We start from the raw sequence: 57,192 nt of genomic DNA, 5'->3' as shown, positions 1-57,192 counted from the left end.
TCAGGTAGGGATAGCTGGCGGCCAGGAACACGCCGATGAAGCTCAGCGCTATGGTCAAGGCGTTCAGGGTCAGGACCAGCGCGAATGCGGCCAGCATCAAGCCGGCGAACAGCATCAGCGCCGCGCGGCCGGAGATCGCACCGGTGGCCAGTGGCCGGTCCTTGGTGCGTTTGACGTGCGGGTCCAGCCAGCGATCGGCGTAGTCGTTGATCACGCAGCCGGCCGAGCGGGTCAGCCAGACGCCGGCGCTGAACACAAACAGTATCCACAGCGGCGGCAGGCCATCGGCGGCCAGCCACAGCGCCCACCAGGTGGGCCACAGCAGCAGCAAGGTGCCGATCGGGCGGTCGGCGCGCATCAATTTCCAGTAGTGCCCGAACCGCGACGTGCCAGCTGCGGTGGACGGTGTAGTTGGGAGACGGCTCATGCGCAAAGGTTACCAGCTGGGCAGGTTTTTCCCGCCCAACTACAGCAATCCAAAGGTGGGGGCAGACCTGCGGCCGCTTTTGCCGTTAGAATGCGCGTCCGCCCGGCTCAGCCGGCCGGAGCACAATGCGCCCGTAGCTCAGCCGGATAGAGTAGTGGCTTCCGAAGCCATTGGTCGGGGGTTCGAATCCCTCCGGGCGCGCCAGATTGAAGTCCGGGCCAGTCCCAGGACAGCACAAACCCCGGAGAAATCCGGGGTTTGTGCTTTTCAGCCCTTCCAGAACGAGTAGTGGAACCGTTGCCGCCTGGATTCCTTGAGATGGTGCCGGGGCGTGACGCTGCGGTGGAAGCCTGCTGCCCTGCATGCGCTGGTTCCATCGACACCGGCGCAGCGCCAGGCCTGGCGGCAGGACGCTACGCGTTTCCGACGGTGACCATGTGCAGCCGCTTGCAGCGCTGCCGGAGTGGCACGCCCTCAGAGGTTGATGCGCACGCCAAGCTGGAATGCACGGCCCGGCAGGGGTGCGATGTATTTCAACGGTGAGTTGTGCGGACGTGCCTCTGCGTCGAGCAGGTTCGAGCCGTTGAGGAACACCTCGATCGCGCTTGCGTAGCCACCACGCGGCTGGAAACGGCGGCTTACCTGCATGTCCAGCATGTTGAAGCCATCCAGTGGCACTTCCTCGCTGACATTCTTCCCCAGGTACTTCTGCTTGTCGTAATAGGTGCTGGAGATGCCGGCCTTCCAATCGCCTTTCTGCCAACCGATGTTTGCACCGTAGCGGTTGGTCGGCATGTTGGGCAGGTACTCACCGTCGTTGTGTGCACGCAGCGAATCCGGATGGTCCGCACGGTTCTTCACCAGGTCGGAGAACGCGGAGAGGTTCAAGCTGCCCCAGCGGCCGAGTTCCAATGCCTGCGACACCTCGATCTCGAAGCCCTTCACCGTGGTGTCGGTCTGCTTCCAGTACTTCAGCGGCAGGCGATTGGCGGTCTGCAGGCCGGAATACCCCTGATAGAGGTAATTCTCGTATTTCATGACGTAGGCCGTCGCGGAGAAGTCGAAGCCGCGGTTGTTGAACAGCAGGGCGAATTCAACGTTCCTGGCGCGCTCGGGCTTCAGGTTCTGGTTGCCTTCTTCCTGGGTCATGACCGAGTAGTGGGCGTTGCTGGCATACAGTTCATTGACCTCCGGCGCCCGTTGCGACGACGCATAGCGGGCCTTGGCGCTGAGGTGGCTTCCGAGTTCGGCACGCGCCCCCAGGTTGTAGCTGTTGAGCGTGAACGACCTGTCCTCCAGCTTCGAGTTGGCCGAGTTGCGTGAGGTCTTGAAGGCACTGCTGCGGATGTCATGATCCACGCGCTCGTGGCGGAACCCGGCATCGAAGGAGACCGCGGCGAAGTCGAGGCTCTGTTTCAGGAACACCGCATTGGTCACGCTCTGCACATCGGGCAGGTAGCGCAACGCGCCGCTGCCCACGATATCGCGCGTGCGCTGGCTGAGCCCTAGCAAGCCGCTGAGCGGACCGGCGCGACGCTGTGCCAGCAGTGCTTCGGCCTGGTAGGTATCGAACTGGTACTCATTGGCCGTGCTTGTCCCCAGCTGTTCGGCCGAGGTATTGCTGATCTGCGACATGCGCAGGTCAGCGCTTTCAAACAGCGGGAACGGATCCTGCAGGTTGGCCTGCAAGGCGTACTTGGTCTGTTTGAGTACGACGCCGACCGGGCGGCTCTGGCTGTGGTCGGCGCCGAAGGACAGGTTGTCCATCGAGAAGCCCGGCACCCCGTATTCGCTGTCCTTGGCGTCTATGCTGATGCCGACGTAGCCGCGGTCGAAGAAGTAGGTCGTACCGCCGGCAAGGTGGGTGTTGCGGAAGTAGCTGTTGCCCAACGTGCCGCGGTAATTCGGGGTGACGTCGCGGTTGATCTTGTTCTGCACATACGAAGGCGTGCCCGCCACATAGTCCGGGTTTGCCGGGTTCACGTAGGTCTTGCCCTGCCAGACCGATGACGGCTGGTTGGTATAGAACGAGAAGCTGCCGTCCGCCCAGTCGGGGTTCTCGGTCATGAACTGGTCGATGTAGGGCTGCGAGGCCTTGTTGTAGACCTGCTGGATGCGGGCTTCTTTCTGGCAGCTGTCGGCCAGGCCGCTGTTGACCCCGCCGCCGGCCGGGAACAGCTGGCTGTCACAGACACTGGCCTTGCTGTTGCCGGGGATGTCGTAGTGCGAGATGCGCTGGTGCGACATCTGCAGGTTGGTCGAGAAGTTGCGCTGGTTGTTGAAATTCATCCGGAAGCCCTGCGCGTCAGCGGCATTGAAGCCCTGCCGGAACACCAGCTCCATCTCCTGGTCCTTGTCCTCCATCTTGGTGGAGATGAGGCCGGAGTCGACATCGACGCTGCCGCCGATCGCGTTGCCGCCGTGACGGACGCTGTGCGATGACTTGTTGACGCTGACGCTGCGCACGAACAACGGATCGAAGGGAATGGCGATATCACCGCTGAGCGCGTTCATGCCGAGGATGGACTGGCCATCCTCCAGCACCTGCACGCGGTTGCCTGTCAGGCTGCGGATGACCGGCGCGCCGGCGTTCGGGCCGAAGGCGCTGTTCTGCACGCCTGGCACGCGTTCCAGCATGCCACCCAGGGTGCGGTTCTGCGCCTGGGTGTTCTCGACGACAACGATGCTGTCGATCCTTGAAGCTTTGTCTGCCCGGACCTTGACGGTGGGCAGGGTGGTGTCGTCTGCGGCGTAGGCGCTCTGGACAACGAGCAGCACGGCGGCCGCAAGTACGTGTTGACGCATGGATCATCCCCGTGGAAATTGGAATGTTATAATATATCGTTTAAAGAAAAGCGAAAGGCCCTCTGCTGCCGCGGCCAAGTGCGGGGGCATTCCGTGGCGGCGGTGTTCGCCGGGAGATCGTTCGCGCACCGGTGTTGCGCGCTGGGGCAGGGAGCCGGCGTCGAGATGACGGGAAAAGCCTGCCCGTGGGTTTCGCCAATATTGCTGCGAAGCTCCCGAAGCTTCGGGGGCAGTAAGGCAGTAAGGCAGTAAGGCAGTAAGGCAGCGAGGCAACCGGGTCGCTTCGCTGGTCGGCGGTCGCTGTTGCAGCTGCCGGCGGCATGCGCGGTTTGCGCGGTTTGCGTGCAATCCCAACTTATCGGATGATAGTGATTCCTATTCGCAATATTTGCCCATGGTCAACGCTCCGCCGGCACCGGCGCCTGATTCCCTGCAGGGCCTGTACGTCGCGCACCATGGGTGGTTGTTGCAGTGGCTGCGCCGACGCATGTCCGCGGACGAGGCAGCAGCGGATCTGGCGCAGGACACCTTCGTGCGCCTGCTGCAGAAGCCACAGTTGCCGACGCTGGAGCAGCCGCGCGCCTACCTGACCCGCATCGCCAACGGCCTGGTCATCAATCTGTGGCAGCGCCGCGCGCTGGAGCGTGCGTGGCTGGAGGTGCTGGCAAGCCTGCCCGAGGCGCTGGTACCTGATGAGGAACAGCGACAGATAGCCCTGGAAGCGCTACTGCGCATCGACCGCATGCTGGACGCATTGCCATCGCGCGCACGTGAGGCCTTCCTGCTGTCGCAGCTGGACGGGCAGACCTATGCGGTGATCGCCACACGCCTGGGCGTCACCGAGCGCACCATCAAGCGCGACATCGTGCTGGCGATGGCGGCCTGCCTCGAGGCCATGGATTGATCCGCATGCAGGAGCCATTGGCCAGGATCGATGTGCCCATTCCCGCGCCGGTGCTGCATGAAGCGGCCGAATGGCTGCTGCGCTTCCGCGAAGGTGAACTCGATGCCAGGGAGCGCGCGGCCTGGCAGCGCTGGCTGTCCAGCAACGACCTGCATAGGCGCGCCTGGCAACGCGCGGAGCGCTTGACCGGTCTGCTCGACGATGTGCCGGGTGCGGTAGGCAGTGCGCCCTTGCAGCAGGCTCGCCGTACGCGGCAGGGCCGCCGCGCCGCGTTGGCGGCCATCATGGGAATGATGATCGGCGCGCCACTGGCGCGCCTGGCGTGGCAGCGCGAGCCCTGGCAACACCTTGTTGCCGACGGCAGCACCGGCATCGGTGAGAGGCGCGCGCTGCGCCTGGCAGATGGCAGCGAACTGCAGCTCAACACCGATACGCGGATTGCGCTCACCTTCAATGAGCAGCTGCGGCAAGTGCAGCTGCTGCGCGGTGAAGTGCTGCTGCAGGAAGCGACGGATGATCGCGTTCCAGCACGCCCCCTGCTGCTGCAGCTGCGCAACGCGCATCTATCTGCTCTGGGCGCGCGCTTCGCCGTGCGCATGTGGGATGACCATGCGCGCGTGGCGGTGGAGCAGGGCGCGGTGCGGATCCAGCTCGGTGATCGCGGCGATGTCACCCAGCTGGTAAGCGCAGGCCAACAGGCGGTCTTCAACGCGACCGGCATCAGCGCGGTCACCGCGCTACAGCGCAACAGCCTGGCTTGGGTGCAGGGCGTGCTGCATGCCGAGGCCATGCCGCTGGGGGAACTGTTGTCCGAGCTGGCGCGTTACCGGACCGGCGTCGTGCGCTGTGATCCGGAGATCGCCGGCCTGCTGGTGTCTGGCGTGTTCCAGCTGGACGACACCGATACCGTGCTCGCGCTGCTGCAGGCGGGTTTCCCGCTGCGCGTGCGCTACCGCAGCCGCCTGTGGGTGATGGTCGACCCCGCCTGAGCCGGGGATGTCCCTTTTTGCCGGTTGGCCGGGCAAGGAAGTGAACCCTTTCAATTCCTTTCTGTCACGGACCCCGCCATGTCATCGCGTCCCCCTGTTGTCCGCACCTCGCTGGCCCTGGCCTGCCTGGTCGCGCTTTCGCTGCCATTGCCGCAGCCGGCCTTCGCCCAGAGCGGCACATCTGCAGCCAGCGAGGGCAATGTGAGCTTCAACCTCCCGGCCGCGCCGTTGGCGCGGGCACTGAATGACACCGCGACGGCCGCCGGTGTTTCGTTGAGCTATGACCCGGCACTGGTTGCCGGCCGCGCTGCGCCCGCATTGCAGGGCCGCTACACGGTGCGCGCAGCGCTTGCGCGGCTGTTGCAGGGCACGGATCTGGTGGCACGCGAAGTCAGCCCGGGCGCGTGGAGCATCCAGCGCGTGGCCAGCACCGACGGCGATGCCGTGGTGATCGGTACGCTGCGGGTTGGTGGTGAGCGCTCGGCCGATCCCACCGGCATCGAGCGCGATGAGCGCGGCTATGACGATGTCTACGATCTGGACCTGTCCACCGTCTACGCCGGGCGCGAGCAGATCGAACGCTACAAGGGCGCTGCACCGGCTGACATCTTCAAGGGCATGGTCAACGTCTACAGCGGCGATGCCCGCAACAGCGGCGCGCTGGATCCCAACATCCGCGGCATCCAGGGCCCGGGCCGCGTGCCGCTGACCGTCGATGGCACCGAACAGGCACTGACGGTCTGGCGCGGCTACATGGGCGCGAACAACCGCAACTACATCGATCCCAGCCTGATCGGCGGCATGCAGGTCATCAAGGGCCCGGCGATGCTGCGTGGTGCCAACACTTCGGTGGGCGGCGCGGTGCAGATCAAGACGCTGGACGTGGACGACATCCTGCTGGAAGGCGAGAGCTTCGGCGGTGAACTGAAGATGGAGGCCAGCGACAACGCCATCGATCCGAAGTTGCCGACCCTGTTGACCGGCAAGCCGATCGGCAGCGTGCCGGGTTTCCCGGCCAGCCAGGTCAACTTCTACGACCCGACCCTGTACCAGCATCCGCGCACCAGTGGCAGCGGCAGCTTCGGCAATGACCAGGCCTGGCGCCTTGCGCTGGGCCTGCGCAAGGAGAACTTCGACCTGATGGCGGCCTATGCCTTCCGCGAGAAGGGCAACCACTTCGCCGGCAAGCATGGCAGTTCGTTCTATGACAACGAACCGACCACCAGCTGGGACTATGTGCCGTACCTGGCCAAGGTCTATGTGCCGGGCTCGGAGATCCTCAATTCCTCCAGCCGCATGGAATCGTGGCTGGTCAAGGGCACCTGGCGTTTGAGCGACACACAGGTGCTGCAGCTCAACGTGCGCGACACGCAGTCGCGCTATGGCGAGATCATGCCCTCGCGCATCCAGTGGGACAACACCGTCACCGATGGCATTCCGCAGTGGCCGCTGAGCCAGGTGGATGCGCGTGCGGTGAACCTGGAATACAAGTGGCGCCCGGGGCTGGACTGGGTGGACCTGCGCGCCAACCTGTGGCGCACCGATACCGACAGTGCGACCTACAGCAGCGGCGGCCTGCCGAACGATCGCATGAACTGGTACAACGACGTCGACAAGGTCTATGTCACCCCGGACCACTTCCGCAACACCGCGATAGCCAACAGCAAGAACGCGCGCACCGGCTTCTCGTTCGACAACAAGATGCAGCTGAGCGACACCCTGGACCTGACGGTCGGTGGCAACCTGCAGAAGGAAACCCTCAGCTCCAAGGACGCCTACAACGATCCGGAGATCACCGGCTATTGGCGTGGCAAGCCGCGCGCAGGTTGGCGCCGTGAGTATGATCTCAGTGCCTTGTTTGAATGGCGGCCGATCGACAAGCTGCTGCTCAGCGCAGGCGTGCGCTACCAGAACTGGCAGTCGTTCGATGAGTTCCTCGCGCGCCAGCAGCGGGCCGGCGTGTTGCCGACCAGCAGCCAGGAGGCCTCGGGTCGGGTGATGAAGTGGAACACGCTGGAGCACTACACCCAGGCCGAGATCGACACGTCGGTCGCCCAGATGACCGACATCATGGAAAGCCAGTGGCCCATCTACGAGGAGTTCTTCGGCTATACACGCGAGCAGTTCGTGGCGGAGTTGCTGACCCCGGCCCTCGACGAAGTCCGCAGCCGCACCACGTACACCGCCAACAACGAAATGCTGTGGAAGCACGATGGCCAGGGCCGTTACAACCGCGCTGACAATCCGTGCATCAATGGCGCCATCGATTTCAGCAACGTGGAGCTCAGCGGCGGCCGCAAGTGCTGGTCTGATGGCCCCTATCCCGGCCAAAGCGTCAATGGCGAGCTGATTCCCTTCGCCACGGTCGACAACACCGCGCGCAGGCAGCGCGGCGCCGGCTGGGTGCCGTCGTTCGCCGCGACCTATGAGTTCAGCGAGCACAGCCGCGTCTACCTGCGCCACAGCCAGGTGCGCCGCTTCCCGGCCTTGTTTGAGAGCACGATTGGCTTCTCCAGCGTCCAGGACAGCTACGGGCTTAAGCCGGAGCATGCCTACAACACCGAGGTGTCGTGGGTGCAGGACTTCGGCCAGCTGCTGGATGGCAACCCGCTGGCGGACCTGAAGATCGCCTATTACCACCACCGTACCCGCGACGTGATCGAGCGCAGCCCGCAGCTGACCTTCTCCAACATCGACGAGCAGACCATTCGCGGCGTCGAGGTGCAGGGACGCTTCGACAACGGTCGCTTCTTCACCGACATCAGTGGTGCCTGGAACCTGGAGAACCGCGTCTGCGACGAGCACACCGCGATGCTGCTGGACAACACCGGCGGTGTCTCCAACTGCGTGGAAACCGGCTTCGTCGGTGGTTACCTCGTGACCATGGCCATCCCACGCTACACCTTCAACTGGACGGTGGGGACGCGCCTGTTTGATGGCCGCCTGGAGCTTGGCAGCCGCATCGTCCACCACGCGCCGCAGGAAAGCGTGTTCAAGGACAACTACGGTACCCAGTCGGCGACGATTTCCTACTACCTCAACACGCCGCTGCAATGGGGCCGCATCACTACTTACGACGCCTACGCCACGTGGCGCGTCAACGACCGTGCGACAGTTGAAGTGGTGGGGACCAACCTGGGCAACCTGTACTACATCGATCCGCTGACCCGCTCGTCGATGCTGGCGCCGGGCCGCACGCTGAAGGCAAGTTTCAACTATCGGTTCTGATCCAGCGCGGCGTGTTCCAGCGCGCCGCGTGCAATGACAAAGCCCGCCCGGATCTGGATCCGGGCGGGCTTTGCTGTTTCTGCCGCGAGCAGCAGCCAACAAGGATGCAGTGATACGCAGCTTGCGGTTGAGCAGACCAGCGCGAAAGCGCCACGCAGGCCAATCAGCGAATGAAGAATTCGACCGGAGTGGTGATCTGCACCGGATCGCCCTGTACCTCTTCCGGTGGTGACGGCAACGGACTGGCGCGCTGCACGGCGGCCAGCGCCTCGCCATCCAGCAAGGCGTTGCCGCTGCTGCGGGCAAGCCGTGCCCACTGCACGCCGCCGCTGCGGTCCACCGCGTACTCGACCAGGCTCACGCCTTCGCTGCGACGTCGCTGCGCTGCGCGCGGATACCGCTTGTAGCGCTGCAGATGCGCCAGCACCAATGCCTGCCAGTTGGCCTGTGACGGTGTGTCAGCACCGGCCGAAGATTGCCGAGCGGCATAGCGGGTGCCGCTGGGGGCCTGCACGCTGGGTGGCGCAGTTGATTGCAGCACCTCGGCAGTTTCCACTGAGGGAGGACGTTTTTGCTGTCGCTCGGCGGCTGGCGGCGGCAGCGCTGCATCTGCGGGTTGGATGGGCGAGGGCGGCGCAACTGTCGCCGCTGCCTGCGCGGGCTGCGGCTGCTGTTCCTGTTGCAACGGCCCCGGTGCCAGATCGGTGGGCGGCACCGGTGGTGCTCTCGGCAGTGGCGCCAGCTCCAGCATCACCGCTTGCGGAGGCGACGGCGGCGCGGGTGGCGGCGACCACGATGACCAGACCGCCGCGCCGCCGACCACCAGCGCATGCACGCCAAGCACGATGCAGAGGCTGCGCCCCCAGCGTGGGCCCTCGGTCGCGAGTGGTGTCCAGTTCACGGCGCGGCCTGCTCCAGCCCGACCAAGGCCACCTTCAAATAGCCGGCAGCACGCAGGCTGTTCAAGGTATCCATCAAATCACCGTAAGCGACACCCTTGTCGGCGCGCACGAAGACGCGCTGCTCGCGGTTGCCGGCAGTGAGTGCATCCAGTGCCGCGGCAAGAGTCGGTGCAGTGACCGGGTCCTGGTTCAAGCGCAGCGACAGATCCTGCTGCACGGTCAGGTATACCGGCTCATCGGTACGCGCTTGCGGCTGCGCCGTGGATGCCGGCAAATCGACGGCGACGTCCACGGTGGCCAGTGGCGCGGCGACCATGAAGATGATCAGCAGCACCAGCATCACGTCGATGAAAGGCGTGACGTTGATCTCGTGGTTCTCGTCGGGCGCTTCGTCCTGCTCGTCGGTCCTGATCGCCATGCTCACGGCGCTCCGGAGGGGTTGAAGGCGCGGTGGTCGAGGTCGCGCGAGACCAGTTGCTGCACGCAGGCTGACAGGTCGCCGCTGTCGCCGCGCAGCGCTGCAAGCTGCCGGCTCAGCTGGTTGTAGATGACCACCGCCGGAATCGCCGCGACCAGTCCCAGCGCGGTGGCCAACAATGCCTCGGCGATACCCGGCGCGACCACGGCCAGATTGGTGGTGTTGGCCTGGGCGATGCCGACGAAGCTGTTCATGATGCCCCACACCGTACCGAACAGGCCGACGAAGGGCGCGGTGGCACCGATGGTCGCCAGCAGTCCGGTGCCGCTGCGCAGCTGGCGTGCATGCGCAAGCTCGATGCGCTGCAGGCGCGAGCCGACCCGTTCCTTGATGCCGTCGGTACTGCCAACGCTGGGCGAGCGCTGCAGCTCATCCTGTGCCTCGGCCAGCAACGCCGAGACGATGGCACTTTCCTGCCCGGACGTGGCCAATGCCGTGGGCAGGGTGTCCGCCGCTGCGAGTGCGCCGTGTGCGGTTTGCATGCGCTGCGCCTCACGTCGGAGCTGCCGGTGCTTGGCCAGCAATACCGTCCACGTCGCCAGCGAGGCAATGGCCAGACCGACCATCACCGTCTGCACCACCCAGTCTGCATGCAGGAACATCTGCCATGGGCTGAGATTGCTGGGCAGGTTGGTCGTCATGCGTGCTCCTGGATGGTCGCGCTGTCCGCGGGTGGTGATGGGTCTGTTTGCTTGGGGGATGGCAGCAAGCCAGCTGCACCCAGCGTCGACAAGGTGTTATAGAAGGCGCTGGTGGAGACATGCATGTCGCCCTGCTTCAGGGAAGCGGCATGCAACAGCTGCGGGCTGAGGCGTCCGTGCGCGGCCAACACCAACGGCGCCAGCCGCAAGGTGGCAATCCGCGCCGAGGTCACCCGGATGCCGGCGCCACGCAGTATCGCCGAGTGGATGTTGCGGACTGGCAGCGGCAGGCTGGCCGGTGTTGTCAGGGGCATGATCAGTATCCTCAATGGATGAGCGCTCGCGGTGCGGGACGCGACAGCACGTAGCCGGCGCTGGCGATGAAGAACAGGCCGATGCCCAGCGCCAGTTTCCAGCCGGGCTGCGCCGTGCAGAAGAAAACCAGGTAGCCCACTGCCATGCCAAGCGCAGCGAAGGTCTTGCCTTTCCTGCTGACCGCGCCTTGCTCACGCCACAGGCGCAGGCTGTGGCCGTAGCGCGGGTGCTGCAGCAGGTAGCGTTCCAGCCGCGGTGACGAACGCGCGAAGCAGGCCAGCGCCAGGATCAGGAAGATGGTGGTTGGCATCACCGGCAGCAGTGCGCCGATGATACCCAGTGCCAGCATCCAGCAGCCGGCGCAGAACCATAGCCAGCGCATCAGGTCACCGCCACCGGGTCGGCATGCAGTTCCGTTTCGACATGGCTGCGCACGGTCTGGAACGCCGTGCGTGCCCCCTCCACCACCGAGGCTTCCTGCGCGGCCGCCAGCGGTGCGGCGTCCAGCGCGGCAGTGAAGCTGCGCCAGTGCCGCGCTGCGCCGTCGGCATGCGCGGCCAGGTGGCGGGCGCCGAAGTCGGCGTGCAGCTGCAGTCGGTCCCGCGCCAGCTTGAACAGCACGGCGCCGCCAAGGTTGGAGCCTTCGGCCACGTACAGCCAACCCAGGGCGTCGGGCAGGGCGATGTTGGCGTCCACCGCAGGAGTACTGCCGGTGGGAATACCGCTGCCGAGATCCTGCAGATCGAGTGCGATCCTGGCCAACCGCCGGCGCTCGGCCAGATCGGGGATCAACGCCAGTAGTCCCTGATGCGAGTAGAGCGCATCGATATCGCGGTGGAAGCGATACTGCACGCGCAGGAAGCGCGTGAAGCTGTCGCGGCTGGCAAAGATGTCTGCTGCCATGACCCGCTTGTCCAGACTGTCATGGGTGCTGTGGGTGGCGGCCTTCAGTTGCTGGCTGCGCGAAACAACGGTGCTGTGTGTGCTCATGTGCAATCCCCGGTGATGCAGGAAGTGGTTGGGGTCAGAAGCTGCGTTCCAGCTTCAGGCTGGCGGTGCTGCGGTCATAGCTGTAGAGCCAGTCGACGTTGCTGGAGACGACGTTGTAGCGAAGGCTCAGCAAGGGCGTGAAGCCGGCGAAAGCCAGGCGCTTGGCCTTGATGATCAGTGTGTAGTTGCGCTCATCGTCATCGCGGCGGACGCCGAGCATCGGGCTGTACAGGTCGTAACTGCGGCGGCGATAGGAGGCGAACAGGGTGTGGCTGAAGCCTTCCGGCCACTGCAGTGATGCGCCGAGGCGGGCGCCAAGCGAGCGGTAGTTGTTGCTGCGGTCGCGGGCATCGCTGTCCAGTGCATCGAGGCCGCCGAAGGCCATCCAGTGACTGCCCAGGCTGCGGAAGTAGGTGGCCGAAGCGGTGCGCTGCACACCGTCGAGATTGCGCGCGTAGTCGCGTTGCCGGTAGCTGAGATCCTTCCAGTCGGCTTCAAGTTTCAGCATGGAGCGCTGGCCAGGCGTCCAGCTCCATTCGGCATGCACGCCCGGCGCGCCGAACAAGGCGCTGTTGCCCAATGCGTAGTAGTCGAACGACGGTGCCAGCGCGACGTTGTGGCGCGCACTGCGGAAGCTGTAACCCGCCTGCACCGCTGCGTTGAGTTCGTTGTAAGCGCTGTTGTCGCGGTAGTTCTGGCCAAAGGCGATTGCACGCAGGTAGACGCCATGGTGGCCGCGCAGCGCATGCCGCTTGTTGAGGGTGGCGTCGTAGTCGATGCCGGTGGCGGTAATCGCCTCGGGTAATTTGCGCTCGATCAGGCAGTCGCCGGTGATCAACAGCAATAGACAGGTACGACTGGCCGAGGTGCGGTTGGCGTTGTCCGTCCAGCTCGGCCCGGCCGCATAGGAGCCACTCCAGCGCTCACGTTGGGCCAGGGCCTGGCGGAAGCTGGCGATGGTGGTGCGCACACCCTCGGTTTTCGGGTCGTTGGCGTCGATGCTGGTGCCGACGTCGGCGAACAGCGCATCGGCTTCGCGATCCTGCTGGTCTTCGAACAAGGTGCGGGCCAGCTCGAGCCTGGCTGGCATGAAGTCCGGCTGCAGGGTGAGCAGTGCGCGGTACTCGGTGGCTGCCAGCGAATGTTTGCCCTGGATGCGCAGCAGGCCGCCCTGGGCGTAATGCACCAGCAGTTTGTCGTGGTTGGGCAGGGTCAGGTATTCATTGAGGAAGTGTGCCGCCAGGCCCCATTGCCGCTGCTGCAGCGCCAGGTACAGTGCGCGGCCGACGTCGTCGACGTTGTGGCCGATGACGTGGCGCTCGCCGTCGATGGTCAGCGTCGGGCGCTCGGCATCCAGCTCGTCCTTGAGCAGCTCACGCTCGCGCGCCTGTGCCTGCTGGTCGATGTGCTGGTCCAGCAGGCGGCGTGTATCGGCCTGCTCCTGTGCGAAGCTGACAAGGGGCAACAGCAGGCCGGCCAGCAACACGGCGGCGGGAAGCGCGAAGACAGACCGGCGTCGACGGTCGGTGGAAGAGCGAGAGTGCATGCAATGGCCATCGAGGGAGGCAAGGATTGGCGGACGCTGGCTGGTCCTTGCCGGTAGCAGTCGAATTACAGCGATTGACGGAAAGACTCAGCCGTCAGTTCTTGGTGCCGCCCCAGGCGATGTTGAGAGCGGGATTGCCGAAATCGACGATGCCAGCGACGGCGGTCGCGCCTGCGCCGAAGAAGTCACCCTTCACCGTGCCGGTGGCGAGCACGAGGTTGCCCGGGATCACCCACTGGCCGGCATTGGCCGCATCGAAATGACCGTTGGTGTCGAACGCGATCTGGCTGCCGCTGGTGCCAAGGCGGATCTGGGTTGCACCGATCGACAGGTCACCGTGGAAGCTGCGGCTGCTGAAGTTGGCGGTCAGGCTGCCGGTCAGGTGGGTGTTGGCGCCGTAGCGATGCAGGCCGGTCAGCGTGTAGCCAACCGCGGTACCGGTGGCGGCGGTATAGCCGGTCTTGTCGCCGACGTAATAGACCTGGCGGTTCTGGTAGGTCGGGCTGCCGGTATTGCCGTTGGTCGACCATTCGCCGAACCACACATCACCGGTGCCGACCTTGACGAAGTTGAAGCTGCCCAGGCCTGCGTGCGCCGGGTTGTTCGGATCACCCGGGGTGCCGGTGGTGATCGGGTCGTGCAGCTGGTACACGGTCATACCCTTGTCCGTGCCCGGGTGCAGCACGGTGGCTGCACTGGACGGGGTCAGGCCCTGGAAGTCGACCTTGATCCCGCCGGCATAGCTGGAAATGCCGACGCCCGCCTTGCCTGCGGTGTGCGGGCCGAACGGAACCTGCGACTCACCGACGCTGATGGTCGACGTGCCGGAGCCAGCGGACTGGGCGCCGACGATGTTGGCGGCAGCGGCGGTACCCGCAAGGGACACCACGGTAAGGGCGATGGCGAGTTGGGAGATGCGCTTGTGCATTTTCATGATCATTTCTCTCTTGAAGTGATGAAGAAATTTGAACTGCAGTGACGGTTCGGGTTGCGGTGGACTCCTTGGTGCTACGGGTTGATCAGAAGCGCGCGGTCACGCTCAGCTTCAGCGTGCGGCCCGGGGCGGGCAGCAGCGAGCGGGTGGCCGGGTCGGCGTAATAGCGGTCGCTGAGGTTGGTACCGATCAGCTCCAACTGCACCGTGTCGTTGACGCGGTAGCTGGCATAGGCGTCGAACAGCCAGGTGGTGTCCCAGGAGAACGGCACGTTGAACACGGCAAGGTTCTGGTTGGTGACGTCGGCAAACGCTTCCAGGTCGCGGTTGGGTTTGCGGCGTTGGTAATAGACAACACGCGTGCCCAGTTCCAGCCGCTTGTCCAGGAAGCGTCCGCCCAGCGACCAGTTGGCCGAGGTTTCCGGCGAGGCCTGGGTCAGCAGCCAGCTGCCGATGAAGCCCTGGTCCACGCAGGTGGGGGTGCCGTTGACGTTGGGATCGATGGTGATGGAGGTGTGTTCATCGCAGACCTCGTTCTTCAGCGTGTGCGCAACGGCGAGGTCGGTGAAGAAACGGCCATTGTCGTAACGGCCCTGGAACTCCACGCCCTGCACGAGCTGCTTCTCGATATTGCGGAACAGGAAGTTGTTGTCGCGTTCGATGAGGTCATCGGTGCGGCGGTGGTAGTAGCTGAGCTTGACGTCGGCGATGGTGTCATTACCCAACAGGTGCCCAAGCTCCTGGATATAGCCAAGCTCGTAGCTGTAGGTATGCTCGGGCTTGAGGTCGCGGAAGGGGCTGACGCTGGCACCGAAGGCGATCACGCTCTCGAACATGTTCGGGTAGCGCAGTGCCTCGTTGTAGCTGAAGTAGGCGCGGCTGTAATCGGAGAAGAAGCCGGTCACCGTGAGTGATGGAGCCCAACCACGATCGCGGCGCTTCTTTGCCACGGCGTAGCGGGAAGCAATCGGGTTGGCGGTGAGGCCGATGCTGCAGTTTCCGCCCTCATACAGATCGGCTATGCCGTTCAGCATGCCATTGGTGCAAGGGTTGTCGACGCGATGGAACTTTCCTTCGGCATCAGGAAGCCATTGAATGGTGTTCGATTTGGCGGCTTCGTGAATTTTGGAAGCGACGTACTCCGCTTCGCTTATCCCCGCCGGAATGCCGAAAAGATCGCAGTAGAATGGCATCGCCGTGCAGACCTGGTAAACGGTGCGCGCCTGCGTCTCAGCTTTGCTGCGCTCCTCCGCAGACATGGTCCGGTAGGTCGCCTGGTAGCCGGATACCGAGGCCAGGAACGTGTTCGGATGGTCGGCGAGGAAATCGTCGTACGCCCAGTACGAGGAGTAGCGGGCACCGGCATTGATCTTGAGGAAGTCGACCGGACGCCATTCAAGGTTGAAGTTGGCGTTCCATTCCTCGCGACGGCCGGCGCGCGGGAACATGCGCCAGGCTGCCGAGGGGCCAATGTACGCGTCATGCGAGCGCAGCTTCTCATGCTGGAAGTCGCCGCCGACGGTGAGGTCCAGCGTATCGCTGAGCCGGAACAGATTGCTCAGGGTCAGGCCGTTGCGGGTGTTGGTGGAATCATCCAGCGCGCCGTTCATGATGATCGGCTGGGTTACCGCGTTCCAGTAGTTCGGGTAGCTGCCGGCGGTGTTCGCGTTGCTGTCGGTATCGGTGCGCCACAGGTTGGCGTACAGGTCGATCCAGCGGCTGTCCTGCGGCTGCCACTTGTATTCCAGGTTGTAGGCCTTGGAGTCGATCCGGCTCAGCGACCACTGCGGCAGGCCGAGCGCGGTACGGTTGATGCGTGACGGCATGATCTCGCCGTAGTGCGACAGCGTGTCGCGGTAACCGAAGCGCAGCACCTGGTCGGGTGTCGGGTTCCAGGTGGCCTTGAACAGCCACGATTCCATCTGGCTGGAGGTATTGGTCACTTCGTCGCCCGGGCGCAGGCGGTTGGCCATGGTGATGATGTAGTCGCCGGCGCCGATGTTCTCCACCGGCTGCGAGTAGTAGCCGGCACCGCGCTTGCCGGCGAAGTAGTTGCCACGGTCGCGGTAGGCATAGGCACCGAACAGGCTCAGCGTGTCCGACTTCCAGCCCAGGGCCAGGCGATAGGCGTGGTCCTCGCCATCGAAGACGTTGTAACCGCCGCCACCGGTATGCGGTTGCACGCGAAGGGTCGGGTCATTGGTCGGGCTGCCGGTGGCCAGTTCCGGCACGTCGCGGTGGTTCATGCCGGTGTACAACCGGCCTGGTAGACGTGGTGCCACCGCATTGCTGCTGCCTTCGATCTTGAACTCGCCGCCGAACGACTCGCCTTCCGGCACCACGTCGTCAACGTCCAGTGTCTTGATCACCACGCCGCCACCGATGCCGGTGGTGACGTTGCGGGTCAGCGATGGCCCCTTGAAGATCTGCATGCCGCCGATCAGGTTGGGATCGACGTAGTTGCGGTTGCCGATGCCGTTGTAGCCGCGCCAGGCGGTGACCGCCTGCTCGGTGCCGTCGATGGTGACCGGCACGCGTCCCGGACCCTGCACGCCACGGATGTTGACGTCGAGCGCGCCACTGTTGCGGGCATCCCCGCTGAACACACCTGCGACGCCGTTGAGCAGGTCCGAAGGCGTCGCGCCCTTGTAGCGCTCGATCTCGGTGCGGCCGAGGTAGGCGGTGGACAGATCCAGGTCGTAGACCTCGTCCTGACCGCGCAGGTCGCGCTGCGCACCGGTGGCTTCGATGCCTTGCTGCCCGGTGACGCTCAGCGTGCCGGTGACGAGCGGGGTGCTCGCGCCGGCGGTAGCAGCGCCGCTGCGCGTCACCACGGCGGTGCCGGGCTCGCGCCATTGCCAGGCCAGTCCGCTGCCAGCCAGCAGCTGGTCAAGCGCCTGCGCCGCACTGAGCTGGCCCTTGATGGCCGTGCCCTGCAGGCCGCTGACATCGTTGGACACGAACAGGATGCGAACCCCACCCTGGTCCGCCAGTCGGGTCAGCGCGCTGTCCAGGGACTGTGCCGGGATATCGAATGCGGTGCGCTGCGTGGAACCGCTGGCGACGCTGCTCTGTGCGGCGGCATACAGCGGTGCATTGAGTGCCAGGGCGATGCTGACCGCCAGCACGGCGGGCAGTCGCAGGGAACGGCGGGAAAAGTTGGAAGGGCTCATGGGTCCGACGAAGGAATAGGAAGAGGACGCCAGGAAGTACTGGCGTTGACTTTATGAGAATAAGTCTCATTCCTATAGACGACCGTCGCGGGCGAAACTTGCAGCGTCAGCAGAAAAAAATTTGGCCGCCGCTTCGTCTGCCTGCACGGCGGGCCGCTTGCAGGGTTACAGCGCTGCTCGGCGGCTCAGCGGATCACGGTCAGCAGCGGCAGACGGATCAGTTCTGCACCGGCCAGCGCGGCGATATTGCGCAGCAGCGCATCGATGTCATCCAGCTCGAACACGCCGGTGAGCTGCAGTTGCTGCAGCGACTCACCCATCACGACGATGCGCCCCGGTACGTGGCGCTGCAGTTCGCCTGCGATGGCAGCCACGCTCTGCTGGTTGAAGATCAGCTTGCCGCGGACCCAGGCGGTCAATGCACCGGCATCGACGGTCTCGGCCTTGCCCAGTACATCGGCGCTGAAGGCAACGCGCTGGTTGGGGATCATTTCGATACTGGCGCCGGCCCGGTTGCGCAGCTCGGCCAGGCCGGAGACAACGGTCAGCGTGCTGCGGCGTGATTCGCGGTGCAGGGCAAAGCGGCCAACGCTGCAATGGACGCTGCCGTCACGGCTCTCGATCACGAAGGGCCGCTGCGGGTCGGGGGCGACGTCGAACAGCAGTTCACCGGCGGCCACGGATACGGTGCGGCGGACGTTGGAGAACGCCTGCGAGAATGCGCTCTCGCTGTTGAGCCAGGCGGTCGATCCGTCACCCAGTGATGCCTGCCGGCGCTGGCCGATGCGGGTGCGGTGGTCGGCAAGCACGCCGCTGACTGGCCCCAACATGCCCGTACCAACCACGCCAGCCAGCGCTGCTGCCGACAGTCCGCCTGCCAACACCGCGCGGCGGCTGATACGGCGCGGCGCAGGTGTCAGCGCCTGCACCCAATGGCGGTGTTCGGCCGCAAGCGCGGTCTGGCCGACGCCATCGAGCAGCGCGAATGCCTGCCGCGCAGCCTCGGCATGGGCCGGGGAGCGCTGGCACCAGCACTCGAACGCGGCTTTATCGCCCGCAGACGGACGCGCACCCAGGCGTATCACCCACTGGATGGATTCGTCATTGAGCGCGTTGTTCCGGGTTCGGAAGCGGTCGAACATCGTGGCGTGGCTAGGGGGCTGCGCTGGAAAAGGGGGTGTCTACCTATAAGACGTTTCGCCAATGCCAAAGTTGCAGTGGCTGCAGTGATCATCTTCCATCATTGTCCTCATATTGGCCCGAGGCGGTCGCGACAATGCCGCAGCGCCTGCGCCAGGTACTTGGCTACCATGCTCTCGGATACGCCAAGCCGGCGCGCGATCAATGCATGCGACAGGCCGTCGACGCGGAACAGCAGCAAGGCCAGGCGCGCATTGGGCGGCAGCTCGCGCAAGGCCTCATCGAGCTGCCGCAGGCGATCCTGGGCGATGGCATTGCGCTCCGGGCCGGCGACAGGGTCGGCCTGCTGGGGGTCGGGTTCGCCGTTGCCGCCTGCGCGCTGCTCACGACGCGCCACGTCGATGGCGAGATTGCCGGCGACGCGGAAGATGAAAGCGCGCTGGTCGCGGATCTGCTCCTGCTGCACACGGCTGTCGGTCTCGAGCAGGCGCAGGTAGGTTTCCTGCATGACCTCTTCGGCACGACTGCTGTCGCCCGTACGTCGCCGCAGGTGCCGCTTCAACTCGGCGTACAGGCCAAGGAAGGCATCAATCAGGCGCGAGCTCGGCGCAGTCATCAGTGCTGGCAGCCGACGGTGGCATGCAGTTGAGACATGCAGGCAGGCGCGATGTGGGGCAGGGCAGGCGCATGGCGTTGCTTTCGCCAGCGTGGCCCGTGGTTTGACAGCAGCGGCATGGGAATCTCTCCACGGCGCTCGGCGCCGGCATCGGGTGGTCGGCTGGCCGCTATGCTCGCTGACTGGCACATCATACGTTCATCGCCGATGGTGTGTCAGTTCCGCGCCTGCGCTGGCAGTGTTCCAGGCAGCCATGGAGCATGGCACATGGCAGAACCTGGGCGGTTCCGTGGAAATGAAGGGGGGCGAGCGTTGCAGACGCCATGCGACTGCCACCGGCAACGGAGCAGGCTGGGCTGATCTGGCACGACTGCGTGCACGTCAACGCCGTGGGCCGGCCACGCACGGGCAATGGGTTCCACGGCGGCCGCTGCCTGGGCTGGATGTCATGCAACAGCGGCAGCAACCGAGCCAGCTCACCCCGTCCAGATTCTGGCCGTATCCTTGCCTTGCTTTCTTCCCACCCGTAGCGCCTGACCCACTCGCGACCCGGTTCTGCGCTCAAGCACGCAGTCGATATAGTCAGCGGCCAGCAGCAGTCCGTCGAGATCGGCGTTGCAGCTGATCCCCAGTTCGGAGAAAAGATAGACCAGATCTTCGCTAGCCAGATTGCCTGCCGCACCCGGAGCATGGCTGTCACCGCCAAGCCCGGAAACAGCGCTATCGAACGCACGCACGCCATGTTCGAGTGCTTCGATGACATTGGCGATGGCCAGCCCGAAGGTGTCATGGAAGTGCATGGCCACGCGGTGCATCGGCACTTCGCTGGCACAGGCACGCAGCAGCACACCAACCGACGCTGGGGTGCCCCTGCCTGTGGTATCGCACAGGCTGATCTCACGGCAGCCCATATGGTAGAGCGCGCGCACGATACGGATGACCTCCGCCGTCGTCACCGCTCCACCGTATGGGCAATGGATGATCGTCGCCAACGTGGCACGGACCTGGATGCCGAGTGCCAAGGCATGCTCGCTGATCTCGTCAGCACGGCGCAGGCTTTCGCTGATGTTGCAGTTGAGTAGTGCGCGGCAATAGGAATCCGACGCGGCCGCGGTGATGGTGATATCACGGAAGCCATTGGCGACTGCCATCTCCAGCCCCTTCATGTCCGAAACCAGCGCGGAGCGGACACGGTCAATCGGCGCTGGCCCCAGCAGCGTGCATAGCGCCGCGGTATCGGCCATCTGCGGCACCCGGCGTGGTGAAGTGAACGAGCCCAGTTCGATTTCCCTGATGCCGGCCGATTCCAGCAATTCGATCAGGTTCATGCGGACCATGGCCGGCAGTGCCTTGGTCTGGCGCTCAAGGCAACTGCGCGCGCCAAGCTCGATGATGCGGACATGATCTTCCTGGGCTTCATCGTGGCTGTCCATCATCGCCGCCGCAACTTGTCGAGCGCAGTTATCGCGAGATCCAGGTGGATGCTCTGCGCGGACAACTGGGCGTTGACCACGTGAACGATCTCACTGTCGATGGCGCCTGCCAGCAATGCCAGGTCGTAGGCGTGTTGGCCGGGATCACCCTGAGCGACCGCCTCGGCAGCATGTGCATGCAGGTTGACCAGGCTCTGCGCCAAACCGATCGCCGCGACTGCGGGAGTGAGTGGATACGTAAACGGAACCTTGGCTGCGTCGCGCGTCGCAGTGCCGGTGTAGTCTGCGTCCGCCTGCAGCGGCAGCGAGATTCGTCCCGCCAGATGACCGTGGTGATCGCGGTACCAGATCACCAGCGGCACCCCGGGGTCGTCGATGGCTGTCCAGGTAGTGCGCTTGTTGCCGCTCGCAGCTCCAGTGGCAGCAAGCACGGAATTCGCCGTTGCGAGAATGTCCGCGTTGCGCTTGTGGACGCGCTCCCTGGCCAAGCAGGTGAAATTGTGAAGATCAACGACACGTCCTGCCAGCGCATAGCCCGTGGCGGCTGCAAGCGAAAAGGTGGCCGGGTCGAAAGCCACCTGCGCGCGTAGCAACTGGTGACTGGCGACCTCGGTGATTGATGCCCCCGTCTTCGTCCCCATGGTCAACTGCTCAATCAACGGTGCCAGCTTCGCGATCAGCTCGTCGATGACCCGGATGTCAGATCTATCTGGGATTTCCAAAAGCACTGAAACTTCCAGCTGCGGCTCCATGGCGCTACTCATGCGCACCACTGCTTCAAGCTCCTTGCAGCCGCCGCCACCGGAGGCGAGTCCAGGGTTCATCGTGTTGACGAGTCCGACCAGCTGGTTGCGTAGCTGCAGTACCTGCTTGCGCGCACCATGCACGTCGCGGATCGCACTGAACTGGATGCTGGCACGCAGCAGGCGGGCCGCACCGAACACATGAAAGCCACCCGTTGGATGCGAAAGCTGGGTAATGCGTTGCAGGATGTGTGCCTGTCCCGGCTGACGCTCTGCGATTGCTACGCGCTGGCTACTGCCGTTGATCGGCACTTCGTCGATGAAGCTGATTGGCTTGTTCAAATGGATGTGTTGGTTGTCAGGCATTGGCATTGGAACGGCGCCATTCACTGGCGCTGTTCCGGAAGTGCTGTCCAGCCTTATGCCAATGCCTGGTTTGCGCGGAATGTGCGCTATTGCTGGCGTCGAAACGGACGACGCTGCGTGCTCTGCATGTGCATTGATTGCGTTCAACGGTGATTGTCCCGGTCGATCCATCTGCGTCGAGCATTACTCAATCAACGGAACGCCGTGTGCTCTGAAGCGTGCGGGCGAAAGGTACAGTTTTCTCGTACAGATAGGCTGCAGGGGCGTGTCTGCCAATTCATATCAAAATGTCTATTTATGCTCTTTACAGCGTGCGCTGGCGCATAGATACAGTGAGCGCCCCCCGAAGAATTCTGTATGGATCCCTATGCGCTCTGAACCACGGAAGATTTCACTAGCGGAAAAAGTTGCGATGGACATCGGTCGTCAGATCCTTGCCGGTGTGCTGAAGCCAGGAGACAAGCTGCCGTCCTTGCGTGAGTACGCGCGATTGAATGGCTATTCGAAGAACACCGTGATCTCGGCGTTCGACCTGCTTGGCGAGCGGGCGCTGGTGGAGGCGCAGCACGGCAAAGGATTCTTTGTGCGCGGCGTCGATGCGCCGCCGGAACGGGATGTCGATGAGGAACCCGTTGGTTACAGCAGGGTTATCGATACGTTGTGGATGATGCGCCAACAGGCCATCCGTGAGCCTGGGCGGTCACATCTGGCCGAAGGCTTTCCGCCGGTTGATTGGTTGACCTACATGCGACTTGATCGCTTCCACCGGCAGGTCGCTCGCAGTGGCATCGGCAGCTTGTTTCGATACGGCAACCGTTACGGCTACCTGCCGCTGCGGCAGCAGTTGATCCGGCGAATGGCCATGCATGGCATGGAGCTCGGCCCGCGGCAGCTGGTGACCACGTTTGGCGCAAATCATGCGCTGGACCTGATCATCCGACGCTACGTTGCGCCAGGCGATACGGTGTTGGTGGAGCAGCCGGGTTACTACCCGCTGTTCGGAAAGCTGCAACTGCAAGGCGCGAAACCGATCGCCATCACACGCCGCGTGGGTGGTCCCGATCTTGCCGAGTTCGAGGCGGCGCTGCTGGCCAGCAAGGCGCGCGTCTTCTTCATGCAGACCACCGCACACAACCCGACCGGAACCGACGTGTCGCCCGAGGTTGGCAAGCGCTTGCTGGAGCTGGCGGCGGCGCACAACGTGCTGATTGTCGAGAACGATGCAATGGCAGATTTCAAGCCGAATTCTGCGTTTCGCCTGTCTTCGTTGTCGCAGTTCAGGAATACGCTGTATGTGGGCAGCTTCTCGAAATCGGTATCGGCGGCATTGCGCAGTGGTTTCATCGCAGGCGAGAACGCACACATCGAAGAGCTGGCCGACCTGAAGATGCTGCTGCACATCGGCAGCAGTGAGTATGGGGAGCGCGTGCTGGAGGCGATCCTGCGCGAAGGTAATTTCCTGCGCCATGTCGGGCGTTTGCAGGACCGGGTGCGCGCCGCCACCGCGGAGGGGTTGGAGGTGTTGAATCGACTGGACGCAAGCGTCTACGCGACGCCGGAACAAAGCCTGTATCTATGGGCACGTTTCGATGGCATTGACGACACCCGTACGCTGACCGCTCGCTTGCTGTCACGCGGTGTTGTGCTGGCGCCGGGCGCGTTCTTCAACATCGACTCCGAGCAGGTGTCACCGTGGACACGTTTGAACGTCGCCTATTTGAATGACAGTGTTTTCATCGACAGCCTCCGCGAGGAATTGGACCAGGCCGCGACGATGGCATGATGATGGCGAGCCGGAACGGAATGAGCGCCCGGTACGGCGATGCATGGCGAGTGTTCAATGCCAGTCGGAGAGCGAAAGCTTCAATTCGGCGTTGAAACCTTTGGCTGACTGCAGCGGTATCGCGAAGATGTTCGGTGCTTTTTGGTTGATACCGATCGCCTTGGTGCGGGCGGTATCCAGCTCGGCCTCATTCTTCGGTCCGCCTGCCCATTGGTCATCGCTCCAAACATAACGCAGGCGCCAGCCGCCTGCGTCGTCGGGTTTGGCGAAGACCACCAGCGTGTTGCGAAACAGGTATTCACCCGGGATGTGGTTCTTCAGGAACAGCGTGCCGTCCACCTGATAGCCGGCGTTGCTGACCGCCAGGTCGATCGAGAACGCGATTTCGCTGCCGGCCAGGATCTTGCTGCTGTCCAGGAACACCGAGAACAGCACGGTAGAGCGTTTGTCCTTCAGCAGGTTGCCCTGTGCGTCGAAGATGTCACCGTACTCGCGACGGATGGCGCATTGGTTGGCCTGGGTGCGCGAGGTGAGCTCGTAGGTGTAGGCGCCGCGCGGGGCGACGGTGGCCTCGATGTAGTACGAGGACTCGATCTTCTTGCCGCGCTTGCGGGCGGCCTCGATCTCCGGCGGGAAGGGCAGGGCGGTGATGTCGAGCTGGGCGGTGGCGCAGGTGTCGCCGAACAGGAAGCGCACCAGGTTCTGGTAACCCTCCTCGGAATTGACGATGCCGAAGTAGCCGCTATGGCTACGGTTGACGAAGGCGCGCGGCGAGCCCTCGACGTAGGCGTTGGCGATACGAACCAGCCCGTCGCTCAACGCACCTACTGCAAACGAGGACAGCCCGTGCGCGGCGGCGTAGTCGCGTGCGTTGGTGCCGATCAGGCAGAACAGGCGCTCGGGCGGAAATCCCGAGGTTCCCAAGGTGTTGACCTTGTCCCTGGGCACCTTCAGGTACTTGCCCATGTTGCTGCGGTTGAAGTTGTTGATGTCGTTGATCGACAGCAGGTTCGGCAGGTTGATGCCACCGACCTCGATGCCGTTGTGCGGCGTGGCATAGGTGAAGGCCTTGTCGACCATCGCCCGCACCTCGGCACTGGCCACGTCCGGGTTCTGCAGCAGGCAACGGCAGATCAGCCCGCCCATCGAATGGGCGACCAGATAGACGCGGAATTCCTTGCGCATGGCCGCGTTGTTGCCACAGATGCTGTCGCGCAGTTGTTCGATGCGTCTGCCCAACGCGGCGGCGGCATCGACGATGGACGGGGTCTTGCCATCGCCGAATGCCGGGTCTGCCGGGTCGTAGTAGCGGTGGATGACGATGCAGCGCGGCGAGATGCGGTCGCGACGCTCGGCGCCGAATTCGTAGACGTCGCGGTAGTTGTAGTCCTTCATCAAGCGCACCAGCGGTGACTCGAAGACGAACTTGACGATGCTGCCGTCCTGCGCCTGGCGCATCTTGGTGGAACCGGCCTCGAAGCCCATGAACGGCGTGGAGGTGGTTTCGACGATCTCATCGCGGGTCATCGCATAGCCGCGCACGTAGATGATCGGGAAGTAGGGGCGCTCGATACGTTCCATGGCCGGTCTCTGCGGGGGGCTGCTGGCGATGGTGAACGGATTTTTGGGATTTGTCTTGAATGTGGTGCTTTAAGAGCTGCCCCCTCCCCAACCCTCCCCTTGGCTGTGCCAAAGGGAGGGGGCCAAGCTCTGCCCCCTCCCTTGCGCGAAGCGCAGGGGAGGGCTGGGGAGGGGGTAAAGCCTTTGCTGTTGCAGTGGCTCCAAGCAAGCGACAAAACCCCCAGCAACCTACCCCTCACCCCCAACCTCACCCCGATCCAACTGCCGATAGCCAATCGCCTCGGTAAGATGCACACGCTGGATCGCAGCTTCACCCGAGAGGTCTGCAACCGTCCGCGCCACCCGCAGGATCCGGTGCATCGAGCGTGCCGACAGCTGCAATCGCTCCATCGCCTGTTCCAGCAGGTCGCTGTCGGCGGCGGATAGCACGCAGTCCCGCAGGGTTTCCGTTTGGCCAAGATGTGCGTTGGCCTTGCCGGCACGCTGCAGTTGCCGCGTCCTTGCCCGCATCACCCGCTCGCGCACCTGGGCGCTGCTCTCACCAATAGCGGCATCACCTCGCAACTCGCTGGGTGCCAGCCGCGGCACCTGCAGATGCAGGTCGATGCGGTCCAGTAGCGGTCCGGAGATGCGCGCGCGATAGCGACGGATGCTTTCCGCAGAACAATGGCAGCGGCCACTGCTGTCGCCGGCCCAACCGCAGGGACACGGGTTCATTGCTGCGACCAGTTGGAATCGCGCCGGAAACTCCATGCTGCGTGCCGCGCGTGAGACAGTGACCGTGCCGGACTCCAGTGGCTCGCGCAGGACCTCCAATGCGTGCCTGTTCCACTCCGGCAGCTCGTCCAGGAACAGCACACCGTTGTGCGCCAGGGAGATTTCGCCAGGTCGCGGATGCGAGCCGCCACCAACCAGCGCAACCGCGCTGGCAGTGTGGTGTGGCGAACGATAAGGACGTTGCCGCCAGCGACTCGGATCAACGCCGCGCCCGCTGATCGAGGCGATGGCTGCGGATTCCAGCGCTTCTTCTTCGCTTGCCTCGGGCAGGATGCCGGGCAGACGGGAGGCCAGCAGGGTCTTGCCACAGCCGGGTGAGCCCAGCAGAAGCAAGTGATGGCCGCCTGCTGCGGCAATCTCCAAGGCCCTTCGCGCATGTTGCTGACCACGTACATCGCTGAGGTCAGCAGGCGCGGCCGGTTCTGTTGACGGTACCTGTGCATCGGGCAGCTGCTTGCTGCCGTTCAAAGCTGCGCACACTTCCAGCAAGGTGCGTGCGACTTTGACTTCTGCGTGCTGAGCCAGTGCCGCTTCGCCGGCGTTGCCCGGCGGCACGATCAGACAGCGCTGGGCGTTGGCGGCTGAAATGGCGGCCGGCAACGCACCATCTACCGCACGCAATTCGCCGGTCAGTGCCAGCTCGCCGATGAACTCGTAGTTGGCCAAGGCATTGCGGTCGATCTGACCGCTGGCAGCGAGGATGCCGAGGGCGATGGGCAGGTCAAAGCGACCGCCTTCCTTGGGCAGGTCCGCCGGTGCCAGATTGATGGTGATGCGTCGCGCTGGATAGTCGAACTGCGCGCAGAGAATGGCGGCGCGCACCCGGTCGCGTGATTCGCGCACAGCGGCCTCGGGCAGGCCGACGATCTGGGTGAAGGGCAGGCCACCGGACAGGTGCACTTCCACCTGCACCAGCGGTGCGTGCACACCCGCACGGGCGCGGCTGTGCACCAGCGCCAGGCTCACCGCCCGGCGCTCAGGCGTTCTTGTCGGTGGCGCGGCTTTCCAGGGCGGCGACGGCGTGTTCCAGCGCGTCGAGCTTTTCACGGGTGCGCAGCAGGACGGCACGCTGCACTTCAAATTCTTCGCGGGTGACCAGGTCCAGCTTGCCCAGCCCTGCCTGCAGTGCGCTCTTGAAAGTGGCCTGCAGTTCTTCGCGCGATTCGCGCAGGCCTGGCGGCACCAGGTCGCTCAGGCGGCGGGCCAGCGCATCAATGTGGTTGAGGTCGATCATGGGGTTTCTCCGCAGGGGTGAGCCGAGCCTAGAGGGCGGCTGTTGGTTGCGGGCATCGGTATCCGTTAGTGCCAATGGTAAGGATAGTCCGGAAGCTTGCTAGTGGCACGTCAGCCTGCGCGGTATGCTTCAGGCATCACCCAAGGAGCCGACCTATGAAGATGATCATGGCCATCGTCAAGCCGTTCAAGCTGGACGACGTGCGTGAGGCGCTTGCCGAACGCGGCGTGGCCGGTATCACCGTCACCGAGGTCAAGGGCTTTGGCAGGCAGAAGGGTCACACCGAGCTGTATCGTGGTGCCGAGTACGTGGTCGATTTCCTGCCGAAGGTGAAGATCGAGGTCGCGGTGACCGATGCGCAGGCCGACGAGGTGGTGGAAGCCATCGTCAAGGCCGCCGGCACCGGCAAGATCGGCGACGGCAAGGTGTTCGTGTATGACCTGGGCAGCGTGGTGCGGATCCGTACCGGCGAGCTGGATGGGGATGCGCTTTGAGGTTTTGGGGCTTGGGGGTTTTGAAGCTTTAGAGCACCCCTCCCCAACCCTCCCCTTGGCTGCGCCAAAGGGAGGGAGCAGGGCTTGGCCCCCTCCCTTGCGCGAAGCGCAGGGGAGGGTTGGGGAGGGGTAGCTTCGGCCTCAGCCTTTGATCCGCCGATAAAGCCGCTTCCACGCGTTACGCACCGCCTGCACCCAGCCCGGCTCGGCCAGCGCTGCGGCCTGTTCGGCGGACGGCTTCAGCCCGGTCAAACGCTGGCGCATCTTCACCAGGTTCTTCATGTCGCTGCGGCGCAGCTGGCGGAAGATCGGCCAGTTGCGCAGCCAGCGTGGCGCCCGCAGCGCCGAGGTGAAGTCCAGCAGGACCGGCACGCCGGCGCTGACCACCACATTGGTGCCGTGCAGGTCGTTGTGGGTGATGCCGGCCGCATGCAGGCGCGCCAAGGCGTTCTGCAGCTGGTCGAAGACTTCCTGGCTCACGCCCTGTACGCCGGCACTCAAGGTGTCGCCTGGGATGAATTCCATGCCCAGGGCCAATCCGCCCAAGGTGCCGAGCAGCGCGGGCGCGTGTTTCCAGCCTTGCAGGCGCTTGAGCACCTTGGCTTCGCGGCGTACCAGCAGGCGCGCCACCGGGGAGAGGGGAGTGCCCTGGTAGCGGCGGTAGTCCTTGACCACGGCCGGCCGCCCGTCCAGTTCGGTGCGGTAGACGTCAGGCTCCAGCAGGCGCTCGCCGCGCTTGAGCAGATGGTGGGCGGGAACAACGGCGTGTTCGCCGTCGAAACTGGGCAATGTGTTCATCGAAACCTTCCTGACGCGGGCATGGCGCGGAAAGCGTCTTGCAAAGCCGGTCTAACGTGCCCGAATGGGCGGGGATGTGCGGCAATTATAAAACTGCACAGTCCATGAATTGCTGAATGTAAAAAAAATGTAGGAATCGTGTGACGGAAATGATTGTTGCGATGGCGTGGCTGATGTGACGCGCGCCTGTGTGCGTCAACGCCAGAAAACGAAAACCCCGCGCCGTTGCGGGCGCGGGGTTCGGTTCACTGCGCTGGCGGTGAGCTTATTCGCCCAGCGCCTTGGCCACGAACGGCGGGCTGACCAGCACGCCGGTGTGCAGCGGGGCGGTGTAGTACAGGGTGTCGAACGGCTTGGCGGCCGAATCGGCCTCGCGGAAGCCGAAGCCGAAACCGGCCTGCTTGCTGGCCACGGTCACCGACCACCAGCCGGTCGGATAGCACGGCTGCGGGAACGGCAGGGTCTTGAACGACTGGAAGCCGGCCTTGCCCATTTCCGAACGCATGTCCTTGATCAGCTCCAGCAGGGCCAGCGGCGACTCGCTCTGCTGCACCAGCAGGCCGTCGTCCTTCAGGGCACGGAAGCAGCTTTCGAAGAAGGCCTTGTTGAACAGGCCTTCGGCCGGGCCGACCGGGTCGGTGGAGTCCACGATCACCACGTCCACGCTGCCCGGGGCGCAGTTGGCCATGTAGGCCACGCCGTCGTCGAACAGCAGCTCGGCGCGCACGTCACCGTTGGATTCGCACAGTTCCGGGAAATACTTCTCGGCCATGCGGGTGACCTGCTCGTCGATATCGCACTGGGTGGCGCTTTCCACGCCCGGGTGCTTGAGCACTTCGCGCAGGGTGCCGCAGTCGCCGCCGCCGATGATGACCACGCGCTTGGGCGCCGGGTGGGTGAACAGCACCGGGTGGCTGATCATCTCGTGGTAGAAGAAATTGTCCTTGGTGGTCAGCATCATGGCGCCGTCGATGACCATCAACTTGCCCCAGTCGGTGCTGTCGTAGATCTCGATCTTCTGGAACGGCGACTGCACCTCGTCCAGCTTGCCGGTGATGCGGAAACCAATAGCCGAACCGGTCGGCTGGAAGTGTTCGATGAACCAGTTTTCGTTGGAGGTCATGATGATTCCTGGGTGCAATGGACTTTTCCCTTCTCCCGCGGGCGGGAGAAGAGCCTGTCCCCGCGAAGGCGGGGATGCCCCGAAAGGGCGGATGAGGGTAAGGGCGAAGCCTGACATATTCAGGTTTCACGCTTACCCTCACCCCCGACCCCTGTCCCGGGGGGAGAGGGGAGGAGGCGCGGGCGCGGATTGTAACGGACCCTTGCCCCGCTAGCGTTAGAATGCGCGTCCTTATTTATCCACAGCTGAGAGTTGCTACGCCGATGAGCGATTGGTCCCTCGAACAGGCCCGCAAGACCTATTCGATTCCGCACTGGTCTGATGGTTATTTCGACGTCGATGCCGCCGGGCACGTCGTGGTCCGTCCCGCAGGCGCCCAAGGCGCGGCGGTGTCGTTGCCGCAGGTTGTCGATTCGGCGCGTGCCGCCGGCGCCAAGCTGCCGTTGCTGGTGCGCTTCCCGGACATCCTCGGCCAGCGCCTGGGCAAGCTGCAGGCAGCCTTCGCCCAGGCCCAGTCCGACTGGGACTACGCTGGCGGCTATACCGCGGTCTACCCGATCAAGGTGAACCAGCACCGTGGCGTGGCCGGCACCCTGGCCAGCCACCACGGCGAGGGCTTCGGCCTGGAAGCCGGTTCCAAGCCGGAGCTGATGGCGGTGCTGGCGCTGAGCCGGCCGGGTGGGCTGATTGTCTGCAACGGCTACAAGGACCGCGAGTACATCCGCCTGGCCCTGATCGGTCGCAAGCTCGGCCTGCAGACCTATATCGTCATCGAGAAGCCGTCCGAGCTGAAGCTGGTGCTGGAGGAATCCAAGGCACTGGACGTGAAGCCGGGCTTGGGCGTGCGCATGCGCCTTGCCTCGCTGGGCGCCGGCAAGTGGCAGAACAGCGGCGGCGACAAGGCCAAGTTCGGCCTGTCCCCACGCCAGCTGCTGGACCTGTGGAAAGCGCTGCGTGACACCGAGTACGCCGATTGCCTGAACCTGCTGCATTTCCACATGGGCAGCCAGATCAGCAATGTGCGCGACATCGCCAACGGCATGCGCGAGGCCACCCGTTACTTCGTCGAGCTGTCGCAGCTGGGCGCCAGGATCAGCCATGTCGATGTCGGCGGTGGTCTGGGCATCGACTACGAAGGCACCCGTTCGCGCAGCTACTGCTCGATCAACTACGGCCTCAACGCCTACGCCAGCAACATCGTGCAGCCGCTGGCCGAAGCCTGCGAAGCGCATGGCCTGACCCCGCCGCGCATCATCACCGAGTGCGGCCGCGCGATGACCGCGCATCACGCCGTGCTGATCGCCAACGTGTCGGAAGTCGAACAGGCCGCCGAAGGCCGCGTGCCTGAAGCGCATGACGACGAGCCGGCGGCGATCCGTCACCTGCGCGAGATCCACGAGGAACTCGACCAGCGCCCGGCGGTGGAGCTGTTCCAGGAAGCCCAGCATTTCCATGCCGAAGGCTTGAGCGCCTATGCACTGGGCCAGATCGACCTGCCGCAGCGTGCGCGCATCGACGACCTGTTCTACGCCATCGCCAATGGCGTGCGTGCACGCCTGAGCTATGACGAAAAGAGCCATCGCCCGGCGTTGGACGAACTGAACGATCGCCTGGTCGACAAGTACTTCGTCAACTTCAGCGTGTTCGAGTCGATCCCGGATGCCTGGGCGATCGATCAGGTGTTCCCGATCGTGCCGATCGAGCGCTTGAACGAGCGCCCCGAGCGTCGCGGCGTGATCGCCGACATGACCTGCGATTCCGATGGCATGGTCAAGACCTACGTCGAGAACGAAAGCCTGGACAGCTCGCTGCCGCTGCACGCGGTGCGTCACGGCGAGAGCTACCGCATCGGCTTCTTCCTGGTGGGTGCGTATCAGGAAATCCTCGGCGACATCCACAACCTGTTCGGCGATACCGATGCGGTGGAAGTGGTGGTGGAAGACGACGGCTACGTGATCACCCAGCAGCGTCGCGGTGACACCACCGACGTGATGCTGGATTACGTCGGCTACAGCCTGGCTGACCTGCGCACGGCCTACCGTGAGCGCGTGGCTGCCGCCGATCTGTCGGCCGAACGCGCAGCGGAGCTGGATGCCGCGCTGGAAGCGGGCCTGACCGGTTACACCTACCTGTCGGACGAACCGCTGGGCTGATCCAAGGGCACCTGCAAGGAAACAGCGAACGCCGCGCCGGCCCGCCTGCGCGGCGTTTTCTTTGGCGGATTGATTCGATGTGCGCTCAGGCCCGTGGCAGCTGCAGGCTGGCGCACAGGCCGCTGCCGGTATTGCGCAGGGTCAGGCGGCCGCCGTAGCTGTCGACGATGTCGCCGACTATCGCCAGCCCAAGCCCGCTGCTGCCATCGCGTTCGTCCAGGCGCACGCCACGTTGCAGCACCTGTTGCAGCGCTTCCTCGGCCAAGCCCGGGCCGTCGTCGATGATGTCGATCAGTACCTGCTGATTGTCTGCACGTGCCTGGATGCGCACTTCATGCGCTGCCCAGCGACCAGCGTTGTCGAGCAGATTGCCGAGCATTTCCTCGAGATCCGCGGCCGCGCCGGCAAAGCACAGCTGCGCATCGATATCGTCGGCGACGAAGCGGATTTCACGCTCGCTGTGCACGCGCTGCATCAGCCGGCACAGCGATTGCACGACCGGCGCGACTGCGCTGCGTTGATGCCGGTCCGCGGCCATGCCAGCTGCCAAGTAGCGATCAATGCTGGCCTGCACGCGCCGGCTTTGCTCGCGCAGGGTTTGCCGCCAGTGCTCGCCGCTGCCATCGGCTTCGGCATGCAGCACGCTCAGCGGTGTCTTCAACGCATGCGCCAGATCCTGCGCACTGCTGCGCGCGCGGCTGACCATACGCTGGTGATGCGCGAGCAGGGCGTTGAGTTCATCGGCCAGCGGCGCAACTTCGCGCCCCAGCCCCTCGCTGCTGATCTGCGCGGCATCGCCGTGGCGGACCTGTTCCACGCGCGTGCCAAGCGCGCGCAGTGGGCGCAGGCCGAACTGCACCTGGCTGACCAGCACGGCCAGCCACGCCGCGATCAATACCGCCATCGCCAGCGCTGAGCGCTGGCGGAAACGGGCGACATCGGCGTCCAGCTGGCTGCGATCACTGGCGACGGTGACCTGCAGTGGCGCCTGGCTGCGTGGCAGACGCACCTGTTGGGTGAGGCCGCGCAGGGGCTGCCGCATGGGACCGCTGAAGTCCACGCCACTTGCCTGGGCGGGAATGCCCGGAATCGCTGGCTGCAGGCTCTCGTCCCACAACGAACGTGACTGCAGCAACACCTGCCCATCGGTCGTGGCGATCTGCCAGTACGCGCCGGAGAACACCCGCTGGAAGCGGGCATCGTTGGGTTCCTGGCGCAGCGTGAGCTTGCCGCTGGCGTCGATCTCGGCCTGCGCCAATACGGTAAGCAGATCCTGTTCCAGTTGCGTGTCCAGGTTGTCGCGCGCTGCGTGTTCGAACAAGCGCCCCAGCAGTACACCGGCCAGCACCGATACCAACACCAGGCCGAGACCGCCGGCAAGCAGCAGGCGCGCACGCAGTGAAAGCGCCTTCATGCTGGTGCGACCAAACGCCAACCCTGGCCGCGTACGGTCTGGATCATGTCCACGCCAAGCTTGCGCCGCAGCCGTCCCAGCAGCACATCCAGTGCATTGGAATCCGGATCATGGCCGCCGTCGAATACCTGCTCGCCCAGTCGCTCGCGGCTGACGACGCTGCCGGGATGGTGGATGAAATAGCTGAGCAGGCGGAATTCCTGCGGACTCAGTGACAGTGGCTGTCCTTCCAGCAGGAAGCGCCCGGCGTTGATCTCCAGTTGCAGCGGCCCACAGCTCAGCTGCGCGCTCGCATGGCCATTGCTGCGGCGGATCAGCGCCCGCAGCCGCAGGATCAGTTCATCGGCCTGGAAAGGTTTGGTCAGGTAGTCATCGGCACCGGCATCGAAGCCGGCCAACTTGTCGTGCCAGCGCCCGCGTGCGGTCAGCACCAGCACCGGGAAGTCGCGGCCATTGCCGCGCCAGCGTTCGATCACGCTGAGCCCATCCAGCCCAGGCAGGCCAAGGTCGACGATGGCTGCCTGCAGTTCCTCGATCTGGCCGAGTTCCTCGGCCTCACGGCCATCGCTGACGTGGCTGACCACGTAGCCGGCCTGCTCCAGCAAGGGTTGCAGGCGGCTGGCCAGTTCAAGGTCATCTTCGGCCAACAGGATCCGCATCAATCGTCCAGTTCGGTCTTCAGCAGGGCGCCACTGCGGGCATCATAGTCGAGCTCGATGACCACGCCGTCTGCGCGCAGGATCTCCACTTCGTAGATGCCGTCGTCGAGTTCCACTTCCAGCAGCTTGCCGGGATGTCGCTTCAGCGCGTCGCGCACGATGTTTTCCAGCGGCACGTAGCGGCCCTGCTTCAAGGCCTGGCGCGCGGTCTGCTGTGCGGCGTCCTGGCCATGGGCGATGGCCAGCGGCGTGCCTGCCGTCAGCAAGGACAGGCCAGCGAGGGCGACAAGGGTGCGGTAGGAAACCATGGCGCTATTGATAGCGCGCCTGGCTAACAATCGACTAACAGTGCTGGCTAGGGCGCTGTTAGGCAGGCGGCGGAGACTGTCCGGGCCGGGCTGATCCGGCAGCACTCAAGGAACTCCCCCATGTTGAAGTCATTGTTCGTCACCGCCGCCATCGCCGCGGCATTGAGCACCAGCGCCCATGCGCAGACCAAGTCGCTGGGCATGGCCGAGGTCGAGCAGAAGCTGCGTGCCGCCGGCTATACCCAGATCCACGAGATCGAGAAGGACGACGGCCTGTGGGAAGCCGATGTGGCGCGCGCTGATGGCCGCTTCGCCGAGGTGTGGGTGGACCCGGCGACCGGCGAGATCTTCGATGAACACGATGGTCGCGCCCTGCTGGGCAGCGAGCAGATCCTGGCCCGTGCCGGCGCCGCTGGCCTGCGCGAGATCCACTCGCTGGAGCGCGACGGCGCCACCTGGAAGCTGGAAGCGCGCAATGCCCGCAACCAGCGCGTTGAAGTGCGCATGAGCGGCATTGATGCCCGCATCCTGCACAGCGAGCGTGACGGCTGGCTGGACTGAGTTGCCGCGAAGGCGCAGCCAAGGGCTGCGCTTCGTGCGATCAGGCGTTGCGTGCCACCTGGAAGCCAGCAAACGACTGGCTGACCGGCATCAACTCGATGCGGTTGACGTTGAGGTGTTCGGGCAGTGTCGCCACCCAGAAGATCTGCTCTGCGATGTCTTCGGCTGTCATCGGGCTGGCACCGCCGTACAGCTGATCGGATGCAGCCTGATTGCCGTGCGTACGCACCAGGGTAAATTCGGTTTCGGCCATGCCCGGCTCGATCGCGGTCACGCGTACGCCGGTGCCGTGCAGGTCCGAGCGCAGGCCAAGCGAGAACTGGCTGACGAAGGCCTTGGTGCCGCCGTAGGCATTGCCGCCTGGATACGGATACAGCGCGGCGGTGGAGCTGATGTTGATGATCGCGCCACGGCGCTCCACGAGCTTGGGCAGCAGATGATGGGTCAGCGTCACCAGTGCGGTGATGTTGGTGTCGATCATCGTGCGCCAGTCTTCCAGGCTGGCGTGCTGTGCGGCGGCCGTGCCTTGGGCGAGACCGGCGTTGTTGACCAGCAGGTCGATGTCGCGGAAGGCGGGTGGCAGGGCGGCGAGAGCAGCTTCCATTGCAGCGGCATCGCGGATGTCGAAGGCGGCAGCGTGGATCTTGTCGGCGCCGAATTCTTCAACCAGCGGCTGCAGACGCTCGGCACGACGACCGGTGGCGATCACTTTCCAGCCGGCCGCAGCAAAGCGGCGGACAGCGGCGGCGCCGAAGCCGGACGTGGCGCCGGTGATCAAAGCGGTCTTGGACATTGCGGAATCCTTGGGGCAGGGGATTTCGATTTTCGCACTTTGCGGCGGTGGGGGTGTGGGGGGAGGGCGATGCCTCAAGCTAAGGGCCAAAGCTAAAGCGCCCCCTCATCCCAACCCTTCTCCCGCAGGCGGGAGAAGGGCTAAAGCCAAAGCCAAGGCCAAGAGCCAGAAGCCAAGAGCCAGAAGCCAAGAGCCAAGAGCCAAGAGCCAAGAGCCAAGAGCCAACCCTCCCCAACCCTCCCCTGCGCCGCAAGGAAGGGGCTGACTGTGCGATCGACCAGTTCGCAGCGATGCGGAGCGAAGCCGCGCTTCGCTCCCTCCCTTGCGCCGCAGGCGCAGGGGAGGGTTTGGGAGGGGTGCTCTTCGCGGGTAAAAACAACGTAGCAAGAAGAATCGACGCACGAATAGGCGCGCACTCAAAGCCCCGGGTGCGCTCTGCTTACCCGGGCTACAACGGCACCAACAAAAAGCCCCAACATCAAAACGACGTCAGGGCCTAAATGATCGAGAAGCTCTTCGATCGACCTGTCAGTCGCAACAGCCCCCTTTAGTAAAGGGGGCGCGCCGACAGGCGCGGGGTTTTGGATAAGAAGGGCACGGGGCCCAAGATTCGCGAAGCAAATCTTGGGGTGAAGCCGCCATCGGCGGTTTCACCTCCCCCCTTTAGTAAAGGGGGCACGCCGACAGGCGCAGGGTTTTGGACAGGAAGGGCACGGGGCCCAAAGTTTGTTTCACAAACGTTGGGGTGAGGCCGCCATAGGCGACTTCACTGCGCCTTGATCGCCATCGCCTGCAAGCCAGTGCCGTTGAGCTTGGCCTTGGCCTCGGCCAGTTCGCTGGCGGTGCCATACGGGCCCATGCGCACGCGGTATACGGTGTTGCCGTTGATCTGCGCCGATTCCACGCGCGCTGCCAGGCCCATCATCGCCAGCTTGGCCTTGGTCGATTCGGCATCACCCGACGCACCAAACGCACCTGCCTGCAGGATGTAGCGCACGTTCTCGGTCGCAGCCGCCGGTGTGGCTGCAGCGACGGTCGGAGCCGGAGCTGCGGCCGCAGGTGCCGGCTTCGGAGCGGTGGCCGCCGGAGTAACGCTGGCAACCTGCACCGGACGCGATGCCGTTTCGCTGATCGGCGCCGGCTGGCGGGTGGCTTCGCTCACCGGTGCCGGCAACGGACGCCCTTCCAGTGCTGCCTGTGCACGCTGGGCCTCGGTCGGCGGCGTCGCAGGAGTAGCCGGCGTTGCCGCCGCAGTCGCGCGCGCGGCTGCCGCGCGGCGCTGTTCCTCGGCCTTGGCACTGGCGGCCAACTCGGCGTCGGACATCTGTACTTCGGTGCCCGGCAGCAGGGTGTAGAAGTCGTACTGGGTGGCTGGCTTTTCCTCCGGCTTGGCACCGGCAGGCGTGGCTGGCTTGTTCGATTCCACCCCGGCGTCGACGTCGGCGTCAGCAACCGGTGCCGGCTGTGCGTCCGGGTTGGGTTGCGGGCCTACTCGCAGGAAACCGTCGCCGTCCTTCTTGAACAGGTTCGGCGCCGCCAGGAACACCACCGCCGCAATCGCCACGCCGGCAACCAGCCACACCCAGCCGGGCGTGCCATTGTCGTTGTTGCGCCGGGCTTGGGTTTTGCCGCGTCGTGCTGCCATGTCTACTGCGTCTCCAGGTGTTTACATCTTTTCCGGGGCACTGACGCCCAGGATGCTCAGGCCATTGGCCAGGGTCTGCCGTGCGGCGCTGGCCAAGGTGAGCTTGGCGTTGCGCTCGGCTGCATCATCCACCAGCACGGGGGTGCCGTGATACCACGTGTGGAAAGCGTGTGCCAATTCACGCAGGTACTGCGCGATCTGGTGCGGTTCCAGCGCGATGCCGGCTGCTTCCACCACTTCCGGGTAACGCGAGATTTCGTTCATCAGTTCCAGCGAGGCGTCGTCGCCCAGACGCGACAGCGCGGCCAGACCGTCGGCCTGCTTGTAGTCCAGGCCCTTTTCCTGCGCCTGGCGCAGCAGCGAGCACACGCGGGCATGCGCGTACTGCACATAGAACACCGGGTTGTCGCTGCTCTGCTGGCGGGCCAGGTCGATGTCGAAGGTCAGCTGCGAGTCGGGCTTGCGCGCGATCAGGAACCAACGCACCGCATCGCTGCCCACTTCCTCGATCAGGTCACGCAGGGTCAGGTAGCTGCCGGCACGCTTGGACAGCTTCACTTCCTCGCCGCCGCGCATCACCGTCACCATCTGGTGCAGCACGTATTCCGGCCAGCCCTTGGGGATGCCCAGGTCCAGCGCCTGCAGGCCGGCGCGCACACGCGCCAGCGAGCCGTGGTGGTCGGCGCCGAGTTCGGTGATGGCGCGTTCGTAACCGCGCTGCCACTTGCTCAGGTGATAAGCCACGTCCGGCAGGAAGTAGGTGAACGTTCCGTCGGACTTGCGCATCACGCGGTCCTTGTCGTCACCGAAATCGGTGGAGCGCAGCCACAGCGCGCCGCCTTCCTCGTAGGTGTGGCCGGAGCTGATCAGCTGCTGCACGGTCTCGGCGACCTTGCCGTCCTTGTACAGCGAGCTTTCCAGGAAGTAGATATCGAAATCCACGCCGAATGCGGCCAGGTCCAGGTTCTGCTCATTGCGCAGGTAGGCAACGGCGAAGCGGCGGACTTCCTCCAGGTTCTCGGCATCCTTGGCGCCGACGACCTGGCTGCCCTCGAGGTCCACGGTCTCACCCAGCAGGTAGGCCTTGGCCACGTCGCCGATGTATTCACCGTTATAGGCTTCGGCCGGCCACTGCTCATCGCCCGGCTTGAAGCCGCGTGCGCGCGCCTGCACCGACTTGGCCAGGTTTTCGATCTGCACGCCGGCGTCGTTGTAGTAGAACTCACGCTTGGCGTTCCAGCCGTTGGCTTCCAGCACGCGGGCAATGCAATCGCCGATCGCACCGGCGCGGCCGTGGCCGACATGCAGCGGGCCGGTCGGGTTGGCCGACACGTATTCGACGCCGACGCTGCGGCCGTTGCCGCTCAGGTTGCGGCCGTAATCGTCGGCTTCCTTGAGCACGCTGACCACTTCGCGCTGGTAAGCCACCGGCGAGAGTTTGAAATTGATGAAGCCAGGGCCGGCGATCTCGACATTGACGATGTCGTCACTGGCCGGCAATGCGGCAAGCAGCGCCTGCGCAACGGCGCGCGGATTGGTGCGTGCGGCCTTGGCCAGCAGCATGGCGGCGTTGGTGGCGAAATCACCGTGTTCGCGGGTCTTGGGTCGCTCGACCACGAAATCCGGCGGCAGGGTGTCGGCAGGCAAGGTGCCGTTGGCGCGCAAGGCTTCGATGCCTTGGCCGATGAGGGCGCGGAGTTGGGCTTTCACGTGACTATTCTGCTTGAAGCGCGGAACTGACCATTTTACCTGACCTGCGACGAGGCCGCCCGCGGCACGCCTGCTGGGGTCAGCAATGTCAAAAAAACAGAAAAGCTGCGGCGACCAGCGTTCAAGGGGGATTCCGGTGTCCGACCGGGCAGATCTGGGGGCCGGGGTAGGCCGGAGGGGGTTCAGGCTGAGGCGTTCAGACCCAGCCCCGCGCGGCCAGCGACACTGGCGCGCCGTCACCGACCACGAAATGGTCGAGCAGGCGGATATCCACCAGCGCCAAGGCCTGCTGCAGCCGTGCGGTGATGGCGCGGTCGGCCGCCGACGGTTCAGGATTCCCGGACGGGTGGTTGTGGCCGACGATCACCGCCGCAGCGTTGTGGGCCAAGGCCTGGCGGACGACCTCACGCGGATGTACTTCGGCGCTGTCTACCGTCCCTGTGGATAACTCTTCAAAGGCCAAGGCCCGGTGGCGGTTGTCCATGAACAGCACGGCGAACACCTCCTGCGGGCGGTGGCGCAGGCGCTGGGCGAAGTAGCGGCCGGCAGCGGCTGGGTCGGTCAGCGCATCGCCGCGCTCCAGCCCGGCGGCCAGATGGCGCCGGCCCAGTTCCATCGCGGCGCTGAGCTGGCAGGCGCGGGCAGGACCCAGCCCCGGCAATCTGGCCAGTTGCGGTGCGCTGCGGTCCAGCAGTGCCCGCAGCGGGCCGTGCGCATGCAGCAGCTCGCGCGCGGTCTGTACCGCATCGCGCCCGCGCAGGCCCGAGCCGAGGAAAATCGCCAGCAGTTCAGCGTCGGAAAGTGCGGCTGCGCCACGTGCCAGCAGTTTTTCGCGCGGGCGTTCAGCGCTGGGCCAATCACGGATATGCATGAGGGGCAGATTCACCGCCATTTGCCAAAAACTGGATCAGGCGTAACAAAGCCTTCGGTTAAGCTAACCCTTCTTCTGTACCTAGGAATCCCCATCCGTGACCGCCGTTTCCCCCACTTCCCGCCCCTTGGAAGGACAGAAGCTGCTGCTATGCGTAGGCGGTGGCATCGCTGCGTACAAGTCGCTGGAGCTGGTGCGTCGGCTGCGTGATGCCGGCGCCACCGTGCAGGTGGCGATGACGGCTGGTGCGCAGCAGTTCGTCACTCCGCTGAGCTTCCAGGCGCTTTCGGGCCATCCCACCCGGACCACGCTGTGGGACAGCGCCGCCGAGCAGGCCATGGGCCATATTGAACTGGCGCGCTGGGCCGACCGCATCCTCATCGCCCCGGCCACGGCCGACCTGCTGGCGCGGCTGGCGCACGGCAATGCCGACGACCTGGTGACCACGCTGTGTCTGGCCAGTACCGCGCCGCTGACCGTGTGCCCGGCAATGAATCACCGCATGTGGCTGCATCCGGCTACCCAGGCCAACATGGCACTGCTGCGCGAGCGCGGCGTGCAGGTGATCGGGCCGGAGGACGGCCCGCTGGCCGAAGGTGAATCCGGCCCGGGTCGGGTCAGTGAAGCACCAACCATCATTGCTGCGCTTGCCGGCAACCTGGCCCCGCAGGCCCCGGCCAAGCCGGGCCGCCTGAACGGCATGCGCGTGCTCATCAGCGCCGGTCCCACCTACGAAGATCTGGACCCGGTGCGCTATGTCGGCAACCGCAGCAGCGGCAAGATGGGCTATGCCCTGGCCGCCGCCGCCGCCCGCCAGGGCGCGCAGGTGGTGCTGGTCAGCGGACCGGTACAGCTGGCCACGCCGGCCGGTGTGCAGCGCATCGACGTGCGCTCGGCCGCGCAGATGCGTGAGGCCGTACTCGGTGCCTTGCCGGCCGATATCTACATTGGCGCGGCCGCCGTGGCCGATTACACGCCGCGCCAGGTCTCGCCGCAGAAGCTGAAGAAGACCGCCGGCAGCCAGACCCTGACCCTGGAACTGGTGCGCACCGCCGACATCCTGGCCGAAGTGGCCGTGCAGGAGCAGGCCTTGAAGCTGGTGGTGGGCTTCGCCGCCGAAACCCACGATGTGGAGAAGTACGCACGCGGCAAGCTGGCCGACAAGCACCTGGACCTGATCATCGCCAACCAGGTCGGTATCGCTGGCAATGGTTTCGAGAGCGACCAGAACGCAGCCGTGGCCTATTGGAACGACGGCCTGCGCGAATTCCCGGGCACCGCCAAGACCCAGCTGGCCGAACAATTACTGGATTTGATTGCCGAGAGGTTGGACGCATGAGTAATGGACTGCAGCCCTTGCAGGTGAAATTGCTGGACCCGCGCTTCGGCGACAGCTGGCCGCTGCCGGCCTACGCCACCGAGGCCAGCGCCGGCATGGACCTGCGCGCGGCGACCGAAGCGGCGCTGACGCTGGAGCCCGGCGATGCGGCCCTGCTGCCTAGCGGCATCGCGATCCATATCGCCGATCCTGGCCTGTGTGCGGTGGTTCTGCCGCGCTCCGGGCTGGGCCACCGCCACGGCATCGTGCTGGGCAATGGCACCGGCCTGATCGACGCCGATTACCAGGGCCCACTGCTGATCAGTGTGTGGAACCGAGGCCGCGACGCCTTCACCATTGAACCGGGCGACCGGATCGCGCAGTTGGTGGTGATGCCGATTGCACGGGTGACGTTGCAGGTAGTAGATACTTTCATCGACAGTGCACGTGGAACGGGTGGATTCGGCCACACCGGGGTGCGCTGACAGGGGGAACGCACGATGAGCCAAGGGAATGAGAGCGGGCGGCCACGTCCAGCGCTGGGTCGATCAACGCCACTGCTGGCGGTACTGCTGCTGTTGTTGGCCGCCTGGTTCGGCTGGAGTGCGGTAGATCAATGGATGCAGTCCGGTACCAGTGCCGGGCTTGAGCAATCCCGCGATCAGGCCGTGGCTGGCGTGCAGCAGGCGCTGGCTACGCAGACTGCGCAGTTCGGCAAGCAGCTGGCATTGGAGCCGGTCAAGGCCGCGCTGGCCAGCGGTGATGCAGCTGCCGTCGCCTTGGCGGTACGTGACAAGTGGACCGGGGTGGAAGACGCGCAGGTTCTCGACGCCAGCCTGACCGAGGCGTATGCCGATCCGGCGGCGTTCGGCTACTCGCGACTGGCACTGCTGGAACAGGCCATGGCCACCGGCCAGCCGGTAGCGCTGGTGGTCCGCGATGGTGGTAGCCCGAGGCTGGGCCTGGCCGCACCGGTGCTGTTGCAGGGCAAACCGGCGGTGATCTACATCCGTCAGCCGCTGACCCGGCTGACCTCCGTGTTTGATGGCATCGATTCGCCGAACAGCGCCTTTCTCGGGTTGCGCCAGGGTGGTTTCACCATCGTCCAGAAGGGCGCCACCGATCTGGGTAACAGTGCCGATGCACTGGCGCGCCCGGTCGGCGATACCGGCCTGCGCGTTGTCGCTGAGCTGCCGGATGCCAGCGCCGGCTTGATGGGCCTGGGAGTGATTCCAAGCGGTATCGTGGCGTTGTTGCTGGTGGCGATTGCGTTGCTGTTGTTGCTGGGCCGCAAGCGCTTGGCGAATCTACCCGTCCTGCGCAGGAACACCGTGCAGGACGACGATAGCGGCCTGACCCTGCAGGAAGCGCTGGAGCAGGACCCGCAACCGCTGCCGGCCTCGGCCAATGCGCGCGCTGCTGATGCGCCGCCGGCGCGCGTCGAGCCGGGTGCGGACGCGGTCCTGCCGGTCATATTCCGTGCCTACGACATCCGCGGTGTGCTTGGTGCCGAGTTGAATGCCAATGTCGCCACGCTGATTGGCCAGGCCATCGGCAGCGAAATGCAGGCGCAGGGTTTGCGCGATGTGGTGGTGGGCCGCGATGGTCGTCTGTCCGGGCCGGAGCTGGCCGATGCCTTGATCACCGGCCTGCGCCGCGCTGGTTGCGATGTGATCGATATCGGCATGGCACCGACGCCGGTGGTGTATTTCGCCAGTTATCACCTGCGCGCTGGCAGCTGCGTGGCGGTTACCGGCAGCCACAACCCGCCGGACTACAACGGTTTCAAGATCGTCATCGGTGGCGAGACGCTGTCCGGCGACGCCATCACCGACCTGTACAAGCGCATCCAGGAAGGCCGCCTGCAGCATGCCGACAACGAAGGCAGCCTGCAGCAACGTGAGGTCATCAGCGACTACGTGCAGCGCATCGCCGATGACGTGCAGCTGGATCGTCCGCTCAAGGTCGTTGCTGATGCCGGTAATGGCGTGGCTGGCGCAGTGGCGCCGCAGTTGCTGGAAGCCATTGGTGCCGAGGTGATCCCGCTGTACTGCGAAGTGGATGGCGACTTCCCCAACCACCACCCGGACCCCAGCGACCCGCACAACCTCGAAGACCTGGTGCAGATGGTCAAGCGCTTCGACGCGGACCTGGGCGTGGCCTTCGATGGTGATGGCGACCGCCTCGGCGTGGTCACCAAGGATGGCAAGATCATCTTCGCCGACCGTCTGCTGATGCTGTTCGCCGCCGATGTGCTGGCGCGCAACCCCGGCGCGATGGTCATCTACGACGTGAAGTGCACCGGCAAGTTGTCCGATTACATCCTGCGCAACGGCGGCAGCCCGATGATGTGGAAGACCGGGCATTCGCTGGTCAAGGCCAAGATGCGCGAGACCGATGCCGAGCTGGCGGGCGAGATGAGCGGCCACTTCTTCTTCAAGGAACGCTGGTACGGCTTTGATGATGGCCTGTATGCGGCGGCACGCCTGCTGGAGATTCTGGCGCAGCGTGATGAAGAACCGTCCGAGGTATTGAACGAGTTGCCGGATGCGATCTCCACGCCGGAGTTGAAGGTGGCGGTGGAAGAGGGCACGCAGCATGCGCAGGTGGCCTTGATCGTGGCTGCAGCGCAGGTTGAGGACTCGCCGTTCGCAGGCGCGCGCATCTCGACGATCGACGGCCTGCGTGCCGACTTCAGCGATGGCTGGGGTCTGGTGCGTGCCTCCAATACCACGCCGGTGCTGGTGCTGCGTTTTGAGGCCAACGATGAAGTGGCGCTGGAGCGGATCAAGGGTGTGTTCCGCGAGCAGTTGCTGCAGGTGTTGCCGGTGGGGACCGAGCTGGGGTTCTGATCGGCGGTGTCGTTCCGCAAGAGCCGTCCACGCATCGCGTGGGCGGCTTTTTGTTTTCTGGACCTCCGCCATTCGTCAGTTGCTTTCTTGCATAGCAAGTTTTGTTGGAGGGCTTTGGACTGCAGCGAAAAGCACCCCTCCCCAACCCTCCCCTTGGCTGCGCCAAAGGGAGGGAGACAGGCGGCTGCGCTTCGATCTGACAGGCTGCGCGCACTACACCCCCTCCCTTTGGCGCAGCCAAGGGGAGGGCCGGGGAGGGGTTGCCTTTGCTTCAGCCTATGCATGCTTGTGGGAGCGGCGTCAGCCGCGAGGCCACAGTGGCTTCCGTATCCAGCAATCTCAGATCAACGAACGCCTGTTGTTTCACCAGCTTCGCGGCTGACGCCGCTCCTACAAGCCGTGCTGATCACGCACCACCAAACCGCAAACCAACGCCCGGCTCGGTGAACAGATAACGCGACTCCAGCGCCGAATCGCCAAGCTTGTGCCGCAGCCGGCCCACCAGGATGCGAAGGTAGTGCGTGTCATGCCGATGTGTCGGCCCCCAGATTTCCTGCAGGATCTGCGGCTGGGTCACCACCCGCCCGGCATTGCGCAACAGCAAGGCCAGCAATGCGTATTCCTTGCGGGTCAGTGCAATCGCTTCGCCATCCACGCGCACATCGCGGCGTGACAGGTCGATATGCAGGCGGCCGTCATCGAACACCGGCACCTGGCCTTCGCTGTCGGTGCTGCGACTACGCAACAAGGCACGCACCCGGGCCATCAACTCCTGGGTGCCGAACGGCTTGGTCACGTAGTCATTGGCGCCGTTGTCCAGGGCGCGCACCTTCTCCGCTTCGCCGGCGCGCACGCTGAGCATGATCACCGGCACCTGGCTCCATTGCCGTAACTCGGCCAGCACGTCGTGGCCTTCCATGTCGGGCAGGCCGATATCCAGCACCACCAGATCGGCGCCGTCCTCGGCCAGCCGCTGCAGGCCCTCGGCGCCGTTGGCGGCCTGGCTCACCGCATAGCCCTGCGCGCGCAGCGAAATATCCAGAAAGCGCCGGATCTGCACTTCGTCATCGACCACCAGCACGCGCGGCGGCGGAATGGCCGGCGCTTCAGCCATCATCGCGCGGGCTCTCGGGGTGCGGCTGGAGCAGGGGCAGGGTCATGCGGATCAGGGTACCGCGTCCGCCGCGTCCCGGCAGCGCTTCGACGCTGCCACCGTGCGCGCCGATCATGCCCTGGCAGATGGTCAGGCCCAGGCCGGTGCCCTGGCGGCCGCGGTCGCCACGCTCCACGCTGTAGAACATGTCGAAGATGCGCGAACGTTCGGCGTCGGGAATGCCCGGGCCGGCGTCGATCACCTCGATACGCAGCTCATTGCCCTGCTGGCGTGCGCGTACTTCGACGGGCACGCCGGGTGGCGAAAATTTGGCGGCGTTCTCCATCACGTTGAACACGGCCTGCTCGACCAGCGCCGGGTGCACCCAGATCGGCACCATGTCCGCCGGAATATCCAGCTGCAGGCGCACGTCCGGTTGGTAGCGCTGCAGGCGGCGTGCGGCCGAGCCGATCAGCTCGTCCACGCCGATCCAGTCACGGTTGAGCTTGAGTCCGTCGTGGCCGAGCCGGGTCATGTCGAGCAGGTTCTGGATGTAGCGGTCCAGCCGCTCGCCCTCGACCACGATGGTGTCGAGCAGGGCGCGGCGGTCGTTGGCATCCATCGCATCGGCGTAGTTGGACAGGCTGTCGGCCGAGCCGATCATCGCTGCCAGCGGCGAGCGCAGGTCGTGCGAGACCGAGGACAACAGGGCCGAGCGCAGGCGCTCGGTTTCGTTGTGCAGGTGCGCGGTTTCCAGATCGGCGACCAGCCGTGTGCGCAATGCGGCCTGGGCGATGTCGTCGGCCATCGCTTCCACCAGCTGGCGCTGTTCCGGGGCCAGCCGTGGATGTTGATGATCGAAGCGCAGGCCGGCCACGCCGATTGCGTGCGCTTCGCCGTCAAGCAGCGGCAGGAACCACCAGCCGGCGCCGGCCAGGGTGTCGGTGAAGCGGCCGGCCGCTTGCCCATGCCGCAGCGCCCAATCGGCGGCAGCCAGGTCGGTATCGCCCGGCGCTGCCGTGCCACTGGTGCTGGTGTCATCGCCCAGCCGCACCCACGCCGGTGCATCCAGTGCCTGCTCCAGGGCCACGCGGCCAGCATGCGCGACCTGGGCATTGTCGGTGGCACCGACAAGCTGCCGGCCCAAGGTCTGCCGCACATTGGCATGGCGATTGGCCGCGCGCAGCGCCACCACCTGCATGCGCAGACGCGATGCCAAACGGCCGGCAACCAGTGCGGCGGCGAGGAACAGGAAGACGGTGATCACGCCTTGCCGCGCACTGATCGCAAAGGTGAAACGCGGTGCGATGAAGAAGAAGTTATAGGCGAGGAAGCACAGCGTCGCCGCCAGCACCGCCGCGCTCATGCGGGTGCGCGCCGCCACCAGCACCACCGCGACGATGAACACCATCGCCAGGTCGCTCAGGCCTATCCAGTGTTCGCCCAGCCATGCGGCCAGGCAGGCGCCGACGGTGGCCAATACCGCCGTCATCGCATCCTTGCCCCAGCTGTCCGGGGCCAGCGCCAGGCCGAAGCGACGCGCGTTGGCGCGTGCCTGCGGCGTGCTGATGATGGTGATTTCGTAGTGCGCGCCGCGCTGGATCAGCTGCTGGGTCAGGGTCTGGTTGAACAGCCGCGCCAGCGGCCGCTCGCGGGTGCGGCCGAGCACCAGCGACGACACGGCGTTGTGCGCGGCGTAGTCGAGCAGCGCATCGGCAATGCCCGGCCCGTGCAGCAGCTCGGCATCGCCGCCCAGACGCCGCGCCAGTGCGAACGCATCGTCGATCTCGCGGCGGGTGGCCTCGTCGTGGCGGCGGTGCTGCACGGTCACCACGGTCCACGGTGCATCGCGGCGCTCGGCGATGCGTCGCGCCACCCGCACCAGGTATTCGCTCTGGCCGCCGCCGTCGATGGCGACCACAACGCGCCGACGCAGCGGCAGATTGCCTTCGCCGCGTGCGGCGCGGGTCTCGCGCAGGCTGCTGTCGACGCGGTCGGCAGCTTCCTGCATCGCCAGTTCGCGCAGGGCGGTGAGGTTGGCCGGCGAGAAGAATGCCTGCAGTGCCTGCGCTGCCTGTTCCGGCACGTAGACCTTGCCCTGCTGCAGGCGTTCGATCAGCTCGCGCGGCGGCAGGTCGACCAGCACGATGTCGTGCAAACGGTCGAACACCACGTCGGGCACAGTCTCGCTGACGCGTACGCCGGTGATGCGCATCACCACATCGTTGAGGCTTTCCAGGTGCTGGATGTTGATCGTGGTCCATACGTCGATGCCGGCATCGAGCAGCTCCATCACGTCCTGCCAGCGCCGTTCGTGGCGGCTGCCGGGAGCATTGCGATGGGCCAGCTCATCGACCAGCACCAGCGCCGGCTTGCGTGCCAGCACCGCATCCAGATCCATTTCCTGCAGCTGATGGCCGTGGTACTCCACCGCGCACATTGCAATGCGCGGCAGGCCGTCGAGCAGGGCGGCGGTGTCGTTGCGGCCATGGGTTTCAACCACGGCCGCAACGACATCCACCCCACGCCGCAGCTGTTCCTGGGCGCGGGTGAGCATGCTGAAAGTCTTGCCCACGCCCGGTGCGGCGCCGAGGAACACGGTCAGCTTGCCGCCGGCGTCGCGTTGCAGGGCCTCGGCCAAGGCATCGGCCTGGCGGCTACGGGAGTCGTTCATGGCGACGATTGTGCGCTGTTGCAGGTGCGCCCCGCATCACGGCGCATGCGCGGCCTGATCCAGCGCCCGGTTGAGGGCAATCACGTTGATCCGTGGCTGCCCGAACACGCCCCATTGGCGGTCCTGCAGTTGTGCATCAACCAACGCCTGCACCTGTGCCAGCGGCAAACCACGTGCAGCGGCCACACGCGCCACCTGCATCTGTACGGCAGCAGGCGACAGCTCCGGATCCAAGCCGCTGGCCGACTGCGTGACCAGATCGCCCGGCACGGTGGCCGGATCGATCTTCTCGCGCGCTGCGGCGGCAGCAGTGGCTTCGCTGACCCGCTTGACCAGGTCCGGATTGCTGCGCGCCATATTGCTGCCGGCCGCGGCCATCGGATCGTAGTTGGCCGCCGAAGGACGCGTCTGGAAGTAGCCATTGCCAGCGAACGGCTGCGCCAGATACAGCGAGCCACGCACCTGTCCGTCGGTATCGCGGATCAGGCTGCCATCAGCCTGCGCCGGAAACAACGCGCCGGAGACGCCGGTCGCCAACACTGCATAGACCAGGCCGGTGCCAAGCAGGCCGAACAAGGACAGGCCAATGGCCGGCCACCACAGCGGGTTGCCGGCACGACGGGAGGAAGTGTTGGAGGTGTTCATGCGCCAAATACCAGGACAAGAAGGAGGTCGATGGCCTTGATGGCCGCAAACGGCAGCAGCACGCCGCCCAGGCCGTACACCAGCATGTTCCGGCGCAGCAGCGCGGTGGCGGTGGCCGGACGGAAGCGCACGCCGCGCAGGGCCAGCGGAATCAGGGCCGGGATCACCAAGGCATTGAAGATCAGCGCTGCCAGCACCGCATTGCGCGGGCTCGACAGCTGCATCACGTTCAAGGCCGCCATCGACGGAATGCTGGCGGCGAATAGCGCCGGCAGGATCGCGAAGTACTTGGAGACGTCGTTGGCCAGCGAGAAGGTGGTCAGCGCACCGCGGGTGATCAGCTGCTGCTTGCCGACTTCCACCACGGCCAGCAGCTTGGCCGGATCCGAATCCAGATCGACCATGTTGCCGGCTTCCTTGGCCGCCTGCGTGCCGGAGTTCATTGCCAAACCGATATCGGCCTGGGCAAGCGCTGGTGCATCGTTGGTGCCGTCACCGACCATCGCCACCAGCCGGCCACCGGCCTGCTCGGCACGGATGCGCGCCAGCTTGTCTTCCGGCCGGGCCTGCGCGATGTAGTCGTCGACACCGGCCTCGGCGGCGATGGCGGCGGCGGTGAGCGGGTTGTCGCCGGTGATCATCACCGTGCGGATACCCATCGCCCGCAGCTGCGCGAATTTCTCGCGCATGCCGTGCTTGACCACGTCGGCCAGCTCGACCACGCCGAGTACGTGCTTTCCTTCGCTGACCACCAGCGGCGTGGCACCGCCACGGGCAACCTGATCCACCCGCGCCTGCAGCTCGTTCGGCACGCTGCCGCCCAAGGCCAGTACATGCGCGGTGATGGCATCGGAGGCTCCCTTGCGGATGCTGCGGCCGTTGTCCAGGTCAACGCCGGACATGCGGGTTTGTGCGGTGAAGGGCAGATAATTCAGGACCCCGCACATGGATGTGCGGGCTTTTGCGGAGGGATCCGCATGAACGTGGTCCGGCTCGGCGGTGGTGCAACCCTGCTGGCGTGCCAAGCGCACGATGGATTTGCCTTCCGGAGTCGGGTCCGCCAGTGACGACAGCAGCGATGCTTCACGCAGCTGTGCAGCGTCGATACCGGCCAGTGGATGGAAGTGGGTGGCCTGACGGTCGCCGTAGGTGATGGTGCCGGTCTTGTCCAGCAACAGCACGTCGACGTCGCCGGCTACTTCCACGGCCTTGCCGGACTTGGCCAGCACATTGGCCGACAACGCACGGTTCATGCCGGCGATGCCGATGGCCGGCAGCAGGCCGCCGATGGTGGTCGGGATCAGGCACACCAGCAGGGTGATGAGCAGCAGCGGATCGACCGTGACGCCGACAAAGCCGGCAATCGCCGGCAGCGTTGCCACCACCACCAGGAAGGTCAGCGACATCGCCGCCAGCAACAGGGTCAACGCGATCTCGTTTGGCGTCTTCTGCCGGTTGGCACCTTCGACCAGCGCGATCATGCGGTCGAGGAAGCTGTGGCCCGGCTCGGCACTGACCCGCACCACGATCTCGTCAGACAGCACCTTGGTGCCGCCGATCACGCCGGAGCGGTCGGTCTCGGCCTCGCGCAGCACCGGTGCGGATTCGCCGGTGACAGCAGCCTCATTGATGGTGGCCAGACCACGCACGATCTCGCCGTCGGCCGGCACGAACTCGCCGGCACTGACGATCACATACTCACCGGGGCGCAGCTCGGCAGCGGGGACGCGGCTTTCGGCAGCACCCTGCAACGGCGTGGCGACACGCCGTGCGACCAGGTCCTGGCGTGCACGGCGCAGCGACGCGGCCTGGCCACGGCCACGCGCCTCGGCCACGGCTTCGGCGAAATTGCCGAACAGCACCGTCACCAGCAGGATCGCGGTGACGGCCAGGCCAAAGCCCAACGGCGCGGTGCCGCTGAGGGTGACGATCAGCGCCAGCACGGTGCCGGCCATCACCACCGCCATCACCGGGTTGTGCAGCAGGTGCAGCGGCGACAGTTTGCGGACCGAGTCGAGCAGCGCACGGCGCAGGCCGGCGGCATCGAGCAGGGTGGGGCGGCGCGCTGCCGCAGGAGAAGATGCCGCAGGAGAGGCGGAGCGGTTCATGGAGGCGTTCACGGTGAGGGGGCTCCCTGCAGGGCCACCAGGCTCAGGTGTTCGGCCACCGGGCCAAGCACCAGCGCTGGCAGGAACTGCAGCACGGTAAGGACAATGACCACGCAGATAAGCGTCAATGCGAAGGTCGGGGTTTCAATCTGCAGGCTGCCCGCGCTTTGCGGCACCTGCCGCTTGGCGGCCAGCTGGGTGGCGATGACCAGCGGGATGATCAGGATCGGGAAACGACCCAGCACCAACACCAGTGCGCAACTCAGGTTCCACCACATGGTGTTGTCGGCCAGTCCTTCAAAGCCCGAGCCGTTGTTGGCATAGGCCGAGGTGAACTCGTAGAACACCTGGCTGATGCCATGGAAGCCGGGGTTGGAGGTGCCGGCCAGGCCGGGCACGGCCAGGGTCAGTGCGGTCAGCCCGAGCAGGGTGATCGGCTGCAGCAACACCAGCACCGCGAGCAGGCGTACCTGTGGTGTTTCCAGCTTGCGGCCCAGCAGCTCGGGTGTGCGACCGGTCATCAAGCCGGCCAGGAACACCGCCATCATCAGATAGACCAGGAACTGCTGGATGCCGCAGCCGATGCCGCCCCAGATGGCACTGATCAGCATGTTGACGATGGGCATCATGCCGCCGAGCGGGCTCAGCGAATCATGCATGCCGTTGACCGAACCGTTCTGCACCTGGGTGGTGATGGACGACCACAGCGCTGTGCCATCGGCACCGAAGCGTGCTTCCTTGCCTTCCATCAGCAAGGCGCTGGTGGCGCTGCGGCTGTGGCCTTCCAGCCACAGGCTGGCGCTGGTGGACAGTACCGACATGGTCAGCATGCAGCCGAACACCAGCGCACCAAAGCGACGCCGGCCGGTGAAGCTGCCGAGCATGCAGATGATGGCCATGGGGATCAGCAGGATGCCGATCAGTTCCAGTGCATTCGACAAGGGCGTCGGGTTTTCCAGCGGGAAGGCGCTGTTCGGGCCGTACCAGCCGCCGCCATTGGCGCCGAGCTGCTTGGCTGCGACCATCGCCGCGACCGGGCCGAGCGGGATCTTCTGCGTGTCCATGCCGGCACTGGCATCGATCGGCGTCGCCTGCGGGCCAGCGGCCAGCGTGGAAGGCACGCCCTGCCAGTTCAGCAGCAGCGTCCATACCAGGCACAGCGGCAGCAGGAAGCGCAGGCACAGGCGCACCACGTCGGCGTAGTAGTTGCCCACGGTGACGCGTACGGGGGCATTGCCGGTGTCGTTGCTGGCAGGCTTCATGAACAAGGCACGCAGCGTTGCCACTGCAAGTGCCAAGCCCATCATCGGGGTGATCACCTGCAGGCCGGTGATGCCGGTCATCTGCGCGAAATAGGACAGCTGCGCCTGGCCGCTGTAGTGCTGCTGGTTGGTGTTGGTCAGGAACGACACCATGGTGTGCAGCGCGGTGTCCCAACGCATGTTGGGAATGTTGTCCGGATTCAACGGCAACCAGGCCTGGGTCATGAACACCGCCTGGGTCAGCACCGCCAACACCAGGTTGCTGATCAGGAACGCGACCACATAGCCGCGCCAGGACATGGAGTGGTTGGGATCAATGCCGAGCACGCGGTACAGCGGTTTTTCGACCCAATGGAAGAGGACGTCGATGCGCATCGGCGTACCGCGCATCAGCCGCGCCAGGTACAGGCCGAGCGGCCATGCCAGCGCCAGGCTGGCCAGAATGATGAGGATGGGTTCAATCACGATGGCGCTCCTCAGAACGACTCAGGTCGTAGGACCGCGTACAACAGGTAGGCAGCGGCGATCAGCACCACTACGCCGCACAACAGAGCAAGCCAGCCGGGCATGGAAACCTCGAATCAGGATCAGGACGCGGCCGGGGATGCCGGAGTATGCGTCGATGGACGGGTAGGGCGGCAGGCAGGCGCGAGCGACAAGTCTGATCACCCCGATCAGGCCGCTATCGTCCGCCCGGGGGGCGTAAACGATCGACGCTGCTGGGGTTGGGTTGGCGTAAAAGGCGCGTAAAAAGTGGGGTTTTGGGGAGGGGCGGCTGACGGCGCGGTGGAAGCGGCGTCAAAGTCCAGAACCAGAGCCAAAACTGAAGCCAGGGCCGAAGCCAGGGCCGAAGCCAGAGCCAGGGCCAGGGCCGAAGCCAGAGCCAGGGCCGAAGCCGAAGCCGAAGCCCCCTCATCCGCCCCTGCGGGGCACCTTCTCCCGCAGGCGGGAGAAGGCATGGCGGTCATGGCTTGCGGCTGGCTTTGCTTTGGCTCACGGACTTTCAGCAGCTCAGGGACTTGCAGCAGCTCGCGGACTTGGAATTGCAGGAAGCCAATCCCTTCTCCCGTTTACGGGAGAAGGTGCCCCGTAGGGGCGGATGAGGGGAAGCTTTTGACTGGAAGCTTTTAAGAAGAAAGCGGCCCTCAGGCCGCTTTCATTCTCAATCCAACAATTGATCGGGAAAGCCCCTGCCGAGCATGGCTCGGCACTACCGCCTACCGGCTATCGCTCAGCCTTTGGCAGGCTCTGTGCTGGCAGTAGGTGCGGTTGCAGCCGCTGCGGTATCAACCGGCGCTGCAATCCCCTTCAGCTCGCGATACCGCGCCAGGCTCTCGGCGATCTCAACTTCCAATGCCTGCCGCTGCTGCTCAAACGCCATCTGCAGGCGCAGCTGTGCGATCAGTTCGTTGTGACGCTGGCGGATCTCGCCGGCCTGCTTGTCAGGTACCTTCTGCCCGGCCAACTCTTTGTTGCCGGCGTTGGCGAGCTGGGAGGCCAAGGCGCCACGCAGGCTGGTCACGTTGAAGATGGCGGTCTTGACGTTGTTGTCGACAATCGCCGTGCGCTCACTGAACACACGGCGCAGATCATCTTCAGTGGCGTAGGTGGACAGCATCGCCTGCTCGGTACGCTTGCGCGTATCAGCCGCCGCTGCGTCCACTTCCTCCTGGGCTTTGGCCAGGGCCGCGTCGGCACGTTCTTCGGCGGTGAGCGCGCGCTGCACATCCGCACCGCGGATGCCGCTACGGGCGTTGAACTCCTCGCGCGCCTTGTTCACCGCTTCCGGTGGCAAGGTGTCCGAACAGATGCGCTTGCCGCCTTCATCCCAGCAATACAGCTTCTTGCCGGGATCGGCTGGCTTGTTCTGCGCCAGCGCCGGCAATGCCAGTGCAGCCAGCATCAGCACCAACGTCGCGGCGGTTTTGGACGGATTCGGCACCATGGCAGCCCCCTGCTATCAGCCTGTCGGATTGCTCCCGTAGCGGCCACGGTAGGCCAGCAACGGTTCGCGATAGCCAACAAGTTCCGGGTTCCCGGACGCGAATGCAAGCAGATCGGCCAGATTGGCTACTGCGATCACCGGAATACCTGTCTCCGCGGACACCGCCTGGGCGGCTGAACGGCGGTCTTCTTCCGAGGCGATTTCCTGGCGGTCCAGCGCCACCACGATGCCGGCCGGGATGCCCTTGGCTTCGCGGATGATGGCCAGGGCCTCGCGGATGGCGGTGCCGGCGGTGATCACGTCGTCGACGATCAGGATGCGCTTGCCGGCCATGTCGGCGCCGATCAGGGTGCCGCCTTCGCCGTGGTCCTTGGCTTCCTTGCGGTTGAAGGTCAACGGCAGGTTGCGGCCGCGGTGCGAGAACTCGCAGGCAATCGAGGTGGCCAGCGGGATGCCCTTGTAGGCCGGGCCGAACAGCTGGTCGAAGGCAATACCGGCGTCGTCGATGGCGTCGGCGTAGCAGTTGCCCAGCTGGGCCAGCGCCAGACCGGTGTCAAAACGGCCGGCATTGAAGAAATACGGGCTCACCCGGCCAGACTTGAGGGTGAACTGGCCAAAACGCAGCGCGTCGGCGTTCAACGCCAGCTGCAGGAAACGGGAACGGTGGTCACTCATGTAAATACGCTGTCTTATCGTCTATTGAGGCTCCTAGGGTAAAGCATGGCCCTTGCAATTGCTGCGCTGCGGGTCGGGGCAGGGTCCCCGCAGCGAACCGGGCTGCTGTCAGGGTAAAGCTGAGGCCCGGTTTGTCGGCCGCCCCGGTCCGGGCGGTATGCTGTGCCGGTCTTGAGCTTTCCCAATAGCGGTCCTTCATGCGTATTACCAGCTTCAATGCCAACGGCATCCGTTCGGCCACCACCAAGGGCTTCAACGAGTGGTTCCTGGCCCAGCAGGCCGACGTGCTCTGCATCCAGGAGACCAAGGCGCAGGAGTCGCAGCTGACCGACGCGCTGTTCCGCCCGGACGGCCACCATTGTTTCTACCGCGACGCCATCACCAAGAAGGGCTATAGCGGCGTAGGTATCTGGAGCCGGCGTGAGCCGGACGAGGTGCGTACGGCACTGGGCTGGGCGCCGTTCGATGACGAAGGCCGCTACATCGAGGCGCGCTTCGGCAACCTCAGCGTGGTTTCGTTCTATATCCCCTCCGGGTCCTCGGGCGAGCTGCGCCAGGGCTTCAAGTACGAGGTGATGGAATGGTTGAAGCCGATCCTCGACGAATGGCTGGCCAGCGGCCGCGACTATGTGCTGTGCGGCGACTGGAACATCGTGCGCAGCGCGCTGGACATCAAGAACTGGAAATCCAACCAGAAGAACTCCGGCTGCCTGCCGCAGGAGCGCGACTGGATGAACGGCTTCTGCGCCGACCAGGCCGAGCTGACCGATACCGCCAATGGCCGTGGCTGGGTCGATGCCTACCGCGCGCTGCACCCGGAAGGCCAGGACTACACCTGGTGGAGCAACCGCGGCGCGGCCCGCGCCAATGACGTCGGTTGGCGCATCGACTACCAGTTCGTCACCCCCGGCCTGCGTGAGCGCCTGCGCGGCAGCTCGATCTATACCGGCCAGCGCTTCTCCGACCACGCCCCGTTCACCGTGGACTACGACCTGTGAGTGAAGCGGTAGTGGAAGCCCCGCCGGCCGGGCTGCAACGCCTGCGCCGGTTGTTCGTGATCCTCCTGCTCGGTTTTGCCTCCGGCCTGCCGTTGGCGCTGACCGGCGGCGCGATGCAGGCCTGGCTGACCGTGGACGGGCTGGACCTGGTCACGCTCGGCTTCCTGTCACTGATCGGTATCCCGTACACCTTCAAGTTCCTGTGGGCGCCGCTGATCGACCGCTTCGATCTGCCAATACTCGGGCGCAGGCGCGGCTGGATCGTACTGATGCTGTTCGCGCTTGGCGTGGCGTTGACCTTCATGAGCACGCTGTCGCCATCGCGCAACCTGGCGTTGTTCGCGTCGGTCGCGGTGCTGGTGGCCTGCTTGTCGGCGACGCTGGATGTGGTGATCGATGCCTACCGCACCGATCTGCTGGCGCCGGCCGAGCGCGGCCTGGGCGGTTCGCTTACCGTCCTTGGCTATCGTCTGGCGATGGTTCTTTCTGGCGGCATCACCCTGATATGGGCCGAGCAATGGCAGAGCTGGCCGCAGGTCTACCGGGTGATGGCGGGCCTGTCGGTGGCAGTGGGCGTGTTGGCGCTGCTGTTGATGCCGCAGCTGCCGGAGCGCTTCAAGGCACCGGTCTCCAAGGCCGGCGGTGAGCTGCGTGGTTTCCTGGCGCTGGTCGCCGGCGTGGCGCTGGGCGCATGGCTGGCCCATCAGGTGCTGGTGTTGTTCGGGCTCGATCCGGACAGCACCGACCGCTGGGTGCGGCTGGTGTTCGTCGTCACCCAGATCGCCGCGGCCATGGTGTTGGGGCTGGGGGTTACCCGTTGGGTGCGGTTCGAGACACTGAACGCATCGCTGCGCAGTTATTTCGGCATGCGTGGCGCGGGGGCATTCCTGGCCTTGGTGGTGCTGTACAAGGTGGGCGATGCGTTCGCGTTGAGCCTGTCCACCCCGTTCCTGCTCAAGGGCATGGGTTTCAGCCAGGCTGAAGTGGGGCTGGCCAACAAGACCATCGGCCTGCTGATGACGATTGTTGGCGCCATCGTCGGTGGCTTCTTCCTGCTGCGTCTGCGTCTGTCGACGGCGGTGATCGGCTTCGGCGTGCTGCAGTTGGTGTCCAACCTCGGTTTCTACCTGCTGGCGCGGGAAGGAGCAGGGGCCTGGGGCACGGTTGAGGTGCCGGCGTTCAACCTGTTGATCGTCCACCTGGACCAGCCCACCCCGATGGATGGCCTGCTGCTGTTTGCATTGAGCTTGGACAACTTCGCCGGTGGCATGGGCACGGCCGCGTTTGTTGCCCTGCTCAGTGGTCTGTGCGGGACGCGTTTCTCGGCTACCCACTACGCCTTGCTATCGGCATTTGCGACCCTGGGGCGGGTGTTTGTCGGGCCGTTTGCAGGGGTGTTGGCCGACGCCTATGGCTGGCAGATTTTCTTCCTGGTATCGGTGGTGGTGGGCCTGCCGGGCCTGCTGATGGCATGGTGGCTGCGGTGCGAGGTCGATGCCACTACCCAGCTGTCGCGCGCTGGTTGATGCCGCGCGCCGATTGAATCCGCCGGCGGTGTCGTTGATGATGCCGCCGGGGGGCTCCGCCGACAGTAGTGTGGTGCACATGGCTGACGTGACTCTGCGTGATATCGATCCGCTGCTGATGGAGCGCATTCGCCGCCTGTCGGTGGCGCGCGGCTGGACCCGCGAGGAAACCTGCCTGGCTTTGCTGGAACAAGGCTTGTTCACCAGCGAACACCACGTACGTGGCGGCTTCGAAGAGCCTGAAGTGGATGTCCTGTCCGAGGCCATCAAGGCCCTGCAGGCGCTGCCGACCGGCAGCGACATCTGAGGACTGTAGAGCCGAGCCATGCTCGGCTGAGGCCTTCCAGGCAATGCCTGAAATGCCTGTAGGAGCGGCGTAAGCCGCGAAGCTGACCCTGCGTCCACGCGACGTGCATACAGAATGCCCGGATTGCCGGGCATTTCCGCAACCGGGCCGACCAGTGGCTTGGGGGGGGGGGGCCCCCCGGCCACCCCCCCGGGGGCGGGCGAAAAATAAACCCCCCCGGGCACGGGCCCCCCCCCCCCCCCGCGCCGCGGCGGCG

At 65.1% G+C, this 57,192-nt stretch carries 48 protein-coding genes and 1 tRNA gene (1 of these 49 only partly in view); 14 read left to right on the top strand and 35 right to left on the bottom strand.

What is annotated here, in order from left to right:
* On the bottom strand, positions 1–427 hold the 5' end (the start) of the coding sequence (gene ubiA, locus ACVOLI_RS00795) for a 4-hydroxybenzoate octaprenyltransferase (protein WP_481533120.1). 467 nt of this gene lie to the left of the window's left edge; the window shows 427 of its 894 coding nt (coding positions 1–427); its start codon is at positions 425–427; its stop codon lies beyond the left edge, outside the window.
* Positions 428–554: 127 nt separating this feature from the next.
* Between ubiA and ACVOLI_RS00790 the strand changes: the two genes are divergently transcribed.
* A tRNA-Arg gene (locus ACVOLI_RS00790) sits at positions 555–631 on the top strand.
* A gap of 270 nt (positions 632–901) precedes the next feature.
* Here the strand turns inward: ACVOLI_RS00790 and ACVOLI_RS00785 are convergent.
* Positions 902–3,232: a TonB-dependent receptor gene (locus ACVOLI_RS00785; RefSeq protein ID WP_481533119.1), complete on the bottom strand. Its 2,331-nt coding sequence runs from the start codon at positions 3,230–3,232 to the stop codon at positions 902–904.
* A gap of 394 nt (positions 3,233–3,626) precedes the next feature.
* On the opposite strand from ACVOLI_RS00785, the gene ACVOLI_RS00780 reads away from it, so the two are divergent.
* From ACVOLI_RS00780 to ACVOLI_RS00770, 3 genes are all read left to right on the top strand, one after another.
* Positions 3,627–4,136, top strand: a complete 510-nt coding sequence (locus tag ACVOLI_RS00780; protein ID WP_481533118.1) for a sigma-70 family RNA polymerase sigma factor — start codon at positions 3,627–3,629, stop codon at positions 4,134–4,136.
* A gap of 5 nt (positions 4,137–4,141) precedes the next feature.
* Positions 4,142–5,125: a FecR domain-containing protein gene (locus ACVOLI_RS00775; protein WP_481533117.1), complete on the top strand. Its 984-nt coding sequence runs from the start codon at positions 4,142–4,144 to the stop codon at positions 5,123–5,125.
* Between the two features lie 78 nt (positions 5,126–5,203).
* A complete protein-coding gene (locus ACVOLI_RS00770) occupies positions 5,204–8,353 on the top strand; it encodes a TonB-dependent receptor (protein WP_481533116.1) in 3,150 nt (1,049 codons plus the stop codon).
* A gap of 163 nt (positions 8,354–8,516) precedes the next feature.
* On the opposite strand, the gene ACVOLI_RS00765 is transcribed toward ACVOLI_RS00770, so the two are convergent.
* The 13 genes from ACVOLI_RS00765 to ACVOLI_RS00705 all read right to left on the bottom strand — a co-directional run bounded on the left by ACVOLI_RS00765 (position 8,517) and on the right by ACVOLI_RS00705 (position 21,653).
* Positions 8,517–9,254 carry an energy transducer TonB family protein gene (locus ACVOLI_RS00765; RefSeq protein WP_481533115.1) on the bottom strand — a complete coding sequence of 246 codons (738 nt, stop codon included), beginning with the start codon at positions 9,252–9,254 and terminating at the stop codon, positions 8,517–8,519.
* On the bottom strand, positions 9,251–9,673 hold the full coding sequence (gene exbD / locus ACVOLI_RS00760; RefSeq protein ID WP_481533114.1) for a TonB system transport protein ExbD: 423 nt from the start codon (positions 9,671–9,673) through the stop codon (positions 9,251–9,253). Before exbD ends, ACVOLI_RS00765 begins: the two co-directional genes overlap by 4 nt.
* A 2-nt stretch (positions 9,674–9,675) precedes the next feature.
* On the bottom strand, positions 9,676–10,374 hold the full coding sequence (gene exbB / locus ACVOLI_RS00755) for a tonB-system energizer ExbB (RefSeq protein WP_481533113.1): 699 nt from the start codon (positions 10,372–10,374) through the stop codon (positions 9,676–9,678).
* Positions 10,371–10,688 carry a hypothetical protein gene (locus tag ACVOLI_RS00750; RefSeq protein WP_481533112.1) on the bottom strand — a complete coding sequence of 106 codons (318 nt, stop codon included), beginning with the start codon at positions 10,686–10,688 and terminating at the stop codon, positions 10,371–10,373. The genes exbB and ACVOLI_RS00750 overlap by 4 nt, the downstream gene beginning before the upstream one ends.
* A gap of 11 nt (positions 10,689–10,699) precedes the next feature.
* A complete protein-coding gene (locus tag ACVOLI_RS00745) occupies positions 10,700–11,071 on the bottom strand; it encodes a YbaN family protein (protein ID WP_481533111.1) in 372 nt (123 codons plus the stop codon).
* Positions 11,071–11,679 carry a biliverdin-producing heme oxygenase gene (locus ACVOLI_RS00740; RefSeq protein WP_481533110.1) on the bottom strand — a complete coding sequence of 203 codons (609 nt, stop codon included), beginning with the start codon at positions 11,677–11,679 and terminating at the stop codon, positions 11,071–11,073. Before ACVOLI_RS00740 ends, ACVOLI_RS00745 begins: the two co-directional genes overlap by 1 nt.
* Before the next feature lie 34 nt (positions 11,680–11,713).
* A complete protein-coding gene (locus ACVOLI_RS00735) occupies positions 11,714–13,225 on the bottom strand; it encodes a surface lipoprotein assembly modifier (RefSeq protein WP_481533109.1) in 1,512 nt (503 codons plus the stop codon).
* Positions 13,226–13,319: 94 nt separating this feature from the next.
* Positions 13,320–14,159, bottom strand: a complete 840-nt coding sequence (locus ACVOLI_RS00730) for a HupA family protein (protein ID WP_481533108.1) — start codon at positions 14,157–14,159, stop codon at positions 13,320–13,322.
* A gap of 85 nt (positions 14,160–14,244) precedes the next feature.
* On the bottom strand, positions 14,245–17,331 hold the full coding sequence (locus ACVOLI_RS00725) for a TonB-dependent receptor (RefSeq protein WP_481533107.1): 3,087 nt from the start codon (positions 17,329–17,331) through the stop codon (positions 14,245–14,247).
* 185 nt (positions 17,332–17,516) lie between these two features.
* Positions 17,517–18,473, bottom strand: coding sequence for a FecR family protein (locus tag ACVOLI_RS00720; RefSeq protein WP_481533106.1), 957 nt, complete (start codon positions 18,471–18,473; stop codon positions 17,517–17,519).
* Positions 18,474–18,580: 107 nt separating this feature from the next.
* Positions 18,581–19,087 (bottom strand): RNA polymerase sigma factor, encoded by a 507-nt coding sequence (locus tag ACVOLI_RS00715; RefSeq protein WP_481533105.1) that lies wholly within the window; start codon positions 19,085–19,087, stop codon positions 18,581–18,583.
* Between the two features lie 476 nt (positions 19,088–19,563).
* The gene (locus ACVOLI_RS00710) at positions 19,564–20,520 is read right to left on the bottom strand and encodes a hydroxymethylglutaryl-CoA lyase (protein ID WP_481533104.1); all 957 of its coding nucleotides are present in this window, start codon (positions 20,518–20,520) and stop codon (positions 19,564–19,566) included.
* Positions 20,520–21,653, bottom strand: a complete 1,134-nt coding sequence (locus tag ACVOLI_RS00705; RefSeq protein WP_481533170.1) for a hypothetical protein — start codon at positions 21,651–21,653, stop codon at positions 20,520–20,522. Before ACVOLI_RS00705 ends, ACVOLI_RS00710 begins: the two co-directional genes overlap by 1 nt.
* Here ACVOLI_RS00705 and ACVOLI_RS00700 point away from each other — a divergent pair.
* Positions 21,583–23,412: an aminotransferase-like domain-containing protein gene (locus tag ACVOLI_RS00700; protein ID WP_481533103.1), complete on the top strand. Its 1,830-nt coding sequence runs from the start codon at positions 21,583–21,585 to the stop codon at positions 23,410–23,412. The two genes, ACVOLI_RS00705 and ACVOLI_RS00700, sit on opposite strands and share 71 nt — an antisense overlap.
* A gap of 54 nt (positions 23,413–23,466) precedes the next feature.
* Here ACVOLI_RS00700 and ACVOLI_RS00695 read toward each other — a convergent pair whose 3' ends face one another.
* The 3 genes from ACVOLI_RS00695 to ubiK all read right to left on the bottom strand — a co-directional run bounded on the left by ACVOLI_RS00695 (position 23,467) and on the right by ubiK (position 27,004).
* Positions 23,467–24,993 (bottom strand): esterase/lipase family protein, encoded by a 1,527-nt coding sequence (locus ACVOLI_RS00695; protein ID WP_481533102.1) that lies wholly within the window; start codon positions 24,991–24,993, stop codon positions 23,467–23,469.
* Between the two features lie 228 nt (positions 24,994–25,221).
* Positions 25,222–26,736, bottom strand: a complete 1,515-nt coding sequence (locus ACVOLI_RS00690) for a YifB family Mg chelatase-like AAA ATPase (protein WP_481533101.1) — start codon at positions 26,734–26,736, stop codon at positions 25,222–25,224.
* A gap of 10 nt (positions 26,737–26,746) precedes the next feature.
* Complete coding sequence (gene ubiK / locus ACVOLI_RS00685; protein WP_481533100.1) at positions 26,747–27,004, bottom strand: ubiquinone biosynthesis accessory factor UbiK; 258 nt, start codon at positions 27,002–27,004, stop codon at positions 26,747–26,749.
* Positions 27,005–27,159: 155 nt separating this feature from the next.
* Between ubiK and ACVOLI_RS00680 the strand changes: the two genes are divergently transcribed.
* Complete coding sequence (locus ACVOLI_RS00680; RefSeq protein ID WP_057628415.1) at positions 27,160–27,498, top strand: P-II family nitrogen regulator; 339 nt, start codon at positions 27,160–27,162, stop codon at positions 27,496–27,498.
* Positions 27,499–27,639: 141 nt separating this feature from the next.
* Here the strand turns inward: ACVOLI_RS00680 and ACVOLI_RS00675 are convergent, their stop codons facing one another.
* Both ACVOLI_RS00675 and speE read right to left on the bottom strand, forming a co-directional pair.
* Positions 27,640–28,296 (bottom strand): RIO1 family regulatory kinase/ATPase domain-containing protein, encoded by a 657-nt coding sequence (locus ACVOLI_RS00675; protein ID WP_481533099.1) that lies wholly within the window; start codon positions 28,294–28,296, stop codon positions 27,640–27,642.
* A 265-nt stretch (positions 28,297–28,561) separates the two neighbouring features.
* Positions 28,562–29,419, bottom strand: a complete 858-nt coding sequence (speE, locus tag ACVOLI_RS00670) for a polyamine aminopropyltransferase (RefSeq protein WP_481533098.1) — start codon at positions 29,417–29,419, stop codon at positions 28,562–28,564.
* Positions 29,420–29,682: 263 nt separating this feature from the next.
* Between speE and speA the strand changes: the two genes are divergently transcribed.
* Positions 29,683–31,572 (top strand): arginine decarboxylase, encoded by a 1,890-nt coding sequence (gene speA / locus ACVOLI_RS00665; protein ID WP_296246819.1) that lies wholly within the window; start codon positions 29,683–29,685, stop codon positions 31,570–31,572.
* Positions 31,573–31,657: 85 nt separating this feature from the next.
* Here the strand turns inward: speA and ACVOLI_RS00660 are convergent, their stop codons facing one another.
* From ACVOLI_RS00660 to ACVOLI_RS00650, 3 genes are read right to left on the bottom strand one after another with little or no spacing between them, the layout of a single operon-like run.
* A complete protein-coding gene (locus ACVOLI_RS00660) occupies positions 31,658–32,986 on the bottom strand; it encodes a sensor histidine kinase (protein WP_481533097.1) in 1,329 nt (442 codons plus the stop codon).
* Entirely contained in the window at positions 32,983–33,645 is a 663-nt protein-coding gene (locus ACVOLI_RS00655; RefSeq protein ID WP_481533096.1) for a response regulator transcription factor, read from the bottom strand. Before ACVOLI_RS00655 ends, ACVOLI_RS00660 begins: the two co-directional genes overlap by 4 nt.
* Positions 33,645–33,953: a PepSY domain-containing protein gene (locus ACVOLI_RS00650; protein ID WP_481533095.1), complete on the bottom strand. Its 309-nt coding sequence runs from the start codon at positions 33,951–33,953 to the stop codon at positions 33,645–33,647. The genes ACVOLI_RS00655 and ACVOLI_RS00650 overlap by 1 nt, the downstream gene beginning before the upstream one ends.
* Before the next feature lie 120 nt (positions 33,954–34,073).
* On the opposite strand from ACVOLI_RS00650, the gene ACVOLI_RS00645 reads away from it, so the two are divergent.
* On the top strand, positions 34,074–34,514 hold the full coding sequence (locus ACVOLI_RS00645; RefSeq protein WP_481533094.1) for a PepSY domain-containing protein: 441 nt from the start codon (positions 34,074–34,076) through the stop codon (positions 34,512–34,514).
* A gap of 40 nt (positions 34,515–34,554) precedes the next feature.
* Here ACVOLI_RS00645 and ACVOLI_RS00640 read toward each other — a convergent pair whose 3' ends face one another.
* From ACVOLI_RS00640 to radC, 4 genes are all read right to left on the bottom strand, one after another.
* Positions 34,555–35,307: an SDR family NAD(P)-dependent oxidoreductase gene (locus ACVOLI_RS00640; RefSeq protein WP_481533093.1), complete on the bottom strand. Its 753-nt coding sequence runs from the start codon at positions 35,305–35,307 to the stop codon at positions 34,555–34,557.
* 766 nt (positions 35,308–36,073) lie between these two features.
* Positions 36,074–36,952: an SPOR domain-containing protein gene (locus ACVOLI_RS00635; RefSeq protein WP_481533092.1), complete on the bottom strand. Its 879-nt coding sequence runs from the start codon at positions 36,950–36,952 to the stop codon at positions 36,074–36,076.
* A 21-nt stretch (positions 36,953–36,973) separates the two neighbouring features.
* Positions 36,974–38,662 (bottom strand): arginine--tRNA ligase, encoded by a 1,689-nt coding sequence (gene argS, locus ACVOLI_RS00630; protein ID WP_481533091.1) that lies wholly within the window; start codon positions 38,660–38,662, stop codon positions 36,974–36,976.
* A gap of 196 nt (positions 38,663–38,858) precedes the next feature.
* Positions 38,859–39,533, bottom strand: a complete 675-nt coding sequence (gene radC, locus ACVOLI_RS00625; RefSeq protein WP_481533166.1) for a RadC family protein — start codon at positions 39,531–39,533, stop codon at positions 38,859–38,861.
* A 97-nt stretch (positions 39,534–39,630) separates the two neighbouring features.
* Between radC and coaBC the strand changes: the two genes are divergently transcribed.
* From coaBC to ACVOLI_RS00610, 3 genes are read left to right on the top strand one after another with little or no spacing between them, the layout of a single operon-like run.
* Positions 39,631–40,872: a bifunctional phosphopantothenoylcysteine decarboxylase/phosphopantothenate--cysteine ligase CoaBC gene (coaBC, locus tag ACVOLI_RS00620; RefSeq protein ID WP_481533090.1), complete on the top strand. Its 1,242-nt coding sequence runs from the start codon at positions 39,631–39,633 to the stop codon at positions 40,870–40,872.
* On the top strand, positions 40,869–41,336 hold the full coding sequence (gene dut / locus ACVOLI_RS00615; protein ID WP_282272235.1) for a dUTP diphosphatase: 468 nt from the start codon (positions 40,869–40,871) through the stop codon (positions 41,334–41,336). The genes coaBC and dut overlap by 4 nt, the downstream gene beginning before the upstream one ends.
* Before the next feature lie 15 nt (positions 41,337–41,351).
* Complete coding sequence (locus tag ACVOLI_RS00610; protein WP_481533089.1) at positions 41,352–43,703, top strand: phosphomannomutase/phosphoglucomutase; 2,352 nt, start codon at positions 41,352–41,354, stop codon at positions 43,701–43,703.
* 406 nt (positions 43,704–44,109) lie between these two features.
* Here ACVOLI_RS00610 and ACVOLI_RS00605 read toward each other — a convergent pair whose 3' ends face one another.
* From ACVOLI_RS00605 to pyrE, 8 genes are all read right to left on the bottom strand, one after another.
* Positions 44,110–44,817, bottom strand: a complete 708-nt coding sequence (locus ACVOLI_RS00605; protein ID WP_481510772.1) for a response regulator transcription factor — start codon at positions 44,815–44,817, stop codon at positions 44,110–44,112.
* Positions 44,810–47,470, bottom strand: a complete 2,661-nt coding sequence (locus tag ACVOLI_RS00600) for an ATP-binding protein (RefSeq protein ID WP_481533088.1) — start codon at positions 47,468–47,470, stop codon at positions 44,810–44,812. Before ACVOLI_RS00600 ends, ACVOLI_RS00605 begins: the two co-directional genes overlap by 8 nt.
* A gap of 36 nt (positions 47,471–47,506) precedes the next feature.
* Positions 47,507–48,115, bottom strand: a complete 609-nt coding sequence (gene kdpC / locus ACVOLI_RS00595; RefSeq protein WP_481533087.1) for a potassium-transporting ATPase subunit KdpC — start codon at positions 48,113–48,115, stop codon at positions 47,507–47,509.
* Positions 48,112–50,223: a potassium-transporting ATPase subunit KdpB gene (gene kdpB / locus ACVOLI_RS00590; protein ID WP_481533086.1), complete on the bottom strand. Its 2,112-nt coding sequence runs from the start codon at positions 50,221–50,223 to the stop codon at positions 48,112–48,114. The genes kdpC and kdpB overlap by 4 nt, the downstream gene beginning before the upstream one ends.
* A gap of 8 nt (positions 50,224–50,231) precedes the next feature.
* A complete protein-coding gene (kdpA, locus tag ACVOLI_RS00585) occupies positions 50,232–51,950 on the bottom strand; it encodes a potassium-transporting ATPase subunit KdpA (RefSeq protein WP_481533085.1) in 1,719 nt (572 codons plus the stop codon).
* An 11-nt stretch (positions 51,951–51,961) separates the two neighbouring features.
* A complete protein-coding gene (locus tag ACVOLI_RS00580) occupies positions 51,962–52,054 on the bottom strand; it encodes a potassium-transporting ATPase subunit F (RefSeq protein WP_054660392.1) in 93 nt (30 codons plus the stop codon).
* Positions 52,055–52,716: 662 nt separating this feature from the next.
* Positions 52,717–53,430, bottom strand: coding sequence for a hypothetical protein (locus ACVOLI_RS00575; RefSeq protein WP_481533084.1), 714 nt, complete (start codon positions 53,428–53,430; stop codon positions 52,717–52,719).
* Positions 53,431–53,445: 15 nt separating this feature from the next.
* A complete protein-coding gene (pyrE, locus tag ACVOLI_RS00570; RefSeq protein ID WP_481533083.1) occupies positions 53,446–54,105 on the bottom strand; it encodes an orotate phosphoribosyltransferase in 660 nt (219 codons plus the stop codon).
* 197 nt (positions 54,106–54,302) lie between these two features.
* On the opposite strand from pyrE, the gene ACVOLI_RS00565 reads away from it, so the two are divergent.
* From ACVOLI_RS00565 to ACVOLI_RS00555, 3 genes are all read left to right on the top strand, one after another.
* Positions 54,303–55,103 carry an exodeoxyribonuclease III gene (locus ACVOLI_RS00565; RefSeq protein WP_481533082.1) on the top strand — a complete coding sequence of 267 codons (801 nt, stop codon included), beginning with the start codon at positions 54,303–54,305 and terminating at the stop codon, positions 55,101–55,103.
* Complete coding sequence (locus ACVOLI_RS00560; protein WP_481533081.1) at positions 55,100–56,629, top strand: AmpG family muropeptide MFS transporter; 1,530 nt, start codon at positions 55,100–55,102, stop codon at positions 56,627–56,629. Before ACVOLI_RS00565 ends, ACVOLI_RS00560 begins: the two co-directional genes overlap by 4 nt.
* Before the next feature lie 79 nt (positions 56,630–56,708).
* Positions 56,709–56,936 (top strand): hypothetical protein, encoded by a 228-nt coding sequence (locus ACVOLI_RS00555; protein ID WP_296252813.1) that lies wholly within the window; start codon positions 56,709–56,711, stop codon positions 56,934–56,936.
* Positions 56,937–57,192 lie beyond the last annotated feature (256 nt).

This window comes from Stenotrophomonas sp. STEN029, from assembly GCF_056760015.1.
The sequence above is the reverse complement of the archived record's forward strand: the minus strand, read 5'-3'. Positions and strand labels throughout refer to the sequence as shown.

Bases quoted from the DNA above. Each gene is read 5' to 3' on its own strand.
- ACVOLI_RS00645 (WP_481533094.1), top strand. From the start codon at position 34,074: ATGTTGAAGTCATTGTTCGTCACCGCCGCCATCGCCGCGGCATTGAGC.
- ACVOLI_RS00735 (WP_481533109.1), bottom strand. From the start codon at position 13,225: ATGCACTCTCGCTCTTCCACCGACCGTCGACGCCGGTCTGTCTTCGCG.
- ACVOLI_RS00715 (WP_481533105.1), bottom strand. From the start codon at position 19,087: ATGACTGCGCCGAGCTCGCGCCTGATTGATGCCTTCCTTGGCCTGTAC.
- ACVOLI_RS00700 (WP_481533103.1), top strand. From the start codon at position 21,583: ATGAAGCTGATTGGCTTGTTCAAATGGATGTGTTGGTTGTCAGGCATT.
- ACVOLI_RS00565 (WP_481533082.1), top strand. From the start codon at position 54,303: ATGCGTATTACCAGCTTCAATGCCAACGGCATCCGTTCGGCCACCACC.
- ACVOLI_RS00780 (WP_481533118.1), top strand. From the start codon at position 3,627: ATGGTCAACGCTCCGCCGGCACCGGCGCCTGATTCCCTGCAGGGCCTG.
- ACVOLI_RS00555 (WP_296252813.1), top strand. From the start codon at position 56,709: ATGGCTGACGTGACTCTGCGTGATATCGATCCGCTGCTGATGGAGCGC.
- speA (WP_296246819.1), top strand. From the start codon at position 29,683: ATGAGCGATTGGTCCCTCGAACAGGCCCGCAAGACCTATTCGATTCCG.
- speE (WP_481533098.1), bottom strand. From the start codon at position 29,419: ATGACCTCCAACGAAAACTGGTTCATCGAACACTTCCAGCCGACCGGT.
- pyrE (WP_481533083.1), bottom strand. From the start codon at position 54,105: ATGAGTGACCACCGTTCCCGTTTCCTGCAGCTGGCGTTGAACGCCGAC.
- ACVOLI_RS00650 (WP_481533095.1), bottom strand. From the start codon at position 33,953: ATGGTTTCCTACCGCACCCTTGTCGCCCTCGCTGGCCTGTCCTTGCTG.
- ACVOLI_RS00740 (WP_481533110.1), bottom strand. From the start codon at position 11,679: ATGAGCACACACAGCACCGTTGTTTCGCGCAGCCAGCAACTGAAGGCC.
- ACVOLI_RS00640 (WP_481533093.1), bottom strand. From the start codon at position 35,307: ATGTCCAAGACCGCTTTGATCACCGGCGCCACGTCCGGCTTCGGCGCC.
- ACVOLI_RS00675 (WP_481533099.1), bottom strand. From the start codon at position 28,296: ATGAACACATTGCCCAGTTTCGACGGCGAACACGCCGTTGTTCCCGCC.
- ACVOLI_RS00745 (WP_481533111.1), bottom strand. From the start codon at position 11,071: ATGCGCTGGCTATGGTTCTGCGCCGGCTGCTGGATGCTGGCACTGGGT.
- ACVOLI_RS00750 (WP_481533112.1), bottom strand. From the start codon at position 10,688: ATGCCCCTGACAACACCGGCCAGCCTGCCGCTGCCAGTCCGCAACATC.
- ACVOLI_RS00720 (WP_481533106.1), bottom strand. From the start codon at position 18,473: ATGTTCGACCGCTTCCGAACCCGGAACAACGCGCTCAATGACGAATCC.
- ACVOLI_RS00575 (WP_481533084.1), bottom strand. From the start codon at position 53,430: ATGGTGCCGAATCCGTCCAAAACCGCCGCGACGTTGGTGCTGATGCTG.
- ACVOLI_RS00655 (WP_481533096.1), bottom strand. From the start codon at position 33,645: ATGCGGATCCTGTTGGCCGAAGATGACCTTGAACTGGCCAGCCGCCTG.
- ACVOLI_RS00580 (WP_054660392.1), bottom strand. From the start codon at position 52,054: ATGCCCGGCTGGCTTGCTCTGTTGTGCGGCGTAGTGGTGCTGATCGCC.
- ACVOLI_RS00605 (WP_481510772.1), bottom strand. From the start codon at position 44,817: ATGGCTGAAGCGCCGGCCATTCCGCCGCCGCGCGTGCTGGTGGTCGAT.
- ACVOLI_RS00635 (WP_481533092.1), bottom strand. From the start codon at position 36,952: ATGGCAGCACGACGCGGCAAAACCCAAGCCCGGCGCAACAACGACAAT.
- ACVOLI_RS00730 (WP_481533108.1), bottom strand. From the start codon at position 14,159: ATGAAAATGCACAAGCGCATCTCCCAACTCGCCATCGCCCTTACCGTG.
- ACVOLI_RS00725 (WP_481533107.1), bottom strand. From the start codon at position 17,331: ATGAGCCCTTCCAACTTTTCCCGCCGTTCCCTGCGACTGCCCGCCGTG.
- ACVOLI_RS00680 (WP_057628415.1), top strand. From the start codon at position 27,160: ATGAAGATGATCATGGCCATCGTCAAGCCGTTCAAGCTGGACGACGTG.
- kdpB (WP_481533086.1), bottom strand. From the start codon at position 50,223: ATGAACCGCTCCGCCTCTCCTGCGGCATCTTCTCCTGCGGCAGCGCGC.
- exbB (WP_481533113.1), bottom strand. From the start codon at position 10,374: ATGACGACCAACCTGCCCAGCAATCTCAGCCCATGGCAGATGTTCCTG.
- kdpC (WP_481533087.1), bottom strand. From the start codon at position 48,115: ATGAACACCTCCAACACTTCCTCCCGTCGTGCCGGCAACCCGCTGTGG.
- ACVOLI_RS00610 (WP_481533089.1), top strand. From the start codon at position 41,352: ATGAGCCAAGGGAATGAGAGCGGGCGGCCACGTCCAGCGCTGGGTCGA.
- ACVOLI_RS00600 (WP_481533088.1), bottom strand. From the start codon at position 47,470: ATGAACGACTCCCGTAGCCGCCAGGCCGATGCCTTGGCCGAGGCCCTG.
- ACVOLI_RS00775 (WP_481533117.1), top strand. From the start codon at position 4,142: ATGCAGGAGCCATTGGCCAGGATCGATGTGCCCATTCCCGCGCCGGTG.
- ubiK (WP_481533100.1), bottom strand. From the start codon at position 27,004: ATGATCGACCTCAACCACATTGATGCGCTGGCCCGCCGCCTGAGCGAC.
- dut (WP_282272235.1), top strand. From the start codon at position 40,869: ATGAGTAATGGACTGCAGCCCTTGCAGGTGAAATTGCTGGACCCGCGC.
- ACVOLI_RS00660 (WP_481533097.1), bottom strand. From the start codon at position 32,986: ATGAAGGCGCTTTCACTGCGTGCGCGCCTGCTGCTTGCCGGCGGTCTC.
- exbD (WP_481533114.1), bottom strand. From the start codon at position 9,673: ATGGCGATCAGGACCGACGAGCAGGACGAAGCGCCCGACGAGAACCAC.
- ACVOLI_RS00710 (WP_481533104.1), bottom strand. From the start codon at position 20,520: ATGGACAGCCACGATGAAGCCCAGGAAGATCATGTCCGCATCATCGAG.
- ACVOLI_RS00695 (WP_481533102.1), bottom strand. From the start codon at position 24,993: ATGGAACGTATCGAGCGCCCCTACTTCCCGATCATCTACGTGCGCGGC.
- ACVOLI_RS00770 (WP_481533116.1), top strand. From the start codon at position 5,204: ATGTCATCGCGTCCCCCTGTTGTCCGCACCTCGCTGGCCCTGGCCTGC.
- ACVOLI_RS00785 (WP_481533119.1), bottom strand. From the start codon at position 3,232: ATGCGTCAACACGTACTTGCGGCCGCCGTGCTGCTCGTTGTCCAGAGC.
- radC (WP_481533166.1), bottom strand. From the start codon at position 39,533: ATGCATATCCGTGATTGGCCCAGCGCTGAACGCCCGCGCGAAAAACTG.